General features: G+C 67.9%; 57 protein-coding genes (2 of these 57 cut by a window edge). 30 read left to right on the top strand and 27 right to left on the bottom strand.

Features of this window, described 5'->3' with window-relative positions:
* From tilS to ACODRV_RS10595, 16 genes are all read right to left on the bottom strand, one after another.
* Positions 1-1,043: the 5' portion of a tRNA lysidine(34) synthetase TilS gene (gene tilS, locus ACODRV_RS10520; protein WP_488908397.1), read on the bottom strand. The gene continues 289 nt to the left of window position 1, outside the view; 1,043 of the gene's 1,332 nt are visible here — the first part of the coding sequence; the start codon lies at positions 1,041-1,043; its stop codon lies beyond the left edge, outside the window.
* Positions 980-1,891, bottom strand: coding sequence for a tetratricopeptide repeat protein (locus ACODRV_RS10525; RefSeq protein ID WP_488908288.1), 912 nt, complete (start codon positions 1,889-1,891; stop codon positions 980-982). The genes tilS and ACODRV_RS10525 overlap by 64 nt, the downstream gene beginning before the upstream one ends.
* A gap of 39 nt (positions 1,892-1,930) precedes the next feature.
* Positions 1,931-3,010 carry a DUF3667 domain-containing protein gene (locus tag ACODRV_RS10530; RefSeq protein WP_488908289.1) on the bottom strand — a complete coding sequence of 360 codons (1,080 nt, stop codon included), beginning with the start codon at positions 3,008-3,010 and terminating at the stop codon, positions 1,931-1,933.
* Between the two features lie 120 nt (positions 3,011-3,130).
* The gene (gene pal / locus ACODRV_RS10535; RefSeq protein ID WP_141628380.1) at positions 3,131-3,685 is read right to left on the bottom strand and encodes a peptidoglycan-associated lipoprotein Pal; all 555 of its coding nucleotides are present in this window, start codon (positions 3,683-3,685) and stop codon (positions 3,131-3,133) included.
* Positions 3,686-3,843: 158 nt separating this feature from the next.
* Positions 3,844-5,202 (bottom strand): Tol-Pal system beta propeller repeat protein TolB, encoded by a 1,359-nt coding sequence (gene tolB / locus ACODRV_RS10540; RefSeq protein ID WP_141627665.1) that lies wholly within the window; start codon positions 5,200-5,202, stop codon positions 3,844-3,846.
* A 115-nt stretch (positions 5,203-5,317) separates the two neighbouring features.
* The gene (locus ACODRV_RS10545; RefSeq protein WP_488908290.1) at positions 5,318-6,124 is read right to left on the bottom strand and encodes a TonB C-terminal domain-containing protein; all 807 of its coding nucleotides are present in this window, start codon (positions 6,122-6,124) and stop codon (positions 5,318-5,320) included.
* A gap of 4 nt (positions 6,125-6,128) precedes the next feature.
* A complete protein-coding gene (locus ACODRV_RS10550) occupies positions 6,129-6,587 on the bottom strand; it encodes an ExbD/TolR family protein (RefSeq protein WP_141627667.1) in 459 nt (152 codons plus the stop codon).
* 3 nt (positions 6,588-6,590) lie between these two features.
* Complete coding sequence (gene tolQ, locus ACODRV_RS10555; RefSeq protein ID WP_141627668.1) at positions 6,591-7,313, bottom strand: protein TolQ; 723 nt, start codon at positions 7,311-7,313, stop codon at positions 6,591-6,593.
* A gap of 155 nt (positions 7,314-7,468) precedes the next feature.
* A complete protein-coding gene (locus ACODRV_RS10560; protein WP_488908291.1) occupies positions 7,469-7,897 on the bottom strand; it encodes a hypothetical protein in 429 nt (142 codons plus the stop codon).
* A gap of 4 nt (positions 7,898-7,901) precedes the next feature.
* Complete coding sequence (ybgC, locus tag ACODRV_RS10565; protein ID WP_488908292.1) at positions 7,902-8,369, bottom strand: tol-pal system-associated acyl-CoA thioesterase; 468 nt, start codon at positions 8,367-8,369, stop codon at positions 7,902-7,904.
* Positions 8,366-8,734 (bottom strand): hypothetical protein, encoded by a 369-nt coding sequence (locus ACODRV_RS10570; RefSeq protein WP_488908293.1) that lies wholly within the window; start codon positions 8,732-8,734, stop codon positions 8,366-8,368. The genes ybgC and ACODRV_RS10570 overlap by 4 nt, the downstream gene beginning before the upstream one ends.
* 84 nt (positions 8,735-8,818) lie before the next feature.
* The gene (gene ruvB / locus ACODRV_RS10575; RefSeq protein ID WP_488908294.1) at positions 8,819-9,853 is read right to left on the bottom strand and encodes a Holliday junction branch migration DNA helicase RuvB; all 1,035 of its coding nucleotides are present in this window, start codon (positions 9,851-9,853) and stop codon (positions 8,819-8,821) included.
* A 136-nt stretch (positions 9,854-9,989) separates the two neighbouring features.
* Positions 9,990-10,613: a Holliday junction branch migration protein RuvA gene (gene ruvA / locus ACODRV_RS10580; RefSeq protein WP_488908295.1), complete on the bottom strand. Its 624-nt coding sequence runs from the start codon at positions 10,611-10,613 to the stop codon at positions 9,990-9,992.
* Positions 10,610-11,125 carry a crossover junction endodeoxyribonuclease RuvC gene (gene ruvC / locus ACODRV_RS10585; protein ID WP_141627673.1) on the bottom strand — a complete coding sequence of 172 codons (516 nt, stop codon included), beginning with the start codon at positions 11,123-11,125 and terminating at the stop codon, positions 10,610-10,612. Before ruvC ends, ruvA begins: the two co-directional genes overlap by 4 nt.
* 72 nt (positions 11,126-11,197) lie before the next feature.
* Positions 11,198-11,884 carry an MgtC/SapB family protein gene (locus tag ACODRV_RS10590; protein WP_141627674.1) on the bottom strand — a complete coding sequence of 229 codons (687 nt, stop codon included), beginning with the start codon at positions 11,882-11,884 and terminating at the stop codon, positions 11,198-11,200.
* A gap of 71 nt (positions 11,885-11,955) precedes the next feature.
* The gene (locus ACODRV_RS10595) at positions 11,956-12,654 is read right to left on the bottom strand and encodes an MgtC/SapB family protein (protein WP_488908296.1); all 699 of its coding nucleotides are present in this window, start codon (positions 12,652-12,654) and stop codon (positions 11,956-11,958) included.
* Between the two features lie 116 nt (positions 12,655-12,770).
* On the opposite strand from ACODRV_RS10595, the gene ACODRV_RS10600 reads away from it, so the two are divergent.
* Both ACODRV_RS10600 and ACODRV_RS10605 read left to right on the top strand, forming a co-directional pair.
* Positions 12,771-14,204 (top strand): M20/M25/M40 family metallo-hydrolase, encoded by a 1,434-nt coding sequence (locus ACODRV_RS10600; RefSeq protein WP_488908297.1) that lies wholly within the window; start codon positions 12,771-12,773, stop codon positions 14,202-14,204.
* A gap of 89 nt (positions 14,205-14,293) precedes the next feature.
* Positions 14,294-14,503, top strand: coding sequence for a hypothetical protein (locus tag ACODRV_RS10605; RefSeq protein WP_141627677.1), 210 nt, complete (start codon positions 14,294-14,296; stop codon positions 14,501-14,503).
* Positions 14,504-14,509: 6 nt separating this feature from the next.
* Here ACODRV_RS10605 and ACODRV_RS10610 read toward each other — a convergent pair whose 3' ends face one another.
* Together ACODRV_RS10610 and ACODRV_RS10615 are read right to left on the bottom strand one after the other, a co-directional pair.
* Positions 14,510-15,055 (bottom strand): hypothetical protein, encoded by a 546-nt coding sequence (locus ACODRV_RS10610; protein WP_488908298.1) that lies wholly within the window; start codon positions 15,053-15,055, stop codon positions 14,510-14,512.
* Positions 15,055-15,828 carry a YebC/PmpR family DNA-binding transcriptional regulator gene (locus ACODRV_RS10615; RefSeq protein ID WP_141627679.1) on the bottom strand — a complete coding sequence of 258 codons (774 nt, stop codon included), beginning with the start codon at positions 15,826-15,828 and terminating at the stop codon, positions 15,055-15,057. The genes ACODRV_RS10610 and ACODRV_RS10615 overlap by 1 nt, the downstream gene beginning before the upstream one ends.
* 177 nt (positions 15,829-16,005) lie before the next feature.
* Between ACODRV_RS10615 and ACODRV_RS10620 the strand changes: the two genes are divergently transcribed.
* Positions 16,006-16,206, top strand: coding sequence for a hypothetical protein (locus ACODRV_RS10620; protein WP_141627680.1), 201 nt, complete (start codon positions 16,006-16,008; stop codon positions 16,204-16,206).
* 13 nt (positions 16,207-16,219) lie between these two features.
* On the opposite strand, the gene ACODRV_RS10625 is transcribed toward ACODRV_RS10620, so the two are convergent.
* On the bottom strand, positions 16,220-16,657 hold the full coding sequence (locus ACODRV_RS10625) for an acyl-CoA thioesterase (RefSeq protein WP_141627681.1): 438 nt from the start codon (positions 16,655-16,657) through the stop codon (positions 16,220-16,222).
* Between the two features lie 249 nt (positions 16,658-16,906).
* Between ACODRV_RS10625 and ACODRV_RS10630 the strand changes: the two genes are divergently transcribed.
* Both ACODRV_RS10630 and ACODRV_RS10635 read left to right on the top strand, forming a co-directional pair.
* The gene (locus ACODRV_RS10630) at positions 16,907-18,049 is read left to right on the top strand and encodes a zinc-dependent alcohol dehydrogenase family protein (RefSeq protein WP_488908299.1); all 1,143 of its coding nucleotides are present in this window, start codon (positions 16,907-16,909) and stop codon (positions 18,047-18,049) included.
* An 18-nt stretch (positions 18,050-18,067) separates the two neighbouring features.
* Positions 18,068-18,502 carry a hypothetical protein gene (locus ACODRV_RS10635; protein WP_488908300.1) on the top strand — a complete coding sequence of 145 codons (435 nt, stop codon included), beginning with the start codon at positions 18,068-18,070 and terminating at the stop codon, positions 18,500-18,502.
* On the opposite strand, the gene ACODRV_RS10640 is transcribed toward ACODRV_RS10635, so the two are convergent.
* Positions 18,489-18,722, bottom strand: a complete 234-nt coding sequence (locus ACODRV_RS10640) for a hypothetical protein (protein ID WP_141627685.1) — start codon at positions 18,720-18,722, stop codon at positions 18,489-18,491. The two genes, ACODRV_RS10635 and ACODRV_RS10640, sit on opposite strands and share 14 nt — an antisense overlap.
* Positions 18,723-19,479: 757 nt before the next feature.
* On the opposite strand from ACODRV_RS10640, the gene ACODRV_RS10645 reads away from it, so the two are divergent.
* Positions 19,480-20,565, top strand: coding sequence for an MrcB family domain-containing protein (locus tag ACODRV_RS10645; RefSeq protein WP_488908301.1), 1,086 nt, complete (start codon positions 19,480-19,482; stop codon positions 20,563-20,565).
* Between the two features lie 6 nt (positions 20,566-20,571).
* Here ACODRV_RS10645 and ACODRV_RS10650 read toward each other — a convergent pair whose 3' ends face one another.
* Together ACODRV_RS10650 and ACODRV_RS10655 are read right to left on the bottom strand one after the other, a co-directional pair.
* On the bottom strand, positions 20,572-20,778 hold the full coding sequence (locus ACODRV_RS10650) for a hypothetical protein (RefSeq protein WP_141627686.1): 207 nt from the start codon (positions 20,776-20,778) through the stop codon (positions 20,572-20,574).
* A 190-nt stretch (positions 20,779-20,968) separates the two neighbouring features.
* A complete protein-coding gene (locus ACODRV_RS10655; RefSeq protein ID WP_141627687.1) occupies positions 20,969-21,520 on the bottom strand; it encodes an OmpA family protein in 552 nt (183 codons plus the stop codon).
* 255 nt (positions 21,521-21,775) lie between these two features.
* Between ACODRV_RS10655 and ACODRV_RS10660 the strand changes: the two genes are divergently transcribed.
* From ACODRV_RS10660 to ACODRV_RS10675, 4 genes are all read left to right on the top strand, one after another.
* Complete coding sequence (locus ACODRV_RS10660) at positions 21,776-22,633, top strand: hypothetical protein (protein ID WP_488908302.1); 858 nt, start codon at positions 21,776-21,778, stop codon at positions 22,631-22,633.
* Between the two features lie 179 nt (positions 22,634-22,812).
* The gene (wecB, locus tag ACODRV_RS10665; protein ID WP_488908303.1) at positions 22,813-23,940 is read left to right on the top strand and encodes a non-hydrolyzing UDP-N-acetylglucosamine 2-epimerase; all 1,128 of its coding nucleotides are present in this window, start codon (positions 22,813-22,815) and stop codon (positions 23,938-23,940) included.
* Positions 23,941-23,943: 3 nt separating this feature from the next.
* Positions 23,944-26,244 carry a glycosyl transferase family protein gene (locus ACODRV_RS10670; protein WP_488908304.1) on the top strand — a complete coding sequence of 767 codons (2,301 nt, stop codon included), beginning with the start codon at positions 23,944-23,946 and terminating at the stop codon, positions 26,242-26,244.
* Entirely contained in the window at positions 26,231-27,745 is a 1,515-nt protein-coding gene (locus tag ACODRV_RS10675) for an NfrA family protein (protein ID WP_488908305.1), read from the top strand. The genes ACODRV_RS10670 and ACODRV_RS10675 overlap by 14 nt, the downstream gene beginning before the upstream one ends.
* Here the strand turns inward: ACODRV_RS10675 and ACODRV_RS10680 are convergent, their stop codons facing one another.
* Together ACODRV_RS10680 and lepA are read right to left on the bottom strand one after the other, a co-directional pair.
* A complete protein-coding gene (locus ACODRV_RS10680) occupies positions 27,746-28,528 on the bottom strand; it encodes an enhanced serine sensitivity protein SseB C-terminal domain-containing protein (RefSeq protein WP_488908306.1) in 783 nt (260 codons plus the stop codon). It abuts the gene before it with no gap.
* Positions 28,529-28,530: 2 nt separating this feature from the next.
* A complete protein-coding gene (gene lepA, locus ACODRV_RS10685; RefSeq protein ID WP_141627694.1) occupies positions 28,531-30,339 on the bottom strand; it encodes a translation elongation factor 4 in 1,809 nt (602 codons plus the stop codon).
* Between the two features lie 226 nt (positions 30,340-30,565).
* Between lepA and ACODRV_RS10690 the strand changes: the two genes are divergently transcribed.
* Positions 30,566-31,681: an efflux RND transporter periplasmic adaptor subunit gene (locus tag ACODRV_RS10690; protein ID WP_240811659.1), complete on the top strand. Its 1,116-nt coding sequence runs from the start codon at positions 30,566-30,568 to the stop codon at positions 31,679-31,681.
* Between the two features lie 2 nt (positions 31,682-31,683).
* Positions 31,684-34,941 (top strand): efflux RND transporter permease subunit, encoded by a 3,258-nt coding sequence (locus tag ACODRV_RS10695; RefSeq protein ID WP_488908307.1) that lies wholly within the window; start codon positions 31,684-31,686, stop codon positions 34,939-34,941.
* Between the two features lie 350 nt (positions 34,942-35,291).
* On the opposite strand, the gene ACODRV_RS10700 is transcribed toward ACODRV_RS10695, so the two are convergent.
* On the bottom strand, positions 35,292-37,922 hold the full coding sequence (locus tag ACODRV_RS10700; protein WP_141627696.1) for a TonB-dependent receptor: 2,631 nt from the start codon (positions 37,920-37,922) through the stop codon (positions 35,292-35,294).
* 231 nt (positions 37,923-38,153) lie between these two features.
* On the bottom strand, positions 38,154-39,368 hold the full coding sequence (nhaA, locus tag ACODRV_RS10705; protein ID WP_141627697.1) for a Na+/H+ antiporter NhaA: 1,215 nt from the start codon (positions 39,366-39,368) through the stop codon (positions 38,154-38,156).
* 208 nt (positions 39,369-39,576) lie between these two features.
* Here nhaA and ACODRV_RS10710 point away from each other — a divergent pair, with 208 nt between their 5' ends.
* From ACODRV_RS10710 to ACODRV_RS10795, 18 genes are all read left to right on the top strand, one after another.
* Positions 39,577-41,028, top strand: coding sequence for a protein adenylyltransferase SelO family protein (locus tag ACODRV_RS10710; protein ID WP_488908308.1), 1,452 nt, complete (start codon positions 39,577-39,579; stop codon positions 41,026-41,028).
* Between the two features lie 113 nt (positions 41,029-41,141).
* Entirely contained in the window at positions 41,142-41,663 is a 522-nt protein-coding gene (locus ACODRV_RS10715) for a DUF2975 domain-containing protein (RefSeq protein WP_141627699.1), read from the top strand.
* Between the two features lie 9 nt (positions 41,664-41,672).
* Positions 41,673-41,909, top strand: coding sequence for a helix-turn-helix domain-containing protein (locus ACODRV_RS10720; RefSeq protein ID WP_488908309.1), 237 nt, complete (start codon positions 41,673-41,675; stop codon positions 41,907-41,909).
* 109 nt (positions 41,910-42,018) lie between these two features.
* Positions 42,019-42,246: a hypothetical protein gene (locus tag ACODRV_RS10725; protein WP_488908310.1), complete on the top strand. Its 228-nt coding sequence runs from the start codon at positions 42,019-42,021 to the stop codon at positions 42,244-42,246.
* Positions 42,243-42,437, top strand: coding sequence for a helix-turn-helix transcriptional regulator (locus ACODRV_RS10730; protein ID WP_168196865.1), 195 nt, complete (start codon positions 42,243-42,245; stop codon positions 42,435-42,437). Before ACODRV_RS10725 ends, ACODRV_RS10730 begins: the two co-directional genes overlap by 4 nt.
* A 58-nt stretch (positions 42,438-42,495) precedes the next feature.
* A complete protein-coding gene (locus ACODRV_RS10735; RefSeq protein WP_488908311.1) occupies positions 42,496-42,657 on the top strand; it encodes a hypothetical protein in 162 nt (53 codons plus the stop codon).
* A gap of 298 nt (positions 42,658-42,955) precedes the next feature.
* Positions 42,956-43,378 (top strand): DoxX family protein, encoded by a 423-nt coding sequence (locus tag ACODRV_RS10740; RefSeq protein WP_488908312.1) that lies wholly within the window; start codon positions 42,956-42,958, stop codon positions 43,376-43,378.
* Between the two features lie 188 nt (positions 43,379-43,566).
* On the top strand, positions 43,567-44,052 hold the full coding sequence (locus tag ACODRV_RS10745; protein WP_141627704.1) for a MerR family transcriptional regulator: 486 nt from the start codon (positions 43,567-43,569) through the stop codon (positions 44,050-44,052).
* Between the two features lie 2 nt (positions 44,053-44,054).
* Positions 44,055-45,839 carry an acyl-CoA dehydrogenase C-terminal domain-containing protein gene (locus ACODRV_RS10750; RefSeq protein WP_488908313.1) on the top strand — a complete coding sequence of 595 codons (1,785 nt, stop codon included), beginning with the start codon at positions 44,055-44,057 and terminating at the stop codon, positions 45,837-45,839.
* 122 nt (positions 45,840-45,961) lie between these two features.
* Positions 45,962-47,125, top strand: coding sequence for an acyl-CoA dehydrogenase family protein (locus ACODRV_RS10755; RefSeq protein WP_141627706.1), 1,164 nt, complete (start codon positions 45,962-45,964; stop codon positions 47,123-47,125).
* Between the two features lie 16 nt (positions 47,126-47,141).
* Positions 47,142-47,861, top strand: coding sequence for a 16S rRNA (uracil(1498)-N(3))-methyltransferase (locus ACODRV_RS10760; RefSeq protein ID WP_488908314.1), 720 nt, complete (start codon positions 47,142-47,144; stop codon positions 47,859-47,861).
* 193 nt (positions 47,862-48,054) lie between these two features.
* Entirely contained in the window at positions 48,055-49,416 is a 1,362-nt protein-coding gene (locus ACODRV_RS10765; RefSeq protein WP_141627710.1) for a glutamate--cysteine ligase, read from the top strand.
* A gap of 2 nt (positions 49,417-49,418) precedes the next feature.
* Positions 49,419-49,925 (top strand): CYTH domain-containing protein, encoded by a 507-nt coding sequence (locus tag ACODRV_RS10770; RefSeq protein WP_488908315.1) that lies wholly within the window; start codon positions 49,419-49,421, stop codon positions 49,923-49,925.
* A gap of 102 nt (positions 49,926-50,027) precedes the next feature.
* On the top strand, positions 50,028-51,587 hold the full coding sequence (locus tag ACODRV_RS10775; protein WP_141627712.1) for a PAS domain-containing hybrid sensor histidine kinase/response regulator: 1,560 nt from the start codon (positions 50,028-50,030) through the stop codon (positions 51,585-51,587).
* Between the two features lie 62 nt (positions 51,588-51,649).
* Positions 51,650-52,288, top strand: coding sequence for a hypothetical protein (locus ACODRV_RS10780; RefSeq protein ID WP_488908316.1), 639 nt, complete (start codon positions 51,650-51,652; stop codon positions 52,286-52,288).
* A gap of 66 nt (positions 52,289-52,354) precedes the next feature.
* On the top strand, positions 52,355-53,107 hold the full coding sequence (locus tag ACODRV_RS10785; protein WP_488908317.1) for a DUF72 domain-containing protein: 753 nt from the start codon (positions 52,355-52,357) through the stop codon (positions 53,105-53,107).
* A gap of 105 nt (positions 53,108-53,212) precedes the next feature.
* Positions 53,213-53,938 (top strand): acetoacetyl-CoA reductase, encoded by a 726-nt coding sequence (gene phbB / locus ACODRV_RS10790; protein WP_141627715.1) that lies wholly within the window; start codon positions 53,213-53,215, stop codon positions 53,936-53,938.
* An 81-nt stretch (positions 53,939-54,019) separates the two neighbouring features.
* Complete coding sequence (locus tag ACODRV_RS10795; RefSeq protein ID WP_240811660.1) at positions 54,020-54,793, top strand: DUF4908 domain-containing protein; 774 nt, start codon at positions 54,020-54,022, stop codon at positions 54,791-54,793.
* Positions 54,794-54,809: 16 nt separating this feature from the next.
* Here the strand turns inward: ACODRV_RS10795 and gloB are convergent, their stop codons facing one another.
* On the bottom strand, positions 54,810-55,064 hold the final stretch of the coding sequence (gloB, locus tag ACODRV_RS10800; protein ID WP_141627717.1) for a hydroxyacylglutathione hydrolase. The gene runs 474 nt beyond the window's last position; only the last 255 of its 729 coding nucleotides appear in the window; its start codon lies off the right edge, out of view; the stop codon is at positions 54,810-54,812.

Below are 55,064 nucleotides of genomic sequence, written 5' to 3' on the forward strand. Positions count from 1 at the left end.
AGGGCCCAGCGGCCGTCCCAGACGACCTCGACGCCCGGCGGCAGAGGCAAGGGAGCCCGATCCTCACGTCGGTGTTCGCCGGGTTCGCGCATCACCAGAACCTCGTTCCCGTCCGCCTGAATCCGGGCGCCGACCAGAACGGCGGTGAAGCGTTCGCCGGTCCTCAGCCGATCACGGACACCGACGAGCCGGTCACCGCGTGGCGGACGCTCGCCCCCGCCCGCACAGACCAGGGCGGCGGCCAGGGCGCGGGCCGAGACCTCGCGGGACAGGCGGATGACATCCTCGCGGACCTCCAGCACGCCGTCAGTCGCGCCCTGTTCAGGGACAGTGGGGGCGACGACGCCTGCGGCCAGAGCCTGACGGGCGCGTGACCGGGCGAAGCGGCGGTCGGCGTTGGCCGGGTCCTCGATCCAGTCGGCGCCGCGATCCCGCAGCCAGTCGCGCAGGTCGTCCCGGCGGGCGTCCAGCAGGGGGCGCAGCAGCATCAGGCCGCGCCCCTCGGGCCAGACGGGCGACGGCGACCAGTCGCGCAGCCGCCCGAGCGTGGCCCCTTCAGCCCGCATGATCTCGCCCTCGGCCACATCGTCAGCGGTGTGGGCGAACAGGATCACCCCCGCCCCGGCCTCACGCGCCGCGTCGGCGATCAGGCGGTGGCGGGCGGTCCGGGCGGCGGCGGGCAGGCCGGTGGGGGGCTTGTCGCCCGTCCAGAGAAGACCGCGCCAGTCGGCGCCCGCGGCGCGGGCCGCCTGCCCCGCCCGGCGGGTCCAGTCAGCGCTGTCGGGGTTGAGGCCGTGATCGACGGTCAGGGCCAGCAGGGGGCGGCCCCGCGCGCCGGCCCAGTCGGCGACCAGATGCAGCAGCGCGACGGAGTCCCCGCCGCCGGACAGGGCCAGGGCGACGGGGCGCGGGTCATCAGCGCACAGCCGGGCCGTCAGGCGGGCCTCGACCCTGATCAGCCAGTCAGGCGCGGGCCGGGTCAGCCGGGACGCCGGGCCGGCGGACGGGCCGGGGTGGCGGCGGGCGCGCGGACGGGGGCGCAGGCGAAGCGGGTCCCCATCTCCGTCGCCCGCGTGCGCTGGGCGGCGCTGGCCGTGGCGGCGTAGCGGTTGGTGAACTCGTTCAGGGCGCCGCAGGCGTCGGTCTTGCGATCCGCCGAGTTCAGGGCGTTGACCAGCTCAAGCGTGGTCGCGGCGGCCCAGGTCGTGGTCGGCCAGCCGCGCAGGGCCGACGAATAGGCCCGAATGGCGTTGTCGAAGTCGCCATCGGAGACGCGCAGGTCGCCGATCCGGCTGAAGGCCTCGCGGGCCTGCGGGCTGTCCGGCCAGGCGAGGGTGACGGTCTGCAGGGCGCGGTCGCCCATGGCGGGATCGGTCGCGGCCAGCCGCACGGCGGCGGCCAGATCGCGCGCCGGATCGCCAGTCGGCGAGGTGCTGGAGATCGGCGAGTTCAGCTCGTTCTCGCGGGCGGCGGCCTGCTCCATCGTGCGGATGCGACCTTCGGCGTCGCGCAGACGGGTTCCGAGGGCGGCGTTGTCGCGCTTGCCCTCGTCGACGGCGAAGGTCAGGCGCTCGATGTCGGCGTTCACACGCTGGACGGTGGACTCCAGATCCTGCAGGCGGCGGTTCATCAGATCGACCCGGCCCTGCAGGGCGATGACCTCGGGGTCCGGCTCGACCAGCACGGGCTGACCGGAGGCGTTGCGCTGGGTCACGGCGCGCTCGAGACGGCGGACGTTGCGATCCAGCTGATCCAGACGGCGCTTGTCCCACTGGATGGGCTCCATCGGCGTGGTCTGGGCCACCACCGTGGTCGTGCCGGCGATCATCACGACACCGATGACGGTGACGAGCGTCTTGCGGGAGCGGAGCGAGGTCGGGAGCTTTAGCATCAGGTTAGGTTCCACCGATTTGGGGCGGTCGCAAGGCGATCAGACGCCGACCGCCAGATAGAGGATCGCCGTGATGAAGAGGCCGATGATGATGAAGCAGAAATTCTGCAGCAGGACGAAGCGCCAGATGGTCGAGAACCAGCCGAGTTCGTAACCGCCCTTGAGCTGGGCGAACTGGTGAACGGGCATGCCGAAGATGAAGGCGAACCAGGCCAGGGCGCCGAGCGCCGGATGGATGAAGCCCAGGCCGATGGCGATAAGGCCCGCCATCACCGCGAAGGTCAGGGAGTACAGGACGAAGACGCCGTGGTCATAGAGGGTCGTCTTGCGGCGCCACAGGAACAGCACGGCCATGAAGGGGATCGACAGCGGCACCAGCAGGAAGGCGAATTTGTAGAAGGTCTGCTGGATTTTATAGACGGCCAGATCGGGGTTCATCAGCTTCTTGGCGGTCTTCCGGACGTTCTTGCCCGCCTTCGGATCGGCGTAGATCCGGGCCGCGATGTCGTGGACGTTGGCCTGCCAGCTTCCGGGCGTCAGGCCGTCCTGGCGGGGCTGCCCCTGGGTGGCGGCCTGATCGGCGACACTGGCCATCACATTGTCGGCGACGTCCAGAGCGACCTTGTCCGCCGTCGTGGTCGCTTCGGCCCGGGCCGCGGCGATCTCGCGACGACCTTCCGCGAACCCTTCGGCCCCCTCCGCCGCGACAGACGGGTCCGCCGGGCGGAAGGTGGCCTCGGGCATGTGCACGAAGCTGAGGGCGAAGAAGGTGATGAAGACCGTGAACAGGAAGATGGCCAGCGGCGAGACGTAACGGGTCCGTTTGCCGTGGATCCACTCGCGCGTCAGCTTGCCCGGATTGAAGGCCAGAAGCGGCAGGGTGCGCCAGATGCGGGCGTCGAAATGCATGACGCCGTGCAGGACTTCCTCGCCGAGGTGCAGCAAGGTGCGGTGGACGTGGGTCGGCTGGCCGCAGTTCGAGCAGAAATTGCCCGAGGTTTCGGACCCGCAATCGGCGCAGGTTCCGGTGTGATCGTCGCCCGCCTTGCCGGTCGGCTTCTCGATCGCCCCGGCGATCAACCCCCCGGTGACGGCGCCGCCCGCAGCCTCGATATCCATGCCACTACCCCCTGTCCGGCACCCCACCGGAATCGGCCCGAACTTTGATCATCGGACCGTCAAAAGAAAAGGGGCGCCGGTCGGCCCGACGCCCCTTCCCTGTCACTTTTCAGCGTCGGATCAGCGCGTGGCGCCCGATACGATGGCGGTGTGGGCGTTGCGGTTGCGCGCCCAAGACTCTTCCGACGAGCCGGCGGCGATCGGGCGCTCCTTGCCGTAGCTGATGGTGTCGATGCGGGCGGCCGAGATGCCGCGCTCGATCAGATAGCTGCGGACCGACTCGGCGCGGCGGGCGCCCAGGGCCAGGTTGTACTCGCGGGTGCCGCGTTCGTCGGCGTTGCCTTCGATGCGGACGGTCACGCCCGGGTAGCGCTGCAGCCAGGCGACCTGGGCGTCGAGGCGGGGATAGGCCTCGGCGCGAACCGTGTAGCTGTCGAGGTCGAAGTAGACGCGGTCGCCGACGTTGACGACGAAGTCCTGCTCCGAACCGGGAGCCGGGGCGCCGATGTTGCCGCCGGTGATCGGACCGGGGTTCGACGGGTACTGGGGGTTGGTCGACGACGGCGGCGGCACTTCGCCGGCGCCGGTCTCAACCGGACGCCGGGGGGTGCAGGCCGCGATGGCGGTCACGGCCACACCGACGGCGGCCAGGCGGACGAGGGTCGAGGTCTTCATCATCTGGGTCATCTCCGGGTCGCAGGGGCCGCGCCCCTATTTAGCTTTGCTGTACAAGGTCGTTACTGTCGCGCCAGTCTTTTCACCAGACACGATAACGCGGGATTGAAGCTAAAGGCTCCGCTTGTGATCCGGAGCCTGTCGGCTTCTGACGTCGATCAGGCCGGACAGGCGTCCGGACCGCTGGCGCCGATGCGGACCGGCTGGGCGTCGAGCAGGGGGGACCAGGCCGGATCGGTGCCGCGCCCGCCGTAGCCGGCCTGATTGACCACGCGGCCCGACAGATCGACGGTCCACAGACGGGTGTCCCCGCCCGGCGTCTGGCGCGCGAACATGATGTAGCGGCCGTTCGGCGCCCAGGACGGGCCTTCCTCGAAATAGCTGGACGACAGGATGCGCTCGCCCGAGCCGTCGGTGTTCATCACCCCGGTCGAGAAGCGGCCTCCGGCCTGTTTGGTGAAGGCGATCAAATCGCCGCGCGGGCTCCAGGTCGGGGCGGTGTAGAGGCCGCCGCCGCGCGAGATCGGGCGCTGGCCCGAACCGTCGGCCCGCATGGTGTAGAGGCGCGCGCTGCCCGAACGGTCCGAGGTGAAGACGATCTGGCTGTTATCCGGGCTGAACGACGGCGAGGTGTCGATGCCCGGATCGCTGGTCAGGCGGCGAACCTGACGGGTCGACAGGTCCATCACATAGACGTCGGTGTTGCCGTTGCGGATGATCGAGAAGGCCATCTTGGCGCCGTCGTTCGAGAACCGCGGGGCCAGCACCTGACCGTCGAACTCACCCAGGCTTTCACGGCGCTGGGTGGCGAGGTTGAACAGGTAGATGCGGCTGTAGTCCTTGCCGAGCGCGACGTAGGTGATCTCGTTCGGATCGCTGAGCGAGAAGCGGGGCGACATGATCACCTCGTCGCCCTGCGTCAGATATTCCGGATTGTAGCCGTCCTGATCCGAGATCGCGAGGCGCGAGACGCGGTTCAGCTGGGTGCCGCTTTCCGAGACGAAGACCACGCGGCTGTCGAACAGGCCGGTCTCGCCGGTCATGCGCTGATAGACCAGATCGGCGATCTTGTGCCCGATCCGGCGCCACTGCTCGGGCGTGGCGGTGAACTGGTACGAGACCAGCTGGCACTGACGATAGGGGTCGTACAGGCGGAAGCCGAAGTCGTTGCGGCCATCCGGACGCGGGGTGACAGAGCCGTACAGCACGGCCTGCGCGCCGATGGAGGTCCACTGCGGGAAGTTCGGCGCATTGGCCAGCGTCAGACCGGTTTCGACGAAGGAGGCCGGGTCCAGCGGCTCGAAATAGCCGGTGCGGCGCAGGTCGGCGCGGATGACGCCCGACATGTCCGATCCGTACTGGCCGTTGAAGTCGGCGACGGCGATCTGGAAGGCGCGGATGCGGCCCTGATCCACGATCAGCTCTTCCTGCTGCGGCTGGGGCGTCTGGGCCATGGCCATCCCCGGCAGGACAGCCGCAAGCGCGGCAGCCGAAACCATCAGAACTTTCAAACGCATCGAGACCTCCAGGTCGGGTTGGTTTGGGACCACTCTGGCCCCGGCCTGTCACCGGAGCCAGCTTGGGTGTGATTGAGGCGACTTTCAGGCCCACGGCCTCAACAGTCGGTTTCCGTCAGCGGTTCGCGCACATGTTGGCGGTGCGGAACGAGAAGGTGATTTCCTGCTGTTCATAGCCGGGGGGCATCTGGAAGGGCGCCGTGGCGCGGATCGCCCGTTCAACGCCGTCGGCGATGGCCCGGTTCGAATGGGTCGCGCGCGCGGGGCCGACGAGGCGGCCGCGCTCATCCAGCGTCACCCGAACGGGGATAATCGCATCACGCCCGCCGGGCAGATCGCACGGGACATCCCAGTTGTCGTAGATCTGGCCGATCAGCGACTGAAGCGAAGCCTGACCGAGCGTGCGCGGCGCATTGCCGGTCGCGCCGCCGCCCGTCGCCGGCGGACGGCGATTATTGTTCGGGCTGGGGTTCAGTCGGCCCGCGTTGGCGTCGGGGTTGAAGCCCGGCGTGGGCTGCGGCGACTGCGGACGCGGCTGGGGCTGATTGCGCGGCGGTTGGGGCTGGGTGCGCGGAGGCTGAGTGCGCGGAGGCTGCGGCTGGGGACGCGGCGGCGTCGGGCGCGGCGTGGGCGTCGGGCGGGGCGTCGGCGGCGGAGGCGTCGGCTCGGGCGGCGGCGGCGTGGGCTCAGCGGTCGTTTCGACCGGCGCGGTGGCCACATCCTCGGTGATCAGGTCCTCGCTCGGGTTCAGCGGCGCGGCGCCCAGCACCTCGACCTCGGACACGACCTGCACCGGCACGGAGGAGTCGCTGGGCGGCGAGGCCGGCGGCTTCGCCGTCAGCAGGGCGAGCGCGATCAGGCCCGCGATGCCCGCGTGGACGACGACAGAACCGATGATGGCGACGCCGCTGGAACGATCCACGCCGTCAGCCCTCCCCCGGAGCCGCGGAGGTGTCGGTGATGAGGTTCAGCTTGGTGAAGCCTTCCGACGACAGGCGCGCCATCACGCGGGCGACCGCCTGATAGGGCGCGCGACCGTCGGCGCGGACGAAGACCGGCTTCTCACGCGAGCCGACGCCGCCTTCCTGCGTCACGCGCAGGACCAGTTCGTCCCAGTTCACGGGGCTTTCGCCGACGAAGATCTCGCCGTCCCGCTTGATGGAGATGGTGACCGGCTCGCTGGTCGTGTCCACCGAACTGGCCTCGGTCTTCGGCAGCTCCAGCTCCACGCCCGTCGTCAGCAGGGGCGCCGAGATCATGAAGATGATCAGCAGCACCAGCATGACGTCGACCAGAGGGGTGACGTTGATCTCACTGAGGGGACGCTTGCGCGCCCGGCGGCGACCGCGGCTGTGACCGCCCCCGCCTGCTCCACCCATGGCCATGGCTCAGGCCTCCCGGCGCGGATCGGCCGCCGGGGTCGAGCCCAGACGGCGGGCGACGGCGGCCTGAAGATCGTCGGCGAAACTTTCCAGACGGCCGGTGAACTTGCCCGCGTCGATCGAGAATTTGTTGTAGGCCATATAGGCAGGGATGGCGGCGAACAGGCCGATGGCGGTGGCGAACAGGGCTTCCGAGATCGCCGGAGCCACGGTCGTCAGATTGGTGTTGCCCGCGCCGGCGATGGCTCCGAAGGCGTTCATGATGCCCCAGACCGTACCGAACAGGCCGATGAAGGGCGAGGCGGTGGCGACCACCGACAGCACGCCCAGACCGTTCTCGACGCGCTGGCTTTCACGGGCGATCAGGCTGTCGAGCGCGCGGTCGATGCGCGAGATCAGCAGGCCCGCCTGGGCGTCGGACGTCTGACCACGCGTGCGGGCCTCGCGCCAGTCGCTGAGCGCGATGACCAGCATGCGCGGCAGGGGATGGGCCGGGTTCGGCCCGGCCTGCGCCGCGATCTCTTCCAGCGAACGGCCGGACCCGACCGCGTCCTCGAAGGCGTTGGCCTGACTGTTGAGCGAGGCGAAGCTGATGGCCTTGCCGATGATCACCGTCCACGACCAGACGGACGCGATCACCAGTCCGACCATGACGCCCTGCACGACGATATCGGCCTCGAGGAAAATCTTGATCGGGTTCAGCATCGAGTGATCGGCGGCGATGGTCATTCAGGCGTCCTTCCGTGTCCGTCCCTGTGCACCGGACGGGCGTGGCGGTTCTGTGGCGAGTCAGGTGTCGTCAGGCGGTTTAGCCCCCTCTTAGCGACACGGTCACGCTTGTGCACATGACAGCTTCGCTATCGCGGCGATGTTCGCCTGTGAGGCTATTCCGGGCGACGGGCCGGGCTGTTGGGCTGCACCGCCACCGACACCGGAGCCCCGACGCTGATGATCACGCCCTCGTGGCCTTCCTTGGCGATGGAATAGGTCGCGGCGTCGCGCAGAAGGATGTCCTCGCAGGTTCGGTCGCCGGGACGACCGAGATCGGCGCAGCCCTGTTTGGCGGCGTCAGCCCAGCCGCGCACACGCCGGGTGGCGGCCTCGGCACGACTGATGGCCGCCTCGTCCTCGGCCTTGGCCTGAGCGATCAGGGCCTGACGGGCGCCCTGCTGGTACTGCAGCTCGGCCTGACCGGCCATCTTGCGCTCCCAGACCTTGTAGTGCGGACAGCCGACCAGACCACCACCCGCCAGCAGGATCAGCAGCAGGAAGATGGTGATGACGGCGCCGGCGGTCATTCCGCTCTGGTTCATGGATTCAATCCTCCGCATGGGTGTTCGTGATTGCGGCCAGCCAAGGGGCGACCTTCTCCAGCAGCGCCTTCGTCGGGCGGCGCGGGTGGCCGTCCATGTGGATGCAGACGACCTCGACCGCCGCGCGGCACAGGGTGTCATCGCCGCGCGCGACTTCCTGACGGATCAGCAGGCGCGGTCCCTTCACCGCCTCGTACCATGTGCGGACCACCAGCTGATCGTCGATGCGGGCGGGCTTGAGGAAGGTCAACTCCATCTTCGAGACGACGAAGGCCATCGGTTCGTCATGGTCCAGAAGCTCGGCGTGGCCGACGCCCATCAGGCGCAGGCAGTCCGACCGGCCCCGCTCGAAGTAGCGAACGTAGTTGGCGTGATAGACCAGACCGGTGAAGTCGGTGTCCTCGTAATAGACGCGCACCGGCAGGCGATGCTCCCGGCCCTCGAAACGGCCGGCGGTGGGGCTGTCGGTCATCGCGGCAGGTCTCCCCGGCGTTTCAGGAAGCCCGGGCAGAGGTCGGACTGGTTCTGCTCGAACTCGGTCTTCAGCGGATCGGTCTCCAGCATCAGCCGGTTGGACCGCGAGACGAAGGCCACGACGTCATCGCCGTTGCGCAGATAGCCGCAGACGGCGCGGCGACGGCCGGTCTCGGTGTAGGTGACCCGGGCGGCCGGACCGACCAGGGCGTGCACCTGGGTCTGGGCGCGTTCCTCGGGCGTGGGTTCGGTGTGACTGAAGACGTTGCGGCTGACCAGCCACAGCAACAGGACGCCGAGCAGGATCACCGCCCCGCCCAGCACGGTGATCAGACGATCAACCCGCATTCTCCGTTTCGCCATGCGGCCCTCCTTCGGCGCGACCATGCCGGGGTTCGGCGCAGAGGTGAACCCTGGATGGGGGTGAACCCTCGATGGGGGTGAACCCTACTTGCCCCCGAACAGGTCCCCGGCCTGCGGAACCTTGGGCGGTTCGGACAGGCCGAGGTGGCTGTAGGCGCGGGCGCAGGCCATGCGACCGCGAGGCGTGCGCTGGATGAAGCCCTGCTGGAGCAGATAGGGCTCGATCACGTCCTCGACCGCGTCGCGCGCCTCGGCGATGGCGGCGGCGAGGGTGTCCATGCCGACGGGGCCGCCGCCGTAGTTCTCGATCAGGGCCTTGAGGAAGCGGCGGTCGTTGGAGTCCAGACCGACCTCGTCGATCTCGAGCCGGGCGAGCGCGCGGGCGGCGACCAGCTTGTTGATGCTGGCAGCGCCCTCGGCGTCGGCGAAGTCCCGCACCCGGCGCAGCAGACGACCGGCGATGCGGGGCGTGCCGCGCGAGCGCGACGCGACCTCGAAGGCGCCGTCCTCGGTGATGGCCGCGCCCATCTTGCGCGCCGTGCCGATGACCACGCGGGTCAGCTCCTGCGGGGTATAGAACTCAAGCCGCAGCGGAATGCCGAAGCGGTCGCGCAGCGGCGTGGCCAGCAGGCCCGCGCGGGTCGTGGCGCCGACGAGGGTGAAGGGCGCCAGATCAATGCGGACCGAACGCGCCGACGGCCCCTCGCCGATGATCAGGTCGAGGACGTGATCCTCCATCGCCGGATAGAGGATCTCCTCCACCTGCGGGCTGAGGCGATGGATCTCGTCGATGAACAGCACGTCGCGCGGTTCGAGATTGGTCAGGATGGCCGCGAGATCGCCGGGCTTGGCGAGGATGGGGCCGGAGGTGGCGCGGAAGCCGACGCCCAGTTCACGCGACACGATCTGGGCCAGGGTCGTCTTGCCCAGCCCCGGCGGGCCGAACAGCAGAACGTGGTCGAGCGCCTCGGCGCGGTTGCGGGCGGCGTTGATGAAGACCTGAAGGTTGCCCTTGGCCTGCTCCTGCCCGACGAACTCCGACAGGGTCTGGGGACGCAGGGCGCGGTCATAGGCTTCGCCGGGGGCGGCCTCGGGGGAGATGATGCGGTCGTCGGTCATTGGCCGCTCCGGTGGCGGGCGGCGGGGCGACGGTTAGTGAAAAGTGCTGGTAAGCAAGGGGTGAGCAGGTGACGTCCCGCCCGCGCGCAGACGTGCTCACGACCTTGCTCACCAGCACTTTTCACTGGCCCGCCCTTCACCGTCCCAACTCCTGAAGCGCCGCCCGGATCACCGCCGAGAGGTCGGCGTCCTCGCCCATACGGATCAGCGCCTGATCGACGGCGCGGCGGGCGTTGATCTCGGCGACGCCGAGGCCGAGCAGGGCCGAGACGGCCTCGCCGGTCAGACTGGGGGCCGGGGCGGCGACGGCGGCCTCGACATGGACGCCGGGAGCATTCGGGGTGAAGGACGCCTCGCCCAGCGACTTGCCCTTCAGCTCGGTGACGATGCGCAAGGCCAGCTTGGGGCCGACGCCGTTGGCGCGGGCGACCGCGGCCTTGTCCTCACGCGCGACGGCGGAGGCCAGCTCGGCCGGCGGCAGGACATCGAGCACGCCCAGCGCCGCCTTGGGGCCCACGCCCTGGATGGCCAGCATGGTGCTGAAGGCCCGGCGTTCGTCGCGGGTCAGGAAGCCGTAGAGGCGCGGACCGGCGTCCTCGCTCCACTGGGAATGGATGTGCAGGGTCGCCTCGTCGCCGGGCGCCGGGAGACGGCCCAGCGTCCGCGCGCCACAGGCCACGACATAGCCGACGCCCATGCAGTCCAGCAGGCAGTGATCCTGTTCGACCTCGGCCAGAACGCCGCGCAGACGACCGATCATGCCGCGCCTCGCAGGGTCTCGAGCAGGGCCCGCTTGCGCAGCTGGGCGTGGGTGATGGCGACGGCCAGCGCGTCGGCGGCGTCGGCCCTGGCGTCGCCGGAGGTCGGCAACAGGCGTTTGACCATGAAGGCGATCTGGCCCTTGTCGGCGTGACCGGCGCCGACCACCGCCTTCTTGATGAGATTGGGCGAGTATTCCGCGACCGGCAGGCCGCATTTGGCCGGGGCCAGCATGACGGCGGCGCGGGCGTGACCCAGCTTCAACGTCGAGGACGGGTTCACGTTGACGAAGACTTCCTCGACCGCCGCTTCCTCGCAGCCGTAGTCGCCGCACAGGGCGGTGACGGCATCCAGCAGGTGCAGCAGGCGCTCGGCGAAGGGGGCGTTCTCGGGCGGGGTGACCACGCCGTGGGCGATCCAGCGCAGGCGCGAGCCCTCGGCTGAAATCACGCCCCATCCGGTGCGTCTGAGGCCGGGGTCCAGCCCGATGATCCGAGTCGCTTCGTTCGCCATCCGTTCCCTTTTGCCCGAGAGATGCCTAACGGACAATGACCGGACGGGAAGAACCGCCTTTTCGGGGGCGGCCTACTCGTCTCTCGGCATGACCGAGAAGCCCGCCAGACCGTCCTCGGAGGACAGGCGTTCGACGAGGCCGTCGATGTCGAGCGGCATGGAGCCCTTCACCTTCAGGTGATGCTCGTGCAGCTTGCCGTCCTGCGAGACGACGTGGCCGAGGCGGACGGCCTTCATGCCGGTGTCCCTCAGCAGGTTGCGGACGTGGGCCTCGCCCGGCGCGGCGTTGCGGCGCCATTTCAGCGTCACGTCCATCACCCCGATATGGGGCAGCTTCGCATCCGCCAGACGCAGGACCGCCAGCACCGCGAGGGTGGCGCACGCCGCGATCAGGGCCAGCGGCAACATGCCGACGCCGAACAGAACGCCGATGGCCGAGGTCACCCACAGGGACGCCGCCGTGGTCAGCCCATGAACCGAAAAACCCTCGCGGAAGATCACGCCCGCGCAGAGGAAACCGATGCCGGTCAGCAGGCCGTGCGACATGCGGGTGGGATCAATCACCACCGTCTGCCCCGGCAGGGCGGTGAAGGCCCAGGTCGACTGGTGCATCGCCGCCAGCATCAAGACGCAGCTGGTCAGGCAGACCAGAATATGGGTGCGAAAGCCCGCGGGGTGGCCGTGATAGGTGCGCTCGACCCCGATCAGTCCTCCGGCCGTCATGGCCGCGAGCACCGGCCAGACCAGATCCCAATTCATCAATGAAATTCGCTCCGCCAACTGACGAATCCCAAACCTAGTCCCGCTTGACCGGAGCGATCAAGCGGCGGTCAGTCGTCGCGCGGATCGAGCGAGTAGCCGACCACGCCCTCGATGCCACGCAGGCGGGCGCCGAGCGCCTTGAGCGCGGGCTCGCCGTCGATCCTGAAGCGGAAGCTGCGGCGCAGCTTCTGGCCGTCTTCGATCAGTTCGAACCGGTCGGCCTTGGCGGATCGCGGTAGGCCCGCCAGCGCGGCCTCGATCCGGTCCTCGGCCCCGACCGCGTCCCGGAGCCAGACGATCTCGGCGTCCACCACCGCCTGCTGAGGCAGGCGACGGCTGACCAGTCGCAGGGCGACGAGGATGAGCACGGTCAGCGTCGTCCCGACCACCCCCAGCAGGAACAGTCCCGCGCCGAAAAGCAGGCCGATGGCGGCGGTGATCCAGAGCGAGGCGGCGGTCGTCAGGCCATGGATCGAGAACCCCGCGCGGAAGATCACCCCGGCGCACAGGAAGCCGATACCGGTCAGGACGCCGTGCGCCAGACGGGCGGGATCGGCGATGACCTCCGCGCCCTGAATCGGCACGAAGCGCCACGCCGCCTGGGACACCGCCAGCTCCATCAGCAGGGCGGAAGCGAGGCAGACGAGGATGTGGGTCCGGAACCCCGCGGCCCGCCCGCGCCACTCCCGCTCGAAGCCGATCAGGCCGCCCGCCATGACGGCGGCGATCAGGGGAAGCGTGAAGCCGGGCAGGTCATTGAGGGTCATCCGCGAGCAACGGGAGCCGGGCGTGGCGGTTCCTGCGCGTCTACGTCGCCCCGACCGACGCCGGAGACACGGGCGGGGCCACGCGCTAGCGTGTCGTGCGACAGGGGAGACGGCGAATGATCGGGACCACAGGCAAGATGCTGGCCGCGCTGGCGGCGACGGCGCTTCTGGCGGGGAGTGTCGCGGCGCAGACCGACAATGCGCGCCCGGATCAGGCCGCCTTCCGCGACCTGTACCGCGAGCTGATCGAGACCAACACCACCCTGTCCGAGGGCAGTTGCACCCTGGCGTCCGAACGGATGGCGGCGCGACTGCTGGCGGCGGGCTATCCGGCGGCCGACGTGCGGGTTCTGGTTCCGTCCGAGCGGCCGAAGGACGGCAATCTGGCGGCGGTGCTGCGGGGCGACGATCCGACCGCCGCGCCGATCCTGTTGCTGGCGCACATCGACGTGGTCGAGGCCCGGCGCGAGGACTGGACGCGCGATCCCTTCACCCTCATCGAGGAAGACGGATATTTCCACGCCCGGGGCGCGCAGGACGACAAGGCGCAGGCGGCGATCTGGGTGGACACGCTGATCCGGCTGAAGGCCGAGGGCTTCACGCCGCGCCGGGACATCAAGATCGCCCTGACCTGCGGCGAGGAGACGTCGGACACCTTCAACGGCGTGTCCTGGCTGCTGGCCAACCACCGCGACGCGCTGGAGGCCGGGTTCGCCCTGAACGAGGGCGCGCGCGGACGGCTGGACGCGGCAGGGAACCGCGTGGCGCTGGAGATTCAGGCGGGCGAGAAAATCTATCATGACTATCGGCTGGAGATCACCAATCCCGGCGGCCACTCGTCCCGCCCCGTGTCGGATAACGCCATCTATCGCCTGTCGAACGCCCTGACGCGGCTGGAAGCCTTCACCTTCCCGACCGAGCCGAACGAGACGGTGAAGGCCTATTTCGCGGCGCTGGCCCCGACCAACCCCGCCCATGCCGCTGACATGCGCGCCATCGGCTCGGCGTCCGGGCGAGCGCGGGAAGCGGCGGCGCGACGATTGTCGGCGGCGGACCCGGCGTGGAACGCGGTGCTGCGCACCACCTGCGTGGCCACCATGGTCGATGCCGGACACGCGCCCAACGCCCTGCCCCAACGCGCGACGGCGAACGTGAACTGCCGCATCCTGCCCGGTCAGGATCCGCAGGCGATCCGCTCGCAGCTGGCGCGCGTTCTGGCCGATCCGGGGATCGCGGTGACCATCGCGGGCAACATCGACCCGACCTCGCCGCCCCCGCCGCTGAGCCCCGACATCCTCGAGCCGATCCGCGCGGCCGCCGCAGAGTTGTGGCCCGGCGTCCCGGTCATACCGTCGATGAGCCCCGGCGCCACGGACGGTCGGTTCACCAACGCGGCGGGCGTGCCGACCTATGGCGTCACCGGCCTGTTCGCCGACCCGGACGGCGGCGGAGTCCACGGCCTGAATGAACGCATCCGGGTCCGCTCGCTGTACGAAGGTCGGGACTTCCTGTTCACCCTCGTGAAAGCCTATGCCGGGCAGGCGCAATGAAGCCGGGAACCGGCGCCGTTTGAAACCTGAGCGCGCATTTTCCGTTGTGGGGAGGCAGGCATGGGGCCTGCGCCGAGCGACCCGCCGCCATGTCCGCCAGTCTTGATCGCCACATTCGCCCGGAGAATTTCACCGCCCTGAAGGCCGAGGTGATCCGCGCCGCCGTCGAGCTGTCCGACGAACAGCTGATGGAGCTGACCGACACCCTGCACAGCATGATCCGTCTGCGCCGTCCCGGCCGCCCGATCAGCGACGACGCCGGATGGATGGTGGAGGCTGAGTCCCAGTACTTGCCGTGAGGCCGGTCACTCCGGCATCACGAACCGGCTGGTGTAGGCGACGCGAGCGCCCGGCTGGATATCCTCAGTCACACGCGCGCGGCGGGTGGCGCGAAGAGCGGCGACCCCGAAGCCATACCCCGGCGGGTCCTCGCGCAGGATCACACAATCGCCGAGCCCCTGGTTGGACTGGACAACACAGCCAATCATCACCCGAGCCTTTCCACCGGGCACGCTGATGCCTTCGCGCGGATATTCGGGCATCGGCGAACGCTCCCAGCGCGGCGCTTCGACCGGCAAACGAACGGCGGCGGCTTCCTGATCAGGCACGATGTCCGGACTGGCCGGGCGCACCTCGATCAGGTCCTCACGCTTGACGACCTCCACCTCAGCTTGCGCGACAGGCCGCGGCGATTCCGCGTCCCCGTCGGCGTCGCCGAGGGGGAGGCGAAGGTTCGGGATCACCCACGCGATCACCACCCCGGCGGCGATCAGAAGGATGATCAGCATCCACGGCGGCCGCTTCGGCGTCTCGACCAGAGGCGTCGGGCGGCGACCGCCGTTCAGGTCCATCAGCCGGCGTACTTCGCCGCGTCCTCGTCCGAGATGTCCTCGTTCGAATAGACGTTCTGGACGTCATCCTCGGCGTCCAGCGCGTCGAGGAGCTTGAACAGGGTGCCGACAGCCTCGCCCGTGACCGGCACCTCCGACTGGGGCTTCCAGACGATGGCGGTGGACTTCGGGTCGCCCAGCACCTTCGACATGGCTTCGGCCACGTCGTTCAGGTCCTCGAAGGCGGTCCAGATGGTGTGACCCGGCGCGTCCTCATAGATGTCCGGCTTGACGAGATCGCTCTCGACGTCCTGGGCGCCGGCCTCGATGGCGGCCTCCATGACGGCGTCTTCGGTGCCCGCCTCGGCCGCGTAGACGATCTTGCCGACCTTGTCCCACATGAAGGCGACCGAGTTCATTTCGCCCAGCGCGCCGCCGTTCTTCTTGAAGGCGGTGCCGATGTTGGAGGCGGCGCGGTTGCGGTTGTCGGTCAGGGCCTCGACGATGATGCCGACGCCGCCGGGGCCACGACCTTCGTAGCGGACCTCTTCCATCGTATCGAGATCGCCCGACGAGGCCTTGTTGATGGCGCGGGCGATGACGTCCTTGGGCAGGCTTTCGGCCTTGGCGTTGTTCACCGCCAGACGCAGGCGCGGGTTCATGGCCGGGTCGGGCATGCCCGACTTGGCGGCGACGGTGATGTCGCGCGACAGCTTGGAGAACAGCTTGGAGCGCTGGGCGTCGGCGCGCCCCTTGCGATGCATGATGTTCTTGAACTTGGAATGGCCGGCCATGGGTAGGTCTCTTGGTTTTGGGCGCTATCACTCGCGGCGCGGCCGCTCGCTGCTTGAGCGCGAGGTCGCGATCCTGAAAGTCGGAGCCGCGATCTAGCCGATGGCGGGCGCGGTGTCACGATTCAGGAACCGGTAGAGCTTTACAGGCATTTGGAACGCAGCAGACGGAGCCCTGACATGACCGCAGAAGACGCCATCTACGCCGCCGAGGGCTATCACGACGAAGACCTGCACGAGGCCGATATCGTGGAATGGTACGAGACCCGCCCGGTCACCGTGTCCACCGCCGTCGCCACCGGCGCCGTCATCGGCGCCTTCGCGCTGGGCGTTCTGACCGCCGTGGGCGCGCTGGCGCTGATGGGCCGACTGGACGACTGAGCCCCTCGCGGGTTCAGGCTTTCAGGCTCTCCAGAAACCCGCGCATCTTCTCGTCGACGCTGACCGGCCGCTTGGTTTCGCGGTCGACATAGACGTGGACGAAATAGCCGACGGCGGCGGCGTCCTGTTCGTTGTTTCGGAACAGGGCGATCTCGTAGCGGACCGAGCTGGTGCCGACATGCGCCACCCGCACCCCCGCCTCGATCTCGTCCGGGAAGGCGGTGGGCGAGAAGTAGCGGCAGCCGGTCTCGGCCACCAGACCGATGGTCTGGCCGTTGTGGATGTCCAGCACCCCGTTGACCACCAGCAGCCGGTTCACCGCCGTGTCGAACCACGAGTAGTAGACGACGTTGTTCACGTGGCCATAGACGTCGTTGTCCATCCAGCGGGTCGAGATCTGCTGGAAGCGGCGATAGTCGCCGCGTTTCGTGCGTTCGATGGTGCCGGTCATTATCCCTCCAGTGAAGAGCGCTAACGCTCGGGACGCGGTCCCTCGCTGCTTGAGCGCATTGTTGCGCGCTAACGCTCGGGACGCGATCCCTCGCTGCTTGAGCGCATTGTTGCGCGCTAACGCTCGGGACGCGGTCCCTCGCTGCTTGAGCGCATTCGTTGGTCGTTTCCTCCGGGCGTCTCTGCGGACACCTCGGACGAACAGCGTTGGGCTTGGCGGACGCCGCGTCAAGCGCCTAGCGTCTTTGTTATGAGCACCCCGATCCAGACCCGCGCCGCCGTTCTTCGCGCCATGGGGGCCGCGCGGCCCTATGCCGACAGCCGACCGCTGGCCATCGAGACCGTGGCCCTGGACCCGCCGGCCGCCGGAGAGGTGCTGGTCGCCGTGAAGGCGGCGGGCCTGTGCCATTCGGACCTGAGCGTCATCAACGGCGACCGGCCCCGGCCCATGCCGATGGCGCTGGGCCATGAGGCGGCGGGCGTGGTCGAGGCGGTCGGCCCCGGCGTCGAGGATCTGGAGCCCGGCGACCATGTCGTGATGGTCTTCATGCCCAGTTGCGGCCATTGCGATCCCTGCGCCGGAGGCCGTCCGGCCCTGTGCGAACCGGGCGCGGCGGCCAACGGCAAGGGCGAACTGCTGGGCGGCGGAACCCGTCTGCATGGCCCCGAAGACGACCTGCATCACCACCTCGGCTGTTCGGCCTTCGCGGACCGGGCGGTGGTCTCGCGCCGGTCGCTGGTCAAGGTTCCGAAGGACCTGCCGTTCGAGCACGCGGCCCTGTTCGGCTGCGCGGTCCTGACCGGGGTGGGCGCGGTGGTGAACACGGCGCGGGTCCGGGCCGGACAGTCGGTGGCCGTGGTCGGTCTGGGCGGCGTCGGTCTGGCCTCCGTGCTGGGCGCGCTGGCCAGCGGCGCCAGCCCGGTGATCGCCGTGGACCTGTCGCAGGACAAGCTGGCGCTGGCCCGCTCCCTCGGCTCCGTCCTGACCGTCAACGCGGCGGACCCGGACGCCGTCGAGCAGGTGCGCGCCCTGACCGGCGGCGGGGCCGAGGTCGTGCTGGAGATGGCCGGATCGGTGCGCGCGCTGGAGGCCGCGTGGAAGATGACCCGGCGGGGCGGAACCACGGTCACCGCCGGCCTGCCGCCCCCCGAGGCGGCGCTGGCGGTCAATGTGGTCAATCTGGTCGCCGAGGAGCGGACCCTGAAGGGCAGCTATATCGGCACGGCCATCCCGTCGCGCGACATCCCGCGCTACATCAGGCTGTTCCGCGACGGCCGCCTGCCGGTGGACCGGCTGCTGACCGGGGTGGTCCGGCTGGAGGACATCAACGCCGCCTTCGACGCCCTGCACGCGGGCGAGGCGGTGCGCACGGTGGTGACCTTCGGCGACTGAGCGCCTAAACCTCGCTCCATGACCCAAGCCCCCCTTCGCCGCCTGATCGACCTGCCCGGCCTCGACGCCCTCGAGATGAAGGCGCTGATGAAGCCGTCCGTCGCCGACCCGGACAATCGCGACGACTATCCGGAGATCGCCGAGGCCGCGAAGGCCTGTTTCGGTCTGACCCCGGACGAGGCGGAGGCGGTCGCCCTGCCCGCCGACTGGGACAGCATCGAACGGCTGGACGGCTTTGACCTGATCGACGCCTTCGAGGCCGGGGGCTGGGACGTCACCGACAACAAGCGCAAGCCCCTGCGCATGATCCGCCACTGGGCCCTGCCGCTGGCGCTGGCCATGCGCGGCGTCGCCGGCGAACTGCCGTTCGCGCCCGAGCCGGGCCCGGATGAAGCGGGCGACGACTGGGGATCGAAGATGGCGGCCGAGGCGACGTGGTTCAGGAAGCGGTAGGACCGGCGCCGAACTCATGTTCGGCGAGGAACAGCAGGGGCGGCAGGATGTAGTCGCTGAGGCGGGGACGCCGCCCGGTGGCGAGGCTCCACTGGAACCACTGCTCACGTTCGCAAACGGGCTCGGCGCGCCGTCCGGCGATCCGGAGAAGACGTTGACGCTGGAGTTCTCGCAGGAAGGCGTCGGTGTGGCGGCGGCGGGACGGGCGGCGGGTTCGCATGGAATGTCTCCGGTTGGGGTGTCGGGCGTGGGAAACGCAGCGTCGCGCACAGCACGCGCCACCAGCCAACCCTCCCCCCTCGAGGGGGAGGGCTTTGGAATTGAGGCTCGTCCTCCACCGGTCTGACCCGGCGAGGGATGGGAAGGGCGCGGGACGCCGGGCCTCGCCCGGTGCTGTTTTGTAGATTTACCGTTTCGACGAGAGCGTCGTCCCGCGCGGCCGTTTTCCACACGTTCTCCGGCTGGCGGCCTTTGCATTAGGGCCTTGCCGGATCACCGCCGGGATCATTGCTGACCTCGACGCGGGGCGGACTTCGACCGTTCAGAGACGCCAGCGGTCCGCTTCCAACAGCGCGCGGCGAGCAAGCGGGCAGGATCCATCCCTGCCCTCGAGGGCCCCCGCACTCTCCTTCGCGCGGGCTTCATCGCTCGGCCACAGCCCGCCGTCGTCGAGAAGCGTGGATCCGACGCCCTCCCCATCGACGGGATGCGGGTATTGTGGAGGGTGCGCTTCCTATGGCGGGAGAATGACGCTGGGCCGGAAAATTGTGGAATGCGGTCAGCGGGTTGGCGCGGCGGATTGCGCGGGTTGGCGGGGAACTGCTGCGTATTCTTGGAGGATGGACGCGGCGGGATGCGGAGCTTGAAGAGCCACCTTAGCCGCTAGCGCCAAGGCCTGACACATGACTAACCTGTGGTAGGCGATCAGGCGCGATTCCTATCTTGGGTACGCAACTCGCCAGCAGGCGAGACAAGCGATGATCCAGTCCACCCTCGAAGCGATCATATCACTGCAGCAGCAGCACTCGCCTTCAGACACTCCCGCCATGAAGCGCCGCGGCTTTCTAATCCGTCAGGAGCTACCTACCGAAATCTCCGAGTGGCGAATTACGGTCGCGAGCGCCATGGATCCCTACGGCGATGACTTCGAAATCAAGGGCAGCGATGGAACGGGTCTAAAGGCTCTTGTCCCTTGGACCCGCCTCTATTCTCGTCGGATGTCGCCTGCGCCTACCTCTGGTTGGTATCTGGTCTACCTATTTCATCCCGATGCATCTGGCGTCTCACTATGTCTGAGCCACGGCTCGACCACACCAGAGGACGGAAACTTCAAAGGTATAAGCCGTACAGACGCAGCAGAGCTCGTGGGGTGGGCTAGGTCTGTCCTGCGCGATGAGTTCGCAGAAAATAGTGAAGTGTCGACCGGCGTATCTCTGGGCAAACAGAAACTCGCCGCAGCCTACGAGCGAACAACCATTTTCTCGAAATTCTATAGAGCGGGTGCCGTTCCATCAGATCGAAACCTCGTGGCCGATTTAGAACTGTTCGCCGCCGCTCTCAGTAAGCTCTATCGCGCGCAAACAGCAGGCGTTGTCCCCGGCACCACAAGCGCAGATGTTGTTGAGGTTCTCCAACTCGCCGAAGAGATTTCGGCTCCCTTTAAGCAACCATTGCGGGGACAGGGCTGGGGCCTTGACGCACCTTCTAGACGCGCCGTCGAGTTACGAGCAATGAAGCTCGCAGAGGAATGGCTTAGCAACCAAGGCTTCACCTTCACCGATGTGTCGCTCAGAGATAGTTGCGACTTCCGCGCTCAAAGAGCTGGTCAGGAGTGGGTTATCGAAGTCAAAGGAACGACTGGCGGTCCCAAAAGCGTTCTTTTGACCCGAAATGAGGTGGCGCTGCATCGGTCCGCGTACCCGCTGAATGCACTCCTCGTGGTGCACGGGGTTGTGCTCGGCAAGGACGGGGTAGCAACAGGCGGCACCCTAGTCGCATTCCATCCATGGCTTCTCGATGACAAGCACCTCGAAGCAACCAGCTACGAATACAAACTACAGTAAACTGGATTATTCGTGCGGCTCGAACCTGATGAGATCGTACTTCTCGGCGAACCACGCCACGAACACCTCAGGCGCCTCGCCAAATCGCCAATAGCGCAGCACATCCTCGGGCGACCAACCCGCGTCAGCGGAGTCGATGCACCAGTCGCGCTTCAGCACGGCGTTCACCTGCTCAAGCCAAGCGGCACAGTCGAGTGGAAGAATCTGATCCATGCCCCGAGCTTAGGCGCCATCCGGGCTGGGGCGCGACCATCCCCCGGTTGGAAATCTCACCCCGCTCCCCCTCTCCGGTAGAAACGCAAACAGGCCCGCAGCCCTTCGGCCACGCGCCTGTCTGTTGATCAGCACCCGCGACCGCCCGCTTGTCGCGGGCCGGCGGTCGCGGGGCCTCGGTCAGATCACCCTACGACAGCACCACGATGGTCACGCGGCGGTTCTGGGCGCGGCCTTCTTCGGTGTCGTTGGAGGCGACGGGGGATTCCTCGCCGTAGGAGATGGCCGACATGCGGTTCAGGGCGACGCCGCGGCGGCTGAGGTAGCGGCGGACGGCCTCGGCGCGGGCTTCGCCGAGCTGGTCGTTGTGACGTTCGTCACCAACGCTGTCGGTATAGCCCTGGATCTCGAGATAGACGTTGCGGTTCTCGGCGGCGAGGCGCTGGGCGAACTCGGCCAGACGGGACTCGGCCTCGGGCGACAGGGTGTTGCCGTCGGTCGGGAACTTCACCGAGTCATCCGACAGGACGACCTCGTACAGGAATTTGCCCTCGGCCAGCTTGTGGGCGGCGTTGGCGCGGGCGAGCGCCTCGCCGGCGGTGCCCTCGACCGTGGTCACGCGGGCGTCGACCACGGCGGTCTGCTCGCGCACGAAGCGGTGGCTGGCGCAGCCCGAAGCGGCGACGCCGAAGGCCAGGATGACGCCGACGGCGGCTGCCGTTCTGAATTGCGGTTTGATCAAGAGTCTCTCCATCAATGGTCCGGTGCGCCAATCCCGGTTGTCGCGCATGCCGCCCAGCACAGGGGGCCAAACGGCAAAAGTCGGCCAAGGTTGCATGAGACCAATGGAAGCTGCGCATAAACATGCCAGACGATGTTCTGTGAAGTTGAAAGGCTGAGCTTCGAAACAACTTTATGATCTTCGCCTTTTTGCTGACGCGAGACGCGGATCATCATGGCGCGTCGGGAACTGATCCAACACTGTTCCGGAGAACAGATGCGAGAGACCGGACGACCCGGGACGACAGGACGGAAGACCGCGCAACGGGTCGGCGCGACGGCGGGGGCGGTGCTGGCGCACCTGATCCTGCTGCCGCTGGCGCTGGCCACACGCGATGAGCCGGACGCCCCGCCCATGGCGACGGAGCCGGTGATCCTGCTGGAGATGGTGGCGCCGCCGCCTCCTCCGCCGCCCCCTCCGCCGCCAAGGGCGCCGACCAAGGCCCCCCCGCCGCCGGGCCCGAAGGCCGAGACGCCGACGCCCGGCCCGGCCGCGGCGCAACCGGCCCCGACGGTGCGTCCGCCCGCGACACGCCCGCCGCCACGCCTGCGCCCGGCCCGGCCGACGCCGAGGATGGAGCCGGTTCCCCTGCCCGCGACACGACCGCCGACCCCGCCCGAAATCGCCATGCCGACCATCGGGGACGCCCAGTTGGCCGGCGCCCTGACGGCCGGAGCGGGATCGGGCGGCGGGGGCGGCGGCGCGGGCGCGGGCGGCGGGGGTGGCGGCGGTTCGGGCGACGGGAGCGGCTGCGATCTGGTGCGGGACATCCAGAACGCCCTGCGCGACGACGCCGAGGTGCGCGCGGCGGTCAACGCGGCGCAGCGCGCCGCCGGATCGGGCCGCGCCCTGCTGGTCTGGGACGGCGACTGGCGCCAGACGCCGGGCCAGACGGGCAAGGGGCTGGCGGGCGTGCGTCAGGCCATCGCGCTGGAGGTGGCCTTCGCCCCGCAGGCCTGTCGCCGGGAGGCCATGCGCGGGATGGTGCTGCTGACGATGAGCGACGCGCCCGGCGCGGCGCGGGTGGCGCTGGGGACCGCCAGCTGGCGCTGGAGCGACCTGCTGCAACGGTGAAGCTGCCGTAAATCGGTCGCGGCGGGGTCGCGATGGGGACGCGAGCGCGGGTCAGAAGCCGCGCGGGCGTGTCGGCTCGCGTGGATGAACGGCGGACAACGGAAGGCTCAGCTTCCGTTGGGCGCGAACGTTGCACACCGCGACTGTCGAGGTTGCTCGACAGGACTGTGGGGCTGAACGTGAAAATCGCTATCCTTGCGGGCACCCGCCCGGAAGTCGTCAAAATGGCGCCCGTGCGCGCGGCGCTGGCCGCCACGCCGGGGCTGGAGCCGGTGTGGATCTCCACCGAGCAGCAGGGCGCGCTGAACGCCCAGGCGCTGGAGACCTTCGGCATCACGCCGGACATCCGGCTGGACCCGCCGTCGCCGGAACGGACGCTGGGCGGACGCTTCGCACAGATCATGGACCGGCTGGACGACGTGCTGGGCCGACTGGCGCCGCAGCTGGTGCTGGTCCAGGGCGACACCTCGACGACGGCGGCGGGCGCGATGGCGGGCTTCGCCCGGCGCATTCCGATCGGCCACGTCGAGGCCGGTCTGCGCACCTTCGATCTGGATCAGCCCTTCCCCGAGGAAGGCTGGCGCTGCGTGGTCGGCCAGCTGGCGGACCTGCATTTCGCCCCGACCGAGGCCGCGGTCCGGAACCTGCTGCGCGGGGGCGTGTCCCAGCACCGCATCCATATGACCGGAAACACCGGGATCGACGCCGTCCGGCTGTCGGGCGCCCGTGTGAGCCCGGTTCCGCTGACCGACGGCCGCCGGCTGGTGCTGGTGACCGTGCACCGGCGCGAGAACTGGGGTCCCGAATTGGAACAGGTGCTGGCCGCGCTGATCCTGCTGCGGGACAGGGTGTCCGATATCGAGATCGTTTTCGCCGCCCACGCCAACCCGGCGCTGCGCGGTCGCGTGGACGCCGCGCTGAAGGATCAGGACCGCATCCGCATCGTCGAGCCGCTGGACTACCTCGGCTTCCTGTCGCACCTGAAGAGCGCGACCCTGGTGCTGTCGGACTCGGGCGGCGTGCAGGAGGAAGGGCCGGTGCTGGGCGTGCCGGTGCTGGTGCTGCGCGAGACCACCGAACGGGCCGAGGCCGTCGAGGCCGGGGTCGCCCGCCTGATCGGCACACGCACCGAAGACGTGGTCGAGGCCGCGACGCAGCTGCTGACCGACGAGCCGGAGCGGATGCAGATGGTGCGCGCCGTCAGCCCGTTCGGCGACGGCTTCGCGGCCGGTCGCATCGCCGACGTCATCTCCGGCTGGAGCCCCGCCAAGCCGCTGGGCGGCGAACAGATCCGGGCGGCCGTCTGAGACATGTCCGCCACCATGGCCATCACCCTCGGGGCCTGGCTGACCACCCTGTCGGCGCACCTGCCGACGGGCGCGGACCTGTACGCCTTCGTGCTGGGCTACTGGGAGGTGCTGCGCTGGGCGGTGATGATCTCGGCCGTGCTGATCCTGATCAGCTCGCTGGACGACCTGTTCATCGACCTGGCCTACTGGTGGGGGCTGCTGGTGCGGTTCTGCACCTTCTGGGACCGGCCCGCGCCGCAACGCCTGCTGGAGCGCGAACCCGAGAAGCTGATCGCCATCATGGTGCCCGCCTGGCAGGAGTCAGACGTCATCGCCAGCATGGTGGCCAACACCAACAACACCTTCGACTACAGCCGCTACCACATCTTCGTGGGCGTCTATGCGAACGACGCGGACACCCGGCGCGAGGTCGAGAAGGTGCGCCAGCGCTTTCCCAATGTGCACCGCGCCGAGGTGCCGCATGACGGCCCGACGTCCAAGGCCGACTGCCTGAACTGGATCATCCAGAACATCCTTCTGTACGAGGAGAAGACCGGCCAGACGTTCGGCGCCTTCCTGATGCACGACGCCGAGGACGTGGTGCATCCGTTCGGGCTGAAGACGGTCAACTGGTTCGTCGATGAGGCGGCCATGATCCAGATGCCGGTCCTGTCGATGGACCGCAAATGGACCAGTCTCGTCGCCTGCCACTACATGGACGAGTTCGCCGAGTTCCACACCAAGGACCTGCCGGTGCGCTCGGCGCTGGCCCGGATGACGCCGTCGGCGGGGGTGGCCACGGCCTTCCACCGCAAGGCCATGATGGCGCTGGTCGAGGAGAAGGACGGCCAGCCGTTCAACACCGACAGCCTGACCGAGGACTATGACGTCGCCCACCGCCTGAGCGCGCTCGGCTATCCGTCGCAGTTCGTGCGCTATCACGCCCGCGTGCCGCGCCAGAGGAAGGCGTGGCTCCGCAAGGGGATGGTCGACATCAAGCGCCGCGAGCTGGTGGCGACCAGGGAGTTTTTCCCGCACAAATTCGCCTACAGCGTCCGGCAGAAGGCGCGCTGGACCCTGGGCATCTCGATCATGGGCTGGGCGCAGCTGGGCTGGTTCGGCGGGCTGGTGAACCGCTACTACCTGTTCCGCGACCGCAAGGCGCTGTTCACCGCCCCGGTCGGGATCTTCGGCTATGTGATCGTGGTCCAGCTGCTGGGCCTTCTGCTGGTCGAGATGATCTGGCCCGAGGCGGTGAACCTGCCGCCGGTGATCGACCGCCACTGGGTCTGGGTGGTCGTGACGATCAACTTCCTGTTCCTGGTCAACCGCATCCTGCACCGCGCCTGGTTCACGGGGATCAATCACGGTCTGAAGCATGTGCCGCTGACGCCGATCCGGATCGTGACCTCGAACCTGATCTCGTTCGGCGCCTTCTGGCGGGCGTCGCGCCAGTGGCTGAGCCATCTCATGACCGGCCGCCCGATCGCCTGGGACAAGACCCAGCACGCCTATCCGTCGCTGTCGGAGCTGCAGCAGGGTTCGGGCCGTCTGGGGGAGACGCTGCGGTTCTGGAACCACGTCAGCGAGGCCGATCTGACCCGCGCGCTGGAGGCGCAGAAGGACGGCTATCGTCCGCTGGGCCTGTTGCTGCTCGATCTGGCTGCGGTGGACGACGATCATCTGGCCGAGGCCTTCGCCGAGCGCGGCGAGACCTACGCCTCGATCTTCGACCCGTTCAAGATCGACCGGGATGTGCTGGCCCTGCTGACGCCGCAGGAGGCCGCGCGCTACGGCGCGGTGCCGCTGCGCCGGAACGGGACCGGGCTGGACGTGGCGCTGGCCGAGCCCCTGCCCGCCGACCAGCGGACGGCGCTGGAGCGGCGCTTCGGCCTGCAGGGCGTGCGCAGCGTCCGCTTCCTGTTCGCGCCGCTGAGCGACATCGCCTTCGCGATCCGGTTCGCCTGGGGCGAGGATCCCTTCTCCGGCGTGCGCGCACAGCTGGCGCGGATGCGGGCGGCGGGCCATCTGGACGCCTCGCGCGAAGCCATGCTGTGGCGCTCGGTGCGGGCCGGCTATGCGCGGCTGGGCGACATCCTGATCCGTCAGGGCCGCATCAGCCACGCCGACCTGCAAACGGCGCTGGCCGCGTCGCGCGCCGACGGCCGCTCGCTGGGCGAGACCCTGACGCGGCTGAACATGGTGTCGGCCGCCGACATCGAGGCGGCGCTGCAGGACCAGCGCAGCGCCCGCTGGCTGAACGAACATCTGGCCGAGGCGCTGAAGAGCGCGCCGGTCGATCCCCGTCATGAACCCGTCTGACCGCCGAGGCTTCGCCGTGAACCGCTCGCTCCTTCTCGCCTCCGTCGCCCTGGCCGCCTGCGGCGCCGCCGTGATGACGCCCGCCGTCGTTCAGGCCCAGACCGTGGCCGCTTCCGACAGCGGATACGCCGACGCCACCGCCGCCTATGCCGCGATGAGCGCGGGCCGCCCCGCCGATGCGGTCGCCCCGGCCCGCCGCGCGGTGGACGCCTCGCCCGAAAACCTGGAGTGGCGACTGCTGCTGGCCGACGCCCTGACCGGATCAGGCGATCAGGCCGGCGCGCTGGCCGCCCTGCAACCGGTGGCCGGCAGCTGGGACCATCGCGTCCAGAGCCGTCGCGCCGAGGCCGCGCGCCAGACCGGCGACCTGCAACAGGCGGCCGAGGCCTATGGACTGGCCGCGCCGTTGGCCCCGACCGCCGAGAGCCGGGCCTATCTGGCCCGGGCGCGGGCGCAGGCGCTGACGCAACTGGGCCGGACGGGCGAGGCGCGCACGACGCTGCGTGAGGCCGCCGCCAACGGCATCCTGCCGGGCGATGCGCCGCTGGACTTCGCCTATGCCGCCGTGGGCGCGCGCGACGACCGGCTGGCGGTGCAGGCCTTCGCCGCCGCCGACCGGGCCGAGCCGCTGAAGGGCGCGCTGGCGCTGGACGCCGCCTACGCCGCCCGCCGGGCGGGGCAGGACGCCGAGGCCATCACATGGCTGGAACAGGGGGCCCGCACCCTGCCCGCCGAGCAACTGACGCCGCAGCGCCGCCACGAGATCGGCCGCGAGCTGCAGACGCTGGAGGACCGCTGGGGCGGCGCGGCCACCGTCTCGACCGGCCCGGCCGCCAGCGCCACGACCCTGCTCAACAACGGCGGGGATCAGGTGACGCAGGTCGGCGGCGAGGTCTGGGCCCGCGTCGGCGGCGACAACAACGGGCGCCCGGTGCAGGTCTTCGCCCGCGCCTGGCAGACGCTGGACGCCGACACCGGCCCGACCGGCGGCGACACCACGCAGGGCTGGGTCGGCGTGCGCTGGAAGCCCTTCACCGAAACCAATCTGTCGCTCGAAGCCAGCCGCCTGATCGCCCTCGGCGACGCGGCGCGGGACGACACCATGCTGCGCGCCGCCTGGTCGGCGGATGTGGGCGGCGACCTGCGCTACGACCGCGACAGCTGGCCCTCGGCCCATGTCTATGTCGACGCCGCCCGCCTGATCGAGGACGAGCAGACCTATGTGGTCGCCGACGCCAACCTGGGCTGGACCTGGGTGGCGAGCGAAAGCCGCCGCGACACGGTCACCGCCGGGGTGGGCGTAAGGGCCGACTACGACAGCCTGCGCGCGGAAGAGTGGGCGGTCGCCGCCGGCCCCCGCGTCGCCTGGCGCCACTGGATGGGCGGCGACGACCTGCGCGCGCCGGGACGCTATCTGGATGTATCGCTGGGGTACTATGCGCCGATCGGCGACGGGCCGCGGGATGAGGGCGTGGTGGCAGCCCTCACCTTCGGGTTCTGATCAGCCGAACAGCTTGCCCAGCCAGCTCTTTTTCCGCGGCGGCGAAACAGGGCGGCCCGGCGCGATGATCACGATGCCGGCGCCTTCGGCCTCGCGAGGCGATTTCACCGTCATGTCCAGGGGGCGTCCCATGAGGTCGGCGCCGTCCACAGCTGCACTCAGCGCCCGCTGAATCTGTTCGCGATCCTCGCTGTTGGTGCGCACGTCCAGATACCAGGTCTGGCTCTGATCTTCGGGCCACAGCGCCAGCGCCAGCCAAGCCGCCTCGACATCACGAACGTCAGAAAAGGCAGTCTTGAGACGGGCGATGAGGTCGACCGGAGGCTCCGCCGGATGGCCGAGCATCAACCTGGTGTCTTTCTTTACCACGCGCTGGACCGGCAGCCCAAGCATGGTCGCCATTGCGTCCGGTTCCCAGACCACACCATAGGGCTGACCGGGATTGAGGATCGCGGGTCCTGTTCGGATGATGTCGAACAAAACCCGGCCCTGCAGCCCCATGTAGCCAACTTCGCCAAAGGCCTCATGTACCCGTTGCGGCGAGGTGAAAACCGCCGCCGCCTGCCGTCCATCGTTCAGCGGCACGTTCAGGAGCTTGACCGTCGTATCGACCGCCAGAACTCCGCTGCTTTCTCCCTCCGGCGCTTCGGGTGTGGCGAGAAAGAGGGTTTCGTCGAGGATGAACCGCTCGAAAGCCTTTTGCGCCTGCGCGTCGCCTTGGGCGGCGGCGAGCAACTGCTGTTCGACCATGTTGACGGGTTCAAAAGTCGACGGCTGGCTCATTCTCAATCCTCATCCATCTTCAACGCCGCGATGAAGGCTTCCTGCGGGATTTCGACCTTGCCGAACTGCCGCATGCGCTTCTTGCCTTCCTTCTGCTTCTCCAGAAGCTTCTTCTTCCGGGTGGCGTCGCCGCCGTAGCATTTGGAGGTCACGTCCTTGCGCAGGGCGCGGACGGTTTCGCGGGCGATGATCTTGCCGCCGATGGCGGCCTGGATCGGGATCTGGAACATGTGCGGAGGGATCAGCTCCTTCATCTTCTCGACCATGCCGCGGCCGCGGGTCTCGGCGCGGTTGCGGTGGACCAGCATGCTGAGGGCGTCGACCGGCTCGGCGTTCACGAGGATCGACATCTTCACCAGATCGCCGACCTTGTATTCGGTGATCTCGTAGTCGAACGAGGCGTAGCCCTTCGAGATCGACTTCAGGCGGTCGTAGAAATCGAAGACGACCTCGTTCAGCGGCAGTTCGTAGACGACCATGGCCCGGGTGCCGACCCAGGTCAGTTCCTTCTGCTCGCCGCGCCGATCCTGACACAGCTTGATCACGCCGCCGAGGTACTCCTCGGGCGTCAGGATGGTGGCTTTGATCCACGGCTCGGAGATGTCCATGATCTGCATGACGTCCGGCAGATCGGCCGGATTGTGCAGGTCCATGGTGCTGCCGTCGCGCAGGGCGATCTTGTAGACGACAGAGGGCGCCGTCGCGATGAGGTCGAGATTGAACTCGCGGCTCAGGCGCTCCTGGATGATCTCCAGATGCAGCAGGCCGAGGAAGCCGCAGCGGAAGCCGAAGCCCAGGGCGGCCGAGCTTTCCATCTCATAGGTGAAGGAGGCGTCGTTCAGGCGCAGGCGGGCGATGGCCGCGCGCAGGTCCTCGAAGTCGGCGGCGTCCACCGGGAACAGGCCGCAGAAGACCACCGACTGGACTTCCTTGAAGCCCCGCAGCGGTTCGGCGGTCGGCTTCTTCTCGTCAGTGATGGTGTCGCCGACGGCGGCGTGGGCGACTTCCTTGATCTGGGCGGTGATGAAGCCGACCTCACCCGGCCCCAGTTGATCGACCGGGGTGTTCTTGGGCAGGAAGACGCCGACGCGGTCGACCAGATGGGTCGAGCCGTTCTGCATGAATTTCACGCGCTGGCCGGCCCTGAGCACGCCGTCGAAGACGCGGACCAGCAGCACGACGCCGAGGTAGGGGTCGTACCAGGCGTCGACCAGCATGGCCTTCAGCGGGGCGTCGACGTCGCCTTTCGGAGCCGGCAGGCGGGTGACGATGGCTTCCAGAACATCCTCGATGCCGATGCCGGACTTGGCGCTGGCCATGACGGCGTCGGAGGCGTCGATGCCGATGACGTCCTCGATCTGGGCGCGGACCCGGTCGGGCTCGGCGGCCGGCAGGTCGATCTTGTTCAGGACCGGCACGATCTCGTGGTTGTTGTCGATGGCCTGATAGACGTTGGCCAGGGTCTGGGCCTCCACGCCCTGCGAGGCGTCGACGACCAGCAGCGAGCCTTCGCAGGCGGCCAGCGAGCGCGAGACCTCATAGGCGAAGTCGACGTGGCCCGGCGTGTCCATCAGGTTCAGGACGTAATCGAGCCCGTCCTTCGCCTTGTAGTTCAGGCGCACGGTCTGCGCCTTGATGGTGATGCCACGCTCTTTTTCGATGTCCATGTTGTCCAGCACCTGGGCGGACATTTCGCGCGCGGTCAGGCCGCCCGTGTACTGGATCAGGCGGTCGGAGAGCGTGGACTTGCCGTGGTCGATGTGGGCGACGACGGAGAAGTTGCGGATGCGTTCGATGGGGGTGGTCGGCATGGTCCGGCGCGCCTAGCACGGCAGGCGGAAAAGCGCCAACGGAACGGCGAAATGAACCGTCTCCGCCACTGATTTTGTTGCGGATTACGAACTTGTAAGGCGACGCTTTGTCAGTTTGCGGCGGGTCCGGGAAACGGTATTCAACGGCGGATGACAACCGGACGCCCGAACGGGCGTTGTTTCGCTGGATCGCGCCCCTCCCGCGCGATCGCCAAGGGGATGCCAAGTGTCGATCAAGTTTCAAGGCCGTCGGGCCGTCGCCGCTGCGCTGCTGACCGCCGCCCTGGTGGTCTCCGCCTGCGAGAAGAAGGAAGAGCCCGCGCCGCCGTCACGTCAGACCGTGACCGCCGCCACGGTGACGCAGGTCGCCCTGCCCCGCGCCGTAACCGCGTCGGGCAGCGTCTCGGCCTGGGAAGAGGTGCCGGTCGGCGCCGAGACCGGCGGACTGGTGGCCACGGGCGTGTTCGTGGATGAAGGCAGCTGGGTCCGTCAGGGCCAGCCTCTGGTTCAGCTGAATGACGCCCTGCTGCGCGCGCAGCTTCGCCAGCAGGAGGCCCAGGTGCAGACCGCCCGGGCCAACGCCGCCCGCGATGACGCCGCCCTGGCGCGTGCGCAGGAACTGAAGGAACGCGGCTTCCTGAGCCAGGCATCGCTGGATACGGCCCTGGCGAACCAGCGCTCGTCGCAGGCCAATCTGGCGGCCGCTCTCGCCGCCCTGTCGGAGACCCGCACCCGTCTGGACCAGAGCGTGATCCGCGCGCCCGTGGCGGGCCGGATCATCAGCCGCAGCGTGACCCGCGGCCAGATCGTCGGCGCCGGGACGGAGCTGTTCCGCATGGTGCGGGACGGCCGGCTGGAGCTGGACGCCCAGGTGCCGGAGACCGAACTGCCTCTGGTGGCCGCCGGCCAGACGGCGACCATCACCTCCGACCAGAGCGGAAGCACGACCGGGACGGTCCGCATCGTAACGCCGGAAGTCGACCCGCAGACCCGTCTGGGTGTGGCGCGCATCACCCTGGCCCCGAATTCCGCGCTGAAGCCGGGCAATTTCGCCCGCGCCACCATCAGCGTCGGCGCCGCCCCGGCCCTGATCATCCCCGCCTCGGCCGTCGTCTTCCGGGAGGGCCGCGCGGGCGTCTATGTGATTGGCCAGAATGACGCGGTGCGCTTCACCCTGGTGCAGACCGGCGCGCGCAGCGGCGACAACGTCGCCATCACCGGCGGCCTGCAGGCCGGGCAGCGGGTGGTTGTTTCGGGCGCCGGCTTCCTCGGCGACGGTGATCTGGTGACCATCGGACGTCCGACCCCGCCCCTGCCGACGGCCGGCCAGCAAGGGCGCTGAGGATGAACTTCAACAACATCTCGTCCTGGTCGATCCGGAACCCGATCCCGATCGTCCTGCTCTTTATCGTCCTGACGATCGCGGGGACGGCCAGCTACTTCAAACTGCGCACCAATAATTTTCCGGACGTCGATCTGCCGATCGTAGCGGTCACGGTCGTCCAGTCGGGCGCCGCGCCGACCGAGATGGAAACCCAAGTGACGCGGCTGGTGGAGGACTCGGTCGCGGGACTGGGGCAGGTGAAGCACATCACCTCGACCGTGAACGAGGGCGTCTCGACGACCTCGATTGAATTCCAGCTGGGTGTCGAGCTGGAGAAGGCCACCAATGACGTCCGCAATGCGGTCTCCGGCATTCGCCAGAACCTGCCCGCCGACGTGCAGGAGCCGATCGTCCAGCGCATCGAGTTCACCGCAATTCCGTTCGCCAACTATGTGGTGCGGGCGCCGGGCATGAGCCCGGAGGAGCTGAGCTGGTTCGTCGACAACACGGTGGCCAAACGGCTGCTGTCGGTTCGCGGCGTCAGTCAGGTCAGCCGCGACGGCGGCGTGACGCGGGAAATCCGCATCAAGCTGGACCCCGCCCGACTGGAGGCCGCCGGGGTGACGGCGGCCGCCGTGTCGATCCAGCTGCGCACCCAGAATATCAACCTGCCCGGCGGCCGCGGCGAACTGGCCGGCAGCGAACAGGCCATCCGCACCGTCGGCTCGGCCAAATCCGTGGAGGAACTGCGCAACACCCTGATCCCTGTCGGATCGCGCACCGTGCGGCTGAGCGAGCTGGGCGAGGTGACGGACGAATGGTCCGAGCAGAGGGGCCGCGCCCGCTTCAACGGGCAGGAAGTCGTCGGCTTCGGCATCTCGCGCGCCATCGGCTCGTCCGAGGTGGGCGTCTACAACGCGACAAAAGACGCCATCGAGGCCCTGGACGCTGAACGCGACGACGTCACCATGGAAGAGGTGGCCAACACCACCCAGGACGTCATCAACAATTTCCACGCCTCGGTCGAAGCCCTGGTTCTGGGCGCCCTGCTGGCTGTCGCGGTGGTGTTCGTCTTCTTGCGGGACTGGCGCGCGACCCTGATCGCCGCCGTGGCCATGCCGCTGAGCCTGATCCCGACCTTCTGGGTGATGGACCTGATGGGGCAATCCCTGAACGTGGTGTCGCTGCTGGCCCTGTCGCTGACCGTCGGCATCCTTGTCGACGACGCGATCGTGGAGATCGAGAACATCGTCCGGCACATCCGGGACGGGAAGGCGCCCTATCCGGCGGCCATCGAGGCGGCGGACGAAATCGGCCTGGCCGTCATGGCCACCACGGCGACGCTGGTGGCGGTGTTCGCGCCGACCGGCTTCATGCCGGGCATCGTCGGCCAGTTCTTCGTCAGCTTCGCCATCGCCGCCTGCGTGAGCGTGCTGTTCTCCCTGCTGGTGGCGCGAACCCTGACCCCCCTGATGGGCGCCTATCTGCTGAAGCGCGATCAGGGCAAGGAGCACAAGGATCCGGCCTGGATGGGCGCGTATCTGCGGGCTCTGGAGTGGTGCCTGGGCGACCGCGGCAAGACGGTCGCGGGCGAGGCTCCGGCGACGGAGCAACCGGTCCGGCGCAAGCCGCCGTTCCTGAAGCGGGTCCGCGCCCGCTTCTGCGATCACCGGCTGTGGGTGCTGGGGATGGGGGCCGTCTTCTTTATCGGCTCGCTGGGGCTGGCCGCCCTGCTGCCGAGCGAGTTCATCCCGGTGGAGGACCAGTCACGGTCGTCGCTGACGATCCAGCTGCCGCCCGGCACGACGCTGGACGAAACCGACGCCGCCGTTCAGCGGATCAACACCGCGCTGATGAAACTGCCGGAAGTGAAGTCGGTCTATTCGTCCATCGGCTCGGCGACGGTCAGTTTCGGGCCCGGCGGGGGCGGCAGCGCGGGCGAGGTTCGCAAGGCCAGCCTGACGGTCAATCTGGTCCCCCGGTCGGACCGCAGCATCAGCCAGCAGCAGTTCGAACGGAATTTCGGCCCGACCCTGCGCGCCATTCCCGGCGCCCGCAGCCAGTTCGGCGCCGCCGGCGCCGGCGGATCGGGCCTGATCGCCATCGCCCTGGTCAGCGACGATCCCGTCGCGCTGGAGCAGGCCTCGGCCAACGTCGAGCGCGGCATGCGGGACATCAAGGGCGTGGCCAACGTCATCTCGTCGTCGGCTCTGGTGCGTCCTGAAATCCTGATCACGCCCAAGGCCGATATCGCGGCCCTGCAAGGCGTCTCCACGCAGGACATCAGCCAGGTGGCGCGAGTCGCCACCCTGGGCGACGCCGACCAGCTGCTGCCCAAGTTCAATCTGGGCGACAGGCAGGTTCCGATCCGGGTGATGCTGGCCGAGGAATCGCGCACCGACCTCGCGGTTCTGGAGAATCTGAAGGTGCCGACCGCCTCGGGCGGGGTCGTGCCCCTGTCCGCCGTGGCCGACATCGGCTTCGGGGCGGGCCCCAACCAGATCGATCGTCTTGACCGTCGCCGGGTGGCCAACATCACCGCCGAGATCAGCGGCACGACGTTCAGCGAGGCCACCAAGGCCATCGACGAGCTGCCGGCGATGAAGAACCTGCCCGCGGGCGTTGAGCAGCAACTGACCGGCGACGCCGAAAGCAACGCCGAACTGGGCGCGGGCTTCGCCTTCGCCATCGTGACGGGCATCCTGTTGATGTACGTGGTGCTGGTGCTGCTGTTCGGCAGCTTCTTCCACCCGATCACCATTCTGGCGGCCCTGCCGGTGTCGTTCGGCGGCGCCTTCTTCGCCCTGCTGGTCACCGGCAAGTCGATGTCCATGCCCGCCCTGATCGGCATCATCATGCTGACCGGGATCGCGGCCAAGAACTCGATCCTGCTGGTCGACTACGCGATCATGGCGATGCGTCAGGGGATGACCAAGCGTGAGGCCCTGATCGACGCGGCGCACAAGCGGGCGCGGCCGATCATCATGACCACCTTCGCCATGGGTCTGGGGATGCTGCCGATCGCGGCGGCGCTGGGCGAAGGCACGGCCTTCCGCTCGCCGATGGCCATCGCGGTGATCGGCGGTCTGATCACCTCGACCGCGCTGAGCCTGCTGTTCGTACCGGTGGTGTTCAGCCTGATCGACGGGGTGAAGACCCGGCTGGAGAAGCGCATGGACAGGATGTTCCATGCCCAGCGCGGTCATGAGCAGACGCTCGCGCCGGAGACCGGTGCGGACGCGGACGCCGGCGCGACGACGCCGGACGACCGCTGGTGATCAGACGATGATGATGCGCGACGGCGGCGGGTAGCACCACCGCCGTCGCGGTCAGCCGTGCGCCGAATGCGAACGGCGCGTCTGATGGACGAGATAATCGCCATACTCGCCTCTCGCTTCGAAGACGGCCGGCGAGACGCCGTCGGGGTGGAGCTCGAGCGCAAGCGCCGTCAGCCGCCCTGCCCGAACGTCCCATGCCGGACCGGCGCCCATCGAACGATAAGCGCGCCGACGCCCGCGCGCCGCCCTCCCGCGGTTCGCGCCAGCTGACCCGCCCCCTTTCAGGCCCCAAAACAAAACCGGCCGGGGTCGCCCCCGGCCGGTTCCACGTTTCGCCGATGGCGAGGCGTTTAGTACTTCGCGCGCAGGGTGATGCCGTAGGTGCGCGGCTGGCCCAGGAAGGCGTTGTAGGTCTGGGTGTCCAGGTTGCCGTTGTAGTAGGTGCCCGGGTGGGTGCCGCCCGACTGCAGGGTCGACTGGAAGGCGGTGCCTTGCAGCGGACCGTTGTAGGCGACCTGCACATACTCTTCGTCGGTCAGGTTCTGGGCCCAGATGTCGACGGTCCAGCGCTCGTCCTCGGTGCCGATCGAGATACGGCCGTTGACGGTCGTGAACGCGTCCTGCGCCTTGTAGGGCAGGAGGTCCGAACCGGTGTTGTAGTCGCTCATGTACTTGGCGGCGAGGCTGAAGCCGACGCGACCGCCGTTGCCGATGCTGCGCTCATAGTTGATCGAGGCCGAGGCCGACCATTCCGGAGCGAACGAGGCGCGCGAACCCGGCAGCAGCGAGAGCTGCGGGAAGTTGCCCGGGTTCGTCAGGTCCGCGGCGGTGAAGTTGCCGTACTCGGTGTTCGTGTAGGTCAGACCGCCGCCCAGGCTCAGGCCGTCGATGGGGGTGAACCACAGGAAGTCGGCGTCCACACCGCGCGAGGTCAGCTCGGGGATCGATTCCACCACGAAGGCGGTGCCGAGGAAGGTGTTGAGCTGGAAGTCGGTGAAGGTCTGGTCGAAGTAGGTCGCGTTCAGCAGAACGGTCCGGTTCAGCAGGGTCATCTTCACGCCCGCTTCGTAGCTGTCCACGACTTCCGACGGGAACAGCAGCGAGGCGACCGGGGTGACGCCCGTCTGCACGCGGTCCAGGTTGTAGCCGAAGCTCTTGTAGCCGCGGGCATACGACGCATACGTCATGATCGAGTCGTTGATGCGGTAGGCGGCCTTGATGGTGCCGCTCAGCTCGCCGTCATCGAAGCTCTCGGAGATGTTGCGGTTGTTGAAGGCGGCGTTGGCCCAGGGCAGGCAGGCGTTGCCGATGATGGTCGGCGCGGCCGCGGCGCCCAGGGCGCCGGCGATAGCGCCGGCGTTGGCGGCGAAGGCGGCGCAGGTCGCGCCGTTGCCGTTCACGTTGCGCTGGCGGGCGTCCAGGCTCTTGTCGTCGATGGTGTAACGCAGACCCAGGGTCAGGTCGAACTTGTCGGTGACGTGCCAGGTGTTGTTGGTGAAGATGGCGTAGGAGGTCGACTCCTGCTCGTAGAAGTCCTCAACGCCCTGACCGACGGTGAAGCCCGGACCCGTGGCCGGAACCAGACCGTACAGGCAGCCGCCGAGACCCGCGGCGGTCTGACCCGTCGCGGTGAAGCAGCCGACGCGGCCCGGATTGATCGGGATCGGTCCCGGAGGCGTCGGCGAGCCGGCGGTGGCGGCGTTCAACTGGGCGGTCAGCAGCAGCGACAGGAACGGACCATAGTCGGCGCCGAAGTAGTAGCTGTCGGCGCGGCCGATGCGCTCACGCGTGGCGAAGACGCCGACCAGCCAGTCGATACGCTCGTTCGAACCGGCCAGACGCAGTTCCTGGGTCAGGTTATCGACCGAGTAGCCGTAGTCGCCGTCCTGTTCGCGATACAGGATGTCGGCGCCGGTATAGTCGATGTCCATACCGATTTCGCCGTTCCAGTCGCGCCACGACGTGATCGACGTCAGGGTCGCGCCGCCGAACAGGCCCGGCATGTCGATGTTCGCCTCGACCGAGACGCCCATGTCATGGATGTCCTGTCCCGTGCCGCGGTTCGAGAAGGCCTGGCGCGAGAAGGGCAGCGGGCCGAAGCCGGCGGCCGGCGGACGCTGGCCGGTGCCGGTCGAGAGGGCGTCGACGAACGGATAGGTCGGGCCGGTGCGGATCTGGACGCCGGCGCAGCAGTACTCGTCGCGCGAGGTGTAGTCGGCGATGACGCGGATCGAGGTGTTGTCGTTCGGCAGCCACAGCAGTTGGCCGCGGGTGGTGAAGAAGTCCTGGTTGGCGTCGTCCGTCTGGGTGCGCGGGCCGTCGCCGGTGTCCACGTCATAGAAGCCGTCGCGGACGCGGCGGCCGGCGTACAGGCGGAAGGCCAGCTGGTCGGTGATCGGACCGGTGACCGAACCCGACACGCCCATGGCGCCGTAGTTGCCGGCGGTCGCCTCGCCCGAGAAGCCCGGGGTGAACGACGGGGCTTCGGTCAGGATGTTGATGACGCCCGCCGAGGTGTTCTTGCCGAACAGGGTCCCTTGCGGGCCCTTCAGCACCTCGATGCGGCTCATTTCGCCCAGATCGCCGAAGCCGACCGAGTTGCGCGAGCGATAGACGCCGTCGATCACGACGCCGACCGAGCTTTCCAGACCGGGGTTGTCGCCGACGGTGCCGACGCCGCGGATGCGGGCGGTGGTCGAGGCTTCCGACTGGGTCGAGGTGACGGTCATGCCCGGGGTCAGGATCTGAAGATCCTTGATGTCGCGAACGCCCGCGTTCTCCAGCGCCTCGGCCGGCAGGCTGGTGACCACGATCGGCACGTCCTGCAGGTTCTGTTCACGCTTCTGGGCGGTGACGATGATGTCGTCGATGGTGGTCGGACCGTCCTGGTCCTGCGCGGAAGCGACACCGGCGAAGCCGAAGGCGCAGGCGCCGACGACGGCGGCCGAAACGGTGGTCCGAAGAATATTGGTGAGGCGCATGCCCACTCCCCGACTGAGGCCGGGCCCGTGCTTCAGACGGTAGCCACGGCGTTTCCTGATCCCATGGGCCGCGTTCTTGACGTGGAACGCGATACTCCAGTTGTGTTTGGGTAACTCAGGCGGGACTCACCGACAAGGAGCGCCGTTTCCCGACATCGCATTTCGTTGGTGCGCGAAGCCTAACTGTGACGCAAAAGCGACAAAAAGCGATGACGCAAGGTCAATATTCGCTCAACTTGCCCCAGTATCCGCGTCCGGCTCGACCAATTTTTTGCGCCGTCCGGCCGCAATCCCAAGAACCGTTGCGCCGGTTATCGCTGATAACATAGAGCCGGCGAGCACGCCCAGCTTGACCTCGACCTGCTCGACCGAGTCGACGGCGCCGGGGAAGGCCAGAATCCCGATGAAGAGACTCATGGTGAAGCCGACGCCGCACAGCAGGCTGACCCCGTAAAGCTCCAGCCAGGTCGCGCCGGACGGCCGCCGGCCGATACCCGTGAAGGTCGCGATCGCCGCCGCCGCCATCACGCCGATCTGCTTGCCGATGAACAGCCCCAACGCGATGCCGATGACCAGCGGCGCGAAGGCCTGTTCAAGGGACAGACCGGCGAAGCTGACCCCCGCCTTGGCGAAGGCGAAAAGGGGCAGGATGACGTAGGCGACATAGGGGTGCAGGTCGTGCATCGCCTCCTGCAGGGGGCTCTGTCCGTCGGAGCGACGATCCTGCACCGGCACGATGGCGGCGAAGGCCACGGCGGTGAGCGAGGTCGACAACCCCGCCTGCACGGTCAGATACCAGACCAGCCCGAAGCCCAGCACCCAGAAGGGCGCCGGTATCTTCTTCCAGCGCGCGACCAGCGCCCCGACCACCAGCAGACCGGCGATCCAGAGCAGGGGGCCCATCTGCACGCCGCTGGAGAACAGGATCGCGATCAGGGCGATGGCGCCCAGGTCATCGACGATGGCCAGCGTCAGCAGGAAGACGCGCAGGGAGGACGGCAGGTTGCGCGCCACCATCGCGAAGATCGCCAGGGCGAAGGCGATGTCGGTCGCCAGCGGGATAGGCCACCCCGCATGCGGTCCGGAAAAGGCCGTGGAGAAGAACAGATAGACCAGTGCGGGCGCGACCATGCCGCCGATCGCGGCCAGCACCGGCGTGGCCAGCTTGCGCGGATCGCTGAGCTCGCCGCGCAGGATTTCGTATTTGATCTCCAGCCCCACCACGAGGAAGAAGATCGCCATCAGGCCTTCCTTGATCCACTCGGAGACCGTCAGCTCCAGCAGGACAGGGCCGAGCTGGACCACATGCTCGCTCTTCAGCCAGCCGAAATAGTCCTTTGACCAGGGCGAGTTCGCGACGATCAAGGCCGCCAGCGCCGCGAAGCCGAGCACCGTGCCGGAGCCGGCCTCCGTCTTGAGGAAATCGAGCGTGAGTTTGCGCGCCATGAGGCCTCCGAACCAGAAGGGGTTTTCATGGCGTCAGGTTATCGACGGACGCCGGACCGGATTCGCCGCAGGGCGATCAGCCATGGGCGCCGGCCTGGCCGTATCCGCGCGCGGACCGACCTGATGTCTGCCTCTACAATACGGCCGGGGCCGGGAGGTTCAAGGCGAAACGGTTGCGAAAGTCGGCTTCAGGCCGCATCTGGCGGCCATGCCCGTCTCTCCCGACTACCGCCCCGAGCCCCGTTTCGCTGATCTGGGAGACGAGTACGGCGACACCGTCGGCGCCGCCGACTTTCCGCAGGCGATCCTGCGGTTCCGCAACGACCGGGCGGCGGCGACGGTCGGGCTGGAGACGCTGACAGACGAGGAATGGACCGCGCACTTCGGCCGGTTCACGCCCCTGCCGGGCCAGCCCGCTCCGATCGCCATGCGCTATCACGGACACCAGTTCCGCACCTACAATCCCGACCTCGGCGACGGGCGCGGGTTTCTGGCGGCGCAGCTGAGGGAGACGTCCGACGCTCAGGCCGTGAACGACCGCATCGCGAGCGACAGCGCTCCGCGAGGCAGACTTCTGGACCTAGGCTCCAAGGGCTCGGGCCGGACGCCGTGGTCACGCACCGCCGACGGACGACTGACCCTGAAGGGCGGGGTGCGCGAGGTGCTGGCGGCGGAGATGCTGGAGTCGCAGGGCGTACCCACCAGCCGGGCGTTCAGCCTGATCGAGACCGGCGAGGAACTGGAACGGGGCGACGAACCCTCCCCCACCCGTTCAGCGGTGATGGTGCGGCTGTCGCACAGCCACATCCGCTTCGGCACCTTCCAGCGCGCGGCCTATTTCGGGCGGGCGGACATGATCGAGGCGTTGGTCGAGCATGCGCGCTCTCTCTACCACCCCGAGGTGGCGCGGGGCGATGTTCCCGGCTTCCTGCGCGCCGTGGTCGACGCCTCGGCCCGGCTGACGGCGCGTTGGGTGGCGGCGGGCTTCGTCCACGGCGTGCTGAACACCGACAATCTGAACGTCACCGGCGAGAGCTTCGACTACGGTCCCTGGCGCTTCCTGCCTTATTACGAGCCCGGCTTCACCGCGGCCTATTTCGACCAGACCGGCCTGTATGCGTTCGCGCGGCAGCCGGAGGCGGTGTTCTGGGCTCTGACCCAACTGGGCGGCGCGCTGAAACTGGCGACCGACGCCGAGCCGCTGACCGAGGCGCTCAACAGTTTCGGCCCGGCCTATATCCGCGAACTGCGCGCGGCCTTCCTGAACCGGCTGGGCGTAAAGAGCCTCGGCGAGGCGGCGGACCAACGCCTGCTGGACACCACCCTGGCCCTGCTGCGCGAAACCGGCGAGGCGGCGCGTTGGGAGCCCCTGTTCCACGACTGGTTCGGCGGCTTCGCCTCCTCGGCCCGGGCGCTGGCCGGACCGCGCGCGAAGCTGTGGCAGGGCAAGGCCTTCGACAATTTCCGCTACGCCCTGTTCGAACATGAGCCGGATCGGCCCGAGCGGCTGGAGAGCCCGGTCTTCGCCCGGCCGGAGCCGGAGGAGATGCTGATAGACGAGGTCGAGACCATATGGGCCGCCATCGCAGAAGGCGACGACTGGACGCCCTTCCACGACAAGGTCGGCCGCGTCCGGCGCGCGGGCGCCGCCCGCCTCTGAAGGATCATTACGAAGGTTTCATCTCGAAAAACGATAATCTTCTTGATCGATAATCGATGCGCAAATATCGATTATCGACATGGGGCCGCACGGGGCGGCCGGGAGATTTTCAAATGAGACTGATCGGCAAGCGATCCGTAGCCAGTCTGGTGCGATGGGTGCTGGGCTTCGTGAATGTGTTCGTGACCATCGGGGTCGTCGCCACAGGCCTGTTGCTGCTGACCTCACTGGTCATCCCCGACTTCGCGGCGGGCCTGTTCGACGGATTGGCGCAGCGGCCCGACAACAGCGGCCGGGCGCTGTTCATGGGCGAACGGGTGACCCTGCTGGCGGCCTTCCTGGCGACCGCGAGCACCTGGTGGATCCTGAACCGGCTGCGCCGCATCTTCCTGTCGGTGAATCGCGGCGATGCCTTCGAACTCGCCAACGTCGGCCGACTCCAGGCGATGGGACTGGGCCTGATCGGGGTGCAGGTCAGCGCGATGATCCTGGCGTTCAGCACGCCCCGGGACGTCATCGCGACCGATTTTGAACTCGATCTGGGCGCCTGGCTGGGCATCCTGATCGTCTTCATGCTGGCGGAGGTGTTCCGGCAGGGCTCGTCGATGCGCGACGACCAGCAGATGACGGTCTGAGGCATCGCCATGTCCATCACCGTGCAACTGGATCGTCTGCTGCAGGCCCGCCGCATGTCGCTGACCGAACTGAGCGATCGGGTCGGCGTGACCTTGGCCAATCTGTCCATTCTGAAGACCGGCAAGGCGCGCGCCGTCCGCTTCTCGACCCTGGACGCCCTGTGCCGGGAGCTGGACTGTCAGCCCGGCGAACTTCTGGGCCGCATCGAAGGGCCGCAGCCCGCGGGAGACGATGAGCCGGCCTGATCCCGGCGAAGCCTGTTCCGGAAAGCTCGCTTGTCATGATGTAAAAGTCGCTTGACTCCGCCAAGCGGTGTTGTAAAACACACTTGTCACAACGACAGGGAGCCTTGTCATGACCACCGAAGTTAAAACCACCTCGCGCTATGATCTGGAGCCCCGCGCCGCCGCCACTGTCGCCCTGATGCTGGCGGTGGTCGTGGCCCCGGAGCTGACCGAGCGCGTTCCCTTCTGGCCCGCCCAGTTCGGCAACGCGCCGTCGGTCGGATCGGCCCTGCTGCTGGCCGCGCTGATCATGGCCCTGATCAGCTTCAGCCGACGCTACGGATGGGACGCCAAATGACAGCCGTCTCACCGCTCCGCGCGCTGCGTCAGGCGCAGAATCTGACCCAAGCGGAACTGGCCCGCCGCCTCGGCATCTCCAGCCGGACCCTTCGGGCCATGGAGACCGGAACCTACGCCCCTTCCGTCACCCTCGCCTGCCGGGTCGCCCGCGAACTGGGCCGTCCCGTGGAAGCCGTCTTCCACGCCTGAGCCCTCGGGCCTCTCTCTTCCGGGGTTCGCCCCGTCATTCACATCAAGAAATACGACCATGACCAACAGCATCAAGCTGGGGCGCGCCGCCTCGTACCTGTCGCACTTCGCCTCGGGCCTGTGTCTGACGCTCGTCGTCAGCGCCTTCTTCTACGCCGCCGAGGCCCAGGCTTCCGCTGTAGTCGAGCCGGCTCCGGCCGTCTGCGCCGACGACTGCTGACAGCAGGTTGGCAGCAGGATGGCGGTAGAGCTTGTCGGGTCGACGCCCCGTCGACCCGACCTTCCGGGAGCCCGCCATGACAACCGCCAAATCCCGACGAACAGCCGCGCTTAACCGATCGGAAACACCGCTCGCATTACACCGATTTATGGTTCCGGCCACGCTTTGGTCGTCGCCGACTGTCACTGAAGAGTCACGTATCGTTACGGTCGGCCCCGCCCCCCTTGCGGAACGGCGGAGGCAATCCGATCTCGCCGCTGTTACCAATACAAGAGCGCCCGAAGCGGCGTCATCGAAAATGACTTCTCAGACACTTACCCCCGCCCGCGCACGGCTGAACGCCAGCTACCGGAACCTGACCCTGTGGACCCTGCAGGGCTGGATCGCGATGTTCTTCATCGCGGCCGGCTACGCCAAGCTGACCGAGCCGCTGGACAACCTGATCGACCTGATGCGCTGGCCAGCCCTGGCGCCGGAGAATTTCGTGCGCGGCCTCGGCGTCGCCGAGATCGTTCTGGCGCTCCTGATGCTGGCCCCGGTCGTGTCGTGGAAGCACGGCCGCCCGCTGCTGGTCGTCGCCGCATCCGGCCTGCTGCTGCTGCAAACCGCCATGCTGGCGATCCACGCGACCGGCCTGGACGTCGGCCCGGTCATCACCAACGCCGTCCTGATCGCCATGACCGCCCCGGTCCTGTGGCTCCGGTCGCGCGAAGCCCGCTGAGGCGACGAAAGCAGCAGGCAGACAGGCAGCAGGGCCGCGACGGAAACGTTGCGGCTTTTCGTTTGCGCACGTCGCAAACGCCCCTCCACCCCGCGAGCTGCGCTCGCGCGGTCCCCTCCCCGACGCTTCGCGCCGGGGAGGAAAAGCTTCCCTTTACGTCCGCGTAAAGTTTGCGCTATGCCTTTCGCATGGCGACCGCTGACGATCACCGCACCTACTCCATCCGCCAGCTGTGCCGCGAGTTCAGCGCGACGGCGCGCGCCTTGCGCTTCTATGAGGACAAGGGGCTGCTGAATCCGGCGCGCAAGGGTCAGACCCGGGTCTATGACGCCCGCGACCGCGCCCGCCTCAAGCTCATCCTGCGCGGCCGCCGCATCGGCTTCTCGTTGCAGGAAATCCAGTCGATGCTGGACCTGTACGACCGCAAGGACCACAACGCCCATCAGATGGCCGTGGCCCTGCGCCAGCACCGCGCGCAGATCGCGGCGCTGAAGCAGCAGCTGGAAGACATCGAAGGCGCCATCGAGACGGCGGAAGAAGCCTGCCGCTGGATGGAGGAGAAGCTGGGCGAATACCGTCCGGACCTCCTGCCCGGCGCCGACGAATACGCGACCCTGATGAAGGCTCGCCTCAACACCGAACACCACCACCAGCCCTTCAAAGCGAGAGCCTGATCATGGCCTACAAGGCGCCTGTCCGCGACCTGACCTTCATCCTGTCCGAAGTGCTGGAGATCGATCGCTACACCAACCAGCCCGGCTTCCAGGACGTGTCCTCGGAGCTGGCCCAGCAGATCCTCGAGGAAGCCGGCAAGTTCGCCGACGAGGTCATCGCCCCGATCAACAATCCGGGCGACAAGGAAGGCTGCCACTGGGCCGAGGGCGGCGTGGTCACCACGCCCAAGGGCTGGAAGGAAGCCTATCACCAGATGGTCGAGGCCGGCTGGCCCTCGCTGATGATGGACCCGGCCTACGGCGGTCAGGGCATGCCCTCGGTCATCGGCTCGGCCGTGGGCCAGTTCACCGCCGGCGCCTCGGCGGCCTTCTCGATGTATCCGGGCCTGACGGCCGGCGCCTGGGCGGGCATCCACGCCAACGCCTCGGAAGAGCTGAAGCAGAAATATCTGCCCAAGATGTCGACCGGCGAATGGACCGGCACCATGAACCTGACCGAGCCGCAGTGCGGCACCGATCTGGGCATGGTCCGCACCAAGGCCGTGCCGAACGGTGACGGCAGCTATTCGATCACCGGCCAGAAGATCTGGATTTCGGCGGGCGAGCACGACTTCGCCGACAACATCATCCACACCGTGCTGGCCCGCGTCGAAGGCGCGGTTCCCGGCATCAAGGGCCTGTCGCTGTTCCTGGTGCCGAAATTCCTCGTCAATGAGGACGGCTCGCTGGGTGAGCGCAACAGCCTCGAATGCGCCGGTCTCGAGCACAAGATGGGCATCCACGGCAATGCGACCGCCGTCATGCAGTACGACGGCGCCAAGGGCTGGCTGATCGGCGAGGAAGGCCGCGGCATGAACAACATGTTCGTGGTCATGAACGAGGCCCGGCTGGGCACCGGCCTGCAAGGTCTGGCCATCGGCAACGCCGCCTATCAGGCCGCCGTCGAGTTCGCCCGCGACCGTCTGCAAGGCCGTTCGCTGACCGGACCGAAGAACCCGGACGGCCCGGCCGATCCGATCATCGTCCACCCGGACGTGCGCCGCATGCTGCTGGAGGCCAAGGCCTTCGTCGAAGGCGGTCAGGCCTTCATCCTGTGGACCGCGCTGCACGCCGACCTCGAGAAGTCGGAAGACGAAGCCGTCGCCACCAAGGCCAAGGACTACATGGGCCTGCTGACCCCGGTGCTGAAAGCCTATCTGACCGACAAGGGCTTCCACGCCGCCTCGCTGGCCATGCAGGTTCACGGCGGCTCGGGCTACACCGAGCATTTCCCGGCCTCGCAGTACCTGCGTGATGCACGCATCACCATGATCTACGAGGGCACCAACGGCATCCAGGCGCTGGACCTGGTCGGCCGCAAGCTGCCCGCCCAGGGCGGCCGCGCCATCATGGCCTGGTTCGGCGAGATCGACGCCTTCGTCGCCGAGCACAACGGCAACGAGTCGGTGAAGCCCTTCATCGACGGTCTGGCCGACGCCAAGAAGAAGCTGCAGGACGGCACGATGTGGCTGATGCAGAACGGCATGGCCAACCCGGACAACGCCGGCGCCGCCTCGACCGACTATCTGAACATCTTCGGCATCACCGCCCTGGCCTATGTCTGGGCCCAGATGGCCATCGCCGCGCAGAAGCAGATCGACGCCGGTTCGACCGATCCGTTCTACACCGGCAAGCTGCAGACCGGCCGCTACTTCGTGGAGCGCATCCTGCCGGACGCCGCCGCCCACCTGGTCAAGCTGAAGACCGGCGCGGACGTCCTGATGGACATGCCGGCGGACGCCTTCTGACGACGCCTTCGGGCGCCGACGACAAGACGACAGCAGGCCGTCGCCTTCGGGCGGCGGCTTGACTGCCGCGACGTGACGCAACCAGTCACACAGCAGTTCAACAGGAAACCCCGGGCCCGATCATGAACGTTCTCAACAGCCCTGACCCCGCCTTCATGCAGGACGAGGAGATCACCCTCTTCTCGGACAGCGTCGGCAAGTGGATCGACGAACACGCGCCGCTGGAGAAGGTCCAGCAATGGATCGCGGACTCGTCGGTGCCGCGCCAGCTGTGGAACGACGCCGGGGACGCGGGCCTGCTGGGTCTGTCGATGCCGGAAGAGGACGGCGGCTTCGGCGGCGACTATCGCCACGAGGTCGTGCTGATGCGCCAGCTGGGCTGGAAGGGCGCGGACCATTTCGGCATCTCGCTGCACAACGCGATCGTCATGCCCTACGTCTGGCACTACGGCACCGCCGAGCAGAAGGCGCGCTGGCTGCCGCGTCTGGTCTCCGGTGAACTGGTCGGCGCCATCGCCATGACCGAGCCGGGCGCCGGGTCCGACCTGCAAGGGGTCAAGACCACCGCGATCAAGCAGGGCGACCACTACGTCCTGAACGGCTCCAAGACCTTCATCACCAACGGCCAGCTGGCCAACTTCATCATCGTGGTGGCCAAGACCGACCCGGCCGAGGGCGCCAAGGGCACCAGCCTGATCGTTGTCGAAACCGACGGCGCCGAGGGCTTCGAGCGCGGCCGGAACCTGCACAAGATCGGCATGGAAGCCAACGACACCTCCGAGCTGTTCTTCAACGATGTGAAGGTGCCGCTGGAGAACGTCATCGGCGGGACCGAGGGCCAGGGCTTCATCCACCTGATGCAGCAGCTGCCGCAGGAGCGCCTGAACATCGCGATCCAGGGCGTCGCCGCCGCCGAGCGCGGGCTGCAGGAGACGCTGGCCTACGTCAAGGAGCGCAAGGCCTTCGGCAAGCGCATCATCGACTTCCAGAACACCCAGTTCAAACTGGCGGAAGTGAAGACCAAGCTGACCGTCGCCAAGGTGTTCGTCGATCACTGCATGGGCCTGCACCTCGAGGGTAAGCTGGACGCCGCGACGGCCTCGATGGCGAAATACTGGGTCACCGACATCCAGGGCGAGGTGATCGACGAGATGCTGCAGCTGCACGGCGGCTACGGCTACATGAACGAATATCCGATCGCCCAGCTGTACAAGGACGCCCGCGTCCAGCGCATCTACGGCGGCACGAACGAGATCATGAAACTCTTGATCGCGCGGACGCTCTGACCGCAGAGAGGCGGACATGATCCGCCTCCACATCCCCCAGCCCCTGTCCGCCGGCGCCGCCCTGGCCCCGACGCTCGACCAGTCGCGCTACCTGACGCAGGTCATGCGGCTGAAGGCGGGCGATGAGCTGCTGGTCTTCAACGGCAAGGACGGCGAGTGGCGCGTCAGCATCGCCGAGGTGCTGAAGAAGGGCGTGGTGCTGCGGGCAGAGGAGCAGGTGCGGGCGCAGATCACCCCGCCGGACGTGCATCTGGTGATCGCCACGGTGAAGAAGGCGGCGCTGGAGTTCGCGGTGGAGAAGGCGACCGAGCTGGGCGCGGCGCGCATCCGCCTGACCACCACCGCCCGGACCCAGCCGCAGCACCCGCGCCTCGACCGGCTGGACGCCATCGCCGAGGAGAGCGCCGAACAGACGGGACGGCTGGACGTGCCGCCGGTGGACAAGCCGCAGACGCTGGCCGCCCTGCTCGATAGCTGGGATGCGTCACGCCGGCTGATGTTCTGCGACGAGACCGGCGGCGCGCCGGCGATCCCTGCCCTCCAGGCCGTCGGGGCCGGACCATGGGCCATCCTGATCGGGCCAGAGGGCGGCTTCACGCCGGAGGAGCGGGATCGGCTGCGGGCCCTGCCCTTCACCACCGCCGTGTCGCTGGGCCCGCGCGTGCTTCGGGCCGACACCGCCGCGACCACCGCCCTGACCCTGTGGCAGGCGGCGATCGGCGACTGGGAGCGCTGACACGTCCGGAAATGACGCATCCGCGTGCCAGACTGCCCCTTGCCGGAATTGCACGGATTACACTGTTCACACCCTGTTTTTCACCTTGGTCGTCACGCCGGTCGCATTCTGGCCAAACACCAAATCCGCCGCCCCCTTGAGCAAACGCCAAGGTCGGCCCATCTAGCCGCGACACGAGGGGTTTGAGACATTCATGGCCGACGTTGAACCGCTGTCCCGGACCGATCTCATCGGGGCCATGTCGAAGGGCGCCAAGCCGCGCGCGGAATGGCGCATCGGCGCCGAGCACGAGAAGTTCGGCTTTGACCGTTCGACCCTGCGCCGCCCGACCTATGAAGGCCCCAATGGAATCAAGGCCATGCTGGACGGCCTGACCCGCTTCGGCTGGGACAAGGTCTATGAGGGCGACAACGTCATCGCGCTGGAACGCAAGAACAGCGAAGGCATGACCGCCTCCATCAGCCTGGAACCCGGCGGACAGTTTGAACTGTCAGGCGCCCCGCTGCGGGACGTGCACGACATCTGCAACGAGACCGGCCAGCACCTGATGGAGGTCAAATCGGTCGCCGACCAGCTGAACCTCGGCTTCCTGGGAACCGGCTTCGACCCGATGTGGACGCGTGAGGACGTGCCCGTCATGCCCAAGGGCCGCTACGGCATCATGCGAGCCTACATGCCGAAGAAGGGTTCGCTGGGTCTCGACATGATGCTGCGCACCTGCACCATCCAGTCGAACCTCGACTTCGAGAGCGAGGCGGACATGGTGGAGAAGTTCCGCGTGTCGCTGGCGCTGCAGCCGATCGCCACCGCCCTCTTCGCCAACAGCCCCTTCACCGACGGCAAGCCCAACGGCTTCCTGACCGCCCGCGCCAATGTCTGGACCGACACCGATCCGGACCGCACCGGCATGCTGGACTTCGTCTTCCAGGACGGTTTCGGCTTCGAGCGCTACGCCGACTATGCGCTGGACGTGCCGATGTATTTCGCCAAGCGCGGCGGCCGCTACATCGACCTGTCGGGCCGCTCGTTCCGCAAATTCATGGACGGCCGGCTGGATGATCTGCCGGGCGAACTGGCGACGATCAAGGACTGGAACGATCACCTGACGACCCTCTTCCCCGAGGTTCGGCTGAAGGCCTATCTGGAAATGCGCGGCGCCGACGGCGGGCCGTGGAGCCGCATCTGCGCCCTGCAAGCGTTGTGGGCGGGCGTTCTGTATGACGCCCCGTCGCAGGCCGCCGCCTGGGATCTGGTCAAGCACTGGGACATCGCCGACCACGAGCGCCTGCGCCGCGACGTGACCCGTCTGGGTCTGAGGGCCGAGGTCGGCGGACGCGCCGTCCGCGACATCGCCGTCGATCTGGTCGCCATCGCCAAACAGGGCCTGAAGAACCGCGCCCGTTTCAGCGGCGGCATGGTCGACGAGCGCGGCTACCTGTCGGAGCTGGAAGACATCGCCGACAGCGGCATCACCCCGGCCGAACGTCTGCTGGAGCTCTATAACGGCGACTGGCAGGGCGACCTGACCCGGCTGTATCGCGACTTCGCCTACTGAGCATGCCGACCGAGAACGAGCGCAAATACGTCCTGACCGACCCGGAGGCCGTGCTTGCGCTCTGGCCCCTCGCCGATTGGGATGATGTGCGGCAGGGCTATCTGCCTGGCGGTGCGCGTATCCGGCGCCGCGCGCGGGACGGGCGGACCACGCACAGCTTCACCTACAAGATCGACGCCGCCGGACGGCTGGTCGAGATCGAGACGATTCTGGAGCCCCGCGACTTCGACGACCTGTGGCCGCTGACGACAAAGCGAATCCACAAGCTGCGCCGGGCGACGACCGACCGGCACGGGCTGGCGTGGGACATCGACCTGTTCCTGGCCGAGGACGGCCGCTTCTACTTCGCCATGGCCGAGTGCGAGATGCCGGAGGCCATGGAGGCGCCGCCCGAGGTGCTGCCCGAGCTCCAGCCGCTGATCCGCTACATTGTCCCGCGCGAGCGCCAGACCGAGTTCGTCAACAGCCGACTGGGCGATCAGGGCTATACGGCGAAGCTAAGCTTTTGATCGGTGCGACTTTCCGTCCGCGCCGACGCCATATCGGCAAGGTGACCTTAACGGTAACGGGGTTAGGCTCCCGACCATGCCGGTCCCGAGTCGAGCGCCACGATGAGTTGCCCCGAACTGAACTGCCTGACCGGCAGCGCCGCCAACGATGATGGACAGGGCGAGGTCTCGGCCTTCTTCGACGTCTCCCTCGACCTGCTGGTCATCCGCGACATCGACGGCAATGTGGTCCGGGTCAGCCCGTCATGGCAGACCACTCTCGGCTATACGCCTGAAGAGATGCGCGGCAGGCGGTTGCTGGACCTGGTTCACCCGGACGATCTGCCCGCGACCCGTGAGAGCGCCCTGGAGGTCGAGAACCGGCGGCAGGGCGACCCCGTCAACGGCCACATCAACCGCTATCGTCACAAGGACGGCCACTACCTCAACGTTGAGTGGCGGGCCCGTCGGTTCGGCGATCACATCTACGGCGTGGCCCGTGATGTGACCGAGCGCGTCGCGGCCGAGCAGGCCCTGATCGAAGCCAAGGCGGCGGCCGAGGCCGCGAATGTCGCCAAGTCCGACTTCCTGGCCAACATGAGTCACGAGATCCGCACGCCCCTGAACGGCGTCATCGGCATCGTGGACGCCCTGTCCCGCACGGGCCTGACGCCGGAGCAGACAGAAATGGTCGAACTCATCCGCGGCTCCGGTGCGACTTTGGAGCGACTGGTTTCCGACATTCTGGATGTGTCGAAGATCGAGGCCGGCCAGTTGAAGCTCGAGGCGCGCGCCTTTGATCTGGAGGAGGCGCTCGGGCCGATCTGCGTGGTCAAGGCCCGCGCCGAGGACAAGGGGCTGACGTTCACCCAGAACCGCAGCCCTGAGGCCCGCGGCGTTTTCATCGGCGACAGCACCCGCATTCGTCAGGTGCTGGGAAACCTGCTGTCCAATGCGATCAAGTTCACGGCCACAGGCGGGATAACAGTCGACGTCGCGGTCGAGCCGGACGGCGACAGTCACCGGCTCTCGATCGCCGTGGAAGACACCGGCATCGGCTTCGACGCGGACCACGCCGCGCGCCTGTTCGAGCGCTTCAATCAGGCGGACGGGACGATCACCCGTCGCTTCGGCGGCACCGGTCTGGGCCTGTCGATCTGCCGGTCGCTTGTGGAGATGATGGGCGGCGAGATCAGCGCCCGCTCAACGCCGGGTCAGGGCAGCCGCTTCCACTTCACCATCCCGCTGGGCCGGAGCGCCGAAGTGGTTGATGCCTGCGCCGCTCCGCTGCCGATGGTGGCGCGCGCCCTGCGGGTGCTGCTGGCTGAGGATCACCCGACCAACCAGCGCGTCGTGCAGTTGATCCTTCAAGGTCAGGGCGTGGAGGTGTCAATCGTCGAGGACGGCGCCGCCGCGCTCGCCGCTTTCGAGGCTGACGACTTCGACCTGATCCTGATGGATATGCAGATGCCGGTCATGGACGGGCTGAGCGCCACGCGGGCGATCCGCGCCGCCGAACGGGCCAAGCCGCAACGGCCGCGCATCCCCATCATCATGCTGAGCGCCAACGCGATGGCCGAGCACCGGGCCGACGGCGCCGCGGCGGGCGCGGACGGGCACATCGCCAAGCCCATCACCGCCGCCAGCCTGCTGGCGGGGATGCAGACCGTGCTGGACGCATAGGTCGGTGACGCGCGGCGCAATGCCGCCTAAAGGTGACACCTCAATTCGTCGGGGGGACGACTGTGGGCGCGTTTGAATTCTTCTTCAGCTTCTACGGCCTTGTGCTGGGCCTGTCGGTCGCGGTGCTGGCCACGGGCGCTGCGCGGGCGTTCAAGCATCGCAAGGCGGTCAGGGTCGGCTGGAAAACGCCGCTGCTGGCCATCTTCGCCGCCTTCGATATCGCCACCTTCTGGGACGCGGCCTGGACCAATCTGGGGCAGGCTCCCTACAGCTACGGCATGCTGCTGGCCGGACTGGGGGTGGCCATCGTCTATTTCATCGCCGCAAGCCTGATCTTCCCCGAGCCGGAAGATGACGCGACCAGCCTCGACCAGCATTTTGAGGCCAACAAGAAACCGGTCCTGCTGCTGCTCTCGCTGGCCAACATCCTGATGGTGGCCCTTTGCCTGGCGATGGTCGCGAACAAGCCCGGCTTCGCCCTCGCGGCCTGGATCTACGCCTTCAACTACATGCTCTATCTGGTGCTGGTGATCCCCGCGGCCTTCTCCCGACGCGCCTGGGTGTTCGCCACCACCATCGGCCTGCACATCGCCCTGTACATCGTCATCGCGGTGCTGAGCGCGATGAACCCCGGCGCAATGGTGCAACTCAATGCGCCGGAGGCGAAGACGGTCGCGACAACGTCGGACGCGGCCGATTGAGGCGTCCGGCTTCCGCTTGCCCGCTCCACTGTCGACGCCTACCTCAGGTCTGACAGGGAGGATCACATGACCGGAACCATTCGCGTCGGCATCGGCGGCTGGACCTTCGAGCCCTGGCGCGGGACCTTCTATCCGGACAAGCTGAGCCAGAAGAAGGAACTTGAGTACGCCTCCGGCAAGCTGACCTCGATCGAGATCAACGGGACCTACTATTCCGGCTTCAAGATCGACACCTGGATGAAGTGGCGCGACGAGACGCCGGATGACTTCGTCTTCGCGGTGAAGGCCAGCCGGTTCTGCACCAACCGCAAGGTGCTGTCGGAGGGCAATGAGAGCCTTGAGCGGTTCCTCGATCAGGGACTGACGGCGCTGGGCGACAAGCTGGGGCCGATCAACTGGCAGTTCATGGCGACCAAGAAGTTCGATCCGGTCGACTTCGAGGGCTTCCTGAAGCTGTTGCCGAAGGAGAAGGACGGGGTCCGCCTGCGCCACGCGCTGGAGGTCCGCAGCCCGACCTTCGATGTTCCGCAGTTCCATGATCTGGCCGCGAAATACGGCTGCGCCATCGTCTATGCCGAGGACGACGAGGCGCCGGAGTGGCCGAGGATCGACCAGCCGACGGCGGACTTCACCTACGCCCGGATGATGTCCTCGAAGCCGGATGAACCGACCGGCATGACCTCGGCCGAACTGGACGGGATCGCGAAGCGGACCCGGGACTGGGCGAAGCGCGGCGATGTGTTCGCCTACTTCATCGCCGGGGCGAAGGTGCGCAATCCGGCGGCGGCGATGGCCCTGATCGAAAAGCTGAAAGCGTAACGCCACGGAACGGTGGCTTTGCGTGCAACGACACGCAGGTTAAAGCATAGAACAGCAGGCGGCCCGGCAGAGGTCGCCGCTTCAGGAAAACACAAGGAAGCGCCCATGGCTCGCGTCGCACTGGTGACGGGTGGAACCCGCGGTATCGGCAAGGCGATCGTTCAGCGCCTGAAGGAAGACGGATTGCTGGTCGCGGCCGGCTATTCCGGCAATACCGAAGCCGCCGAGGCGACTGCCCGCGAGCTGGGCGTGATGGTGGTGAAGGGGAACGTCGGCTCCTATGACGACTGCGCCCGCGCCGTCGCCGATGTCGAGGCTGAACTGGGGCCCATCGACGTGCTGGTGAACAACGCCGGTATCACCCGCGACGGCTTCTTCCACAAAATGAGCGCCGACCAGTGGTCGGACGTCATCCGCGTGAACATGGACAGCGTCTTCAACATGACGCGTCAGGTGATCAACGGCATGCGCGACCGCGGCCACGGCCGGATCATCAACATCTCCTCGATCAACGGGCAGAAGGGCCAGATCGGCCAGACCAACTATTCGGCCGCCAAGGCGGGCATGATCGGCTTCACCAAGGCGCTGGCGCTGGAGAACGCACGCAAGGGCGTGACGGTGAACTGCATCGCCCCCGGCTACATCGACACCGAGATGGTCGGCGCCATGGACGAGAAGGTGCTGGCCGGAATCGTGGCCCAGATCCCGGTAGGAAGGCTCGGAAAAGGCGAGGAAATCGCCGACATGGTCTCCTGGCTGGCCGGCGAGCGTGCCGGATATGTCACAGGCTGCACCCTGTCGTTGAACGGCGGTCAGTATCTGGTCGGCTGAGAGGCGCCTGCCCAAAATCCGCCGCGCGACGATTCCACCAAGTTGCCCATGAAGTTGACGGGGAAGGTCAGAACGGCGCGAATGCCGCTTCAGATCGCGATGGCTTTCGCCGTCGCGGTGACCGCCATGCTGTCGGCGCTTCCGACCGTTTGCAAAGCGCAGGAACGCGGCAACGCCCAGTCCGAGCAGAGCCAGTCCCTGAGGGCGCGCGGCAGCGGCAGCCACTCGCTACCGCCCGTCGGCCGTTACGTCTCGGAATCGGGCGAGGGGTTCACCCTTGACCGTTCCGGCCAACGTCCGCTGCTGCGGTTCGACCGGCGCGACGAGACCTGGGTGCTGCGTCCCACCGTCGCGGTGCGCGGCGACGTCATCTATCGCAACGACGCCGGCCAGCAGGTCCTGCGCATGAGCCCCGGCGGCGGAGTGACGGTCTATACGTCCCGCGCGCCGGGCGGATCGCCCGCCTCGCTCGTCGGACCGGCCGAGAACCTTTCCCTGCCCCTGCTCGGGCCGGCGCAGCTTTGGCAACTCATGGCGCGGCGAAGCGCCATGATCAGCGAGGCCACGGGACGGCTGATCTCGATCAATCTTGATGGGGAACGCTCCGAGGCGCTCTGCGTCGAGGCTCTTATCGTGACCACCGACGCCGTCATCCGCATGGCCCGTTCGCCATCGACCCGGCCCCACCTCAGCCGCCTGCGCACCATCGTGATCACCGAAGGCCGCCGATCAAGCGTCACCTTCGCCGGAGGCGTGCTGACGGTCGAGCTCGACCCGGATCAGGGAATGGCCGGGCGCCCGTCGTCGGCCCGCGTGATGCACGCTCTGATGACCGCGCCTTCCAGGCCGCAATAGCCCCGCCGACGCAGAACTAGCCGGCGAACCCGTCCTTCGCCGCCCGGCGAATGGCGAAGTCCGCCGCGTCGGTCGCGCGCAGGAAGGGATTGAAGGCCTTTTCGGCGCCGAGGGTCGTGGGGACGGTCGGCTGTCCCCTTTCCCGCGCCGCGAAGATTTCCGCCGCGCGAGCCTGCATTTCAGGCCGATCATCGAGGCTGAGGGCGAAACGGGCGTTGGAGGCCGTGTATTCGTGGGCGCACCAGATGATGGTCTCATCGGGCCAGGCGGC

This window comes from Brevundimonas sp. FG8 (assembly GCF_057808845.1).

What these genes read in the sequence shown, in the direction of transcription:
- ACODRV_RS10735 (WP_488908311.1), top strand. Translation starts at nt 42,496, where the DNA reads ATGACCAACAGCATCAAGCTGGGGCGCGCCGCCTCGTACCTGTCGCAC.
- ACODRV_RS10530 (WP_488908289.1), bottom strand. Translation starts at nt 3,010, where the DNA reads ATGGATATCGAGGCTGCGGGCGGCGCCGTCACCGGGGGGTTGATCGCC.
- ACODRV_RS10720 (WP_488908309.1), top strand. Translation starts at nt 41,673, where the DNA reads ATGTCCATCACCGTGCAACTGGATCGTCTGCTGCAGGCCCGCCGCATG.
- ACODRV_RS10595 (WP_488908296.1), bottom strand. Translation starts at nt 12,654, where the DNA reads ATGACCCTCAATGACCTGCCCGGCTTCACGCTTCCCCTGATCGCCGCC.
- ruvC (WP_141627673.1), bottom strand. Translation starts at nt 11,125, where the DNA reads ATGGCGAACGAAGCGACTCGGATCATCGGGCTGGACCCCGGCCTCAGA.
- ACODRV_RS10560 (WP_488908291.1), bottom strand. Translation starts at nt 7,897, where the DNA reads ATGAACCAGAGCGGAATGACCGCCGGCGCCGTCATCACCATCTTCCTG.
- phbB (WP_141627715.1), top strand. Translation starts at nt 53,213, where the DNA reads ATGGCTCGCGTCGCACTGGTGACGGGTGGAACCCGCGGTATCGGCAAG.
- ACODRV_RS10785 (WP_488908317.1), top strand. Translation starts at nt 52,355, where the DNA reads ATGACCGGAACCATTCGCGTCGGCATCGGCGGCTGGACCTTCGAGCCC.
- ACODRV_RS10635 (WP_488908300.1), top strand. Translation starts at nt 18,068, where the DNA reads ATGACCCAAGCCCCCCTTCGCCGCCTGATCGACCTGCCCGGCCTCGAC.
- ACODRV_RS10760 (WP_488908314.1), top strand. Translation starts at nt 47,142, where the DNA reads ATGATCCGCCTCCACATCCCCCAGCCCCTGTCCGCCGGCGCCGCCCTG.
- ACODRV_RS10750 (WP_488908313.1), top strand. Translation starts at nt 44,055, where the DNA reads ATGGCCTACAAGGCGCCTGTCCGCGACCTGACCTTCATCCTGTCCGAA.
- ACODRV_RS10615 (WP_141627679.1), bottom strand. Translation starts at nt 15,828, where the DNA reads ATGGCCGGCCATTCCAAGTTCAAGAACATCATGCATCGCAAGGGGCGC.
- ACODRV_RS10625 (WP_141627681.1), bottom strand. Translation starts at nt 16,657, where the DNA reads ATGACCGGCACCATCGAACGCACGAAACGCGGCGACTATCGCCGCTTC.
- ruvB (WP_488908294.1), bottom strand. Translation starts at nt 9,853, where the DNA reads ATGACCGACGACCGCATCATCTCCCCCGAGGCCGCCCCCGGCGAAGCC.
- ACODRV_RS10770 (WP_488908315.1), top strand. Translation starts at nt 49,419, where the DNA reads ATGCCGACCGAGAACGAGCGCAAATACGTCCTGACCGACCCGGAGGCC.
- ACODRV_RS10605 (WP_141627677.1), top strand. Translation starts at nt 14,294, where the DNA reads ATGTCCGCCAGTCTTGATCGCCACATTCGCCCGGAGAATTTCACCGCC.
- tolB (WP_141627665.1), bottom strand. Translation starts at nt 5,202, where the DNA reads ATGCGTTTGAAAGTTCTGATGGTTTCGGCTGCCGCGCTTGCGGCTGTC.
- ruvA (WP_488908295.1), bottom strand. Translation starts at nt 10,613, where the DNA reads ATGATCGGTCGTCTGCGCGGCGTTCTGGCCGAGGTCGAACAGGATCAC.
- ACODRV_RS10745 (WP_141627704.1), top strand. Translation starts at nt 43,567, where the DNA reads ATGGCGACCGCTGACGATCACCGCACCTACTCCATCCGCCAGCTGTGC.
- ACODRV_RS10550 (WP_141627667.1), bottom strand. Translation starts at nt 6,587, where the DNA reads ATGGCCATGGGTGGAGCAGGCGGGGGCGGTCACAGCCGCGGTCGCCGC.
- ACODRV_RS10525 (WP_488908288.1), bottom strand. Translation starts at nt 1,891, where the DNA reads ATGCTAAAGCTCCCGACCTCGCTCCGCTCCCGCAAGACGCTCGTCACC.
- ACODRV_RS10600 (WP_488908297.1), top strand. Translation starts at nt 12,771, where the DNA reads ATGATCGGGACCACAGGCAAGATGCTGGCCGCGCTGGCGGCGACGGCG.
- ACODRV_RS10650 (WP_141627686.1), bottom strand. Translation starts at nt 20,778, where the DNA reads ATGGATCAGATTCTTCCACTCGACTGTGCCGCTTGGCTTGAGCAGGTG.
- ACODRV_RS10630 (WP_488908299.1), top strand. Translation starts at nt 16,907, where the DNA reads ATGAGCACCCCGATCCAGACCCGCGCCGCCGTTCTTCGCGCCATGGGG.
- ACODRV_RS10725 (WP_488908310.1), top strand. Translation starts at nt 42,019, where the DNA reads ATGACCACCGAAGTTAAAACCACCTCGCGCTATGATCTGGAGCCCCGC.
- ACODRV_RS10660 (WP_488908302.1), top strand. Translation starts at nt 21,776, where the DNA reads ATGCGAGAGACCGGACGACCCGGGACGACAGGACGGAAGACCGCGCAA.
- ACODRV_RS10640 (WP_141627685.1), bottom strand. Translation starts at nt 18,722, where the DNA reads ATGCGAACCCGCCGCCCGTCCCGCCGCCGCCACACCGACGCCTTCCTG.
- ACODRV_RS10740 (WP_488908312.1), top strand. Translation starts at nt 42,956, where the DNA reads ATGACTTCTCAGACACTTACCCCCGCCCGCGCACGGCTGAACGCCAGC.
- ACODRV_RS10645 (WP_488908301.1), top strand. Translation starts at nt 19,480, where the DNA reads ATGATCCAGTCCACCCTCGAAGCGATCATATCACTGCAGCAGCAGCAC.
- ACODRV_RS10730 (WP_168196865.1), top strand. Translation starts at nt 42,243, where the DNA reads ATGACAGCCGTCTCACCGCTCCGCGCGCTGCGTCAGGCGCAGAATCTG.
- nhaA (WP_141627697.1), bottom strand. Translation starts at nt 39,368, where the DNA reads ATGGCGCGCAAACTCACGCTCGATTTCCTCAAGACGGAGGCCGGCTCC.
- ACODRV_RS10715 (WP_141627699.1), top strand. Translation starts at nt 41,142, where the DNA reads ATGAGACTGATCGGCAAGCGATCCGTAGCCAGTCTGGTGCGATGGGTG.
- ACODRV_RS10570 (WP_488908293.1), bottom strand. Translation starts at nt 8,734, where the DNA reads ATGGCGAAACGGAGAATGCGGGTTGATCGTCTGATCACCGTGCTGGGC.
- ACODRV_RS10795 (WP_240811660.1), top strand. Translation starts at nt 54,020, where the DNA reads ATGCCGCTTCAGATCGCGATGGCTTTCGCCGTCGCGGTGACCGCCATG.
- ACODRV_RS10610 (WP_488908298.1), bottom strand. Translation starts at nt 15,055, where the DNA reads ATGGACCTGAACGGCGGTCGCCGCCCGACGCCTCTGGTCGAGACGCCG.
- ACODRV_RS10765 (WP_141627710.1), top strand. Translation starts at nt 48,055, where the DNA reads ATGGCCGACGTTGAACCGCTGTCCCGGACCGATCTCATCGGGGCCATG.
- tolQ (WP_141627668.1), bottom strand. Translation starts at nt 7,313, where the DNA reads ATGACCATCGCCGCCGATCACTCGATGCTGAACCCGATCAAGATTTTC.
- lepA (WP_141627694.1), bottom strand. Translation starts at nt 30,339, where the DNA reads ATGCCGACCACCCCCATCGAACGCATCCGCAACTTCTCCGTCGTCGCC.
- ACODRV_RS10695 (WP_488908307.1), top strand. Translation starts at nt 31,684, where the DNA reads ATGAACTTCAACAACATCTCGTCCTGGTCGATCCGGAACCCGATCCCG.
- ACODRV_RS10620 (WP_141627680.1), top strand. Translation starts at nt 16,006, where the DNA reads ATGACCGCAGAAGACGCCATCTACGCCGCCGAGGGCTATCACGACGAA.
- ACODRV_RS10590 (WP_141627674.1), bottom strand. Translation starts at nt 11,884, where the DNA reads ATGAATTGGGATCTGGTCTGGCCGGTGCTCGCGGCCATGACGGCCGGA.
- ACODRV_RS10710 (WP_488908308.1), top strand. Translation starts at nt 39,577, where the DNA reads ATGCCCGTCTCTCCCGACTACCGCCCCGAGCCCCGTTTCGCTGATCTG.
- ybgC (WP_488908292.1), bottom strand. Translation starts at nt 8,369, where the DNA reads ATGACCGACAGCCCCACCGCCGGCCGTTTCGAGGGCCGGGAGCATCGC.
- ACODRV_RS10755 (WP_141627706.1), top strand. Translation starts at nt 45,962, where the DNA reads ATGAACGTTCTCAACAGCCCTGACCCCGCCTTCATGCAGGACGAGGAG.
- ACODRV_RS10675 (WP_488908305.1), top strand. Translation starts at nt 26,231, where the DNA reads ATGAACCCGTCTGACCGCCGAGGCTTCGCCGTGAACCGCTCGCTCCTT.
- pal (WP_141628380.1), bottom strand. Translation starts at nt 3,685, where the DNA reads ATGAAGACCTCGACCCTCGTCCGCCTGGCCGCCGTCGGTGTGGCCGTG.
- ACODRV_RS10680 (WP_488908306.1), bottom strand. Translation starts at nt 28,528, where the DNA reads ATGAGCCAGCCGTCGACTTTTGAACCCGTCAACATGGTCGAACAGCAG.
- ACODRV_RS10700 (WP_141627696.1), bottom strand. Translation starts at nt 37,922, where the DNA reads ATGCGCCTCACCAATATTCTTCGGACCACCGTTTCGGCCGCCGTCGTC.
- ACODRV_RS10775 (WP_141627712.1), top strand. Translation starts at nt 50,028, where the DNA reads ATGAGTTGCCCCGAACTGAACTGCCTGACCGGCAGCGCCGCCAACGAT.
- ACODRV_RS10670 (WP_488908304.1), top strand. Translation starts at nt 23,944, where the DNA reads ATGTCCGCCACCATGGCCATCACCCTCGGGGCCTGGCTGACCACCCTG.